General features: G+C 67.0%; 55 protein-coding genes (1 of these 55 cut by a window edge). 21 read left to right on the plus strand and 34 right to left on the minus strand.

Annotation, left to right across the window (positions count from 1 at the left end; all coding sequences use genetic code 11):
* The 6 genes from R2601_RS27110 to R2601_RS21950 form a co-directional block, all read right to left on the minus strand.
* Positions 1-413: hypothetical protein (locus tag R2601_RS27110; protein ID WP_217626400.1), on the minus strand; the 413-nt coding region annotated here is incomplete at its 3' end.
* A gap of 142 nt (positions 414-555) precedes the next feature.
* Positions 556-1,347 carry a glutathione S-transferase C-terminal domain-containing protein gene (locus R2601_RS21930; RefSeq protein ID WP_007802862.1) on the minus strand — a complete coding sequence of 264 codons (792 nt, stop codon included), beginning with the start codon at positions 1,345-1,347 and terminating at the stop codon, positions 556-558.
* 9 nt (positions 1,348-1,356) lie between these two features.
* Positions 1,357-2,703, minus strand: coding sequence for a cytochrome P450 (locus R2601_RS21935; protein WP_040545715.1), 1,347 nt, complete (start codon positions 2,701-2,703; stop codon positions 1,357-1,359).
* Between the two features lie 10 nt (positions 2,704-2,713).
* A complete protein-coding gene (locus R2601_RS21940; RefSeq protein WP_007802865.1) occupies positions 2,714-4,423 on the minus strand; it encodes a Dyp-type peroxidase in 1,710 nt (569 codons plus the stop codon).
* 13 nt (positions 4,424-4,436) lie between these two features.
* Positions 4,437-5,450 (minus strand): hypothetical protein, encoded by a 1,014-nt coding sequence (locus R2601_RS21945; protein ID WP_007802866.1) that lies wholly within the window; start codon positions 5,448-5,450, stop codon positions 4,437-4,439.
* Position 5,451: 1 nt separating this feature from the next.
* A complete protein-coding gene (locus R2601_RS21950) occupies positions 5,452-6,123 on the minus strand; it encodes a hypothetical protein (RefSeq protein ID WP_040545716.1) in 672 nt (223 codons plus the stop codon).
* A 725-nt stretch (positions 6,124-6,848) separates the two neighbouring features.
* On the opposite strand from R2601_RS21950, the gene R2601_RS21955 reads away from it, so the two are divergent.
* The 3 genes from R2601_RS21955 to R2601_RS21965 are packed head-to-tail and all read left to right on the plus strand — an operon-like array spanning position 6,849 to position 11,459.
* Positions 6,849-7,334 (plus strand): MarR family winged helix-turn-helix transcriptional regulator, encoded by a 486-nt coding sequence (locus R2601_RS21955; RefSeq protein ID WP_007802869.1) that lies wholly within the window; start codon positions 6,849-6,851, stop codon positions 7,332-7,334.
* Complete coding sequence (locus tag R2601_RS21960) at positions 7,331-8,398, plus strand: efflux RND transporter periplasmic adaptor subunit (RefSeq protein ID WP_007802870.1); 1,068 nt, start codon at positions 7,331-7,333, stop codon at positions 8,396-8,398. The genes R2601_RS21955 and R2601_RS21960 overlap by 4 nt, the downstream gene beginning before the upstream one ends.
* Positions 8,399-8,408: 10 nt before the next feature.
* Positions 8,409-11,459 carry an efflux RND transporter permease subunit gene (locus R2601_RS21965; protein WP_007802871.1) on the plus strand — a complete coding sequence of 1,017 codons (3,051 nt, stop codon included), beginning with the start codon at positions 8,409-8,411 and terminating at the stop codon, positions 11,457-11,459.
* A gap of 83 nt (positions 11,460-11,542) precedes the next feature.
* Here the strand turns inward: R2601_RS21965 and R2601_RS21970 are convergent, their stop codons facing one another.
* A complete protein-coding gene (locus tag R2601_RS21970) occupies positions 11,543-12,733 on the minus strand; it encodes an MFS transporter (protein WP_110740114.1) in 1,191 nt (396 codons plus the stop codon).
* A 195-nt stretch (positions 12,734-12,928) separates the two neighbouring features.
* On the opposite strand from R2601_RS21970, the gene R2601_RS21975 reads away from it, so the two are divergent.
* Positions 12,929-13,522 (plus strand): TetR/AcrR family transcriptional regulator, encoded by a 594-nt coding sequence (locus R2601_RS21975; RefSeq protein WP_007802874.1) that lies wholly within the window; start codon positions 12,929-12,931, stop codon positions 13,520-13,522.
* Here the strand turns inward: R2601_RS21975 and R2601_RS21980 are convergent.
* Positions 13,519-14,595 (minus strand): ABC transporter ATP-binding protein, encoded by a 1,077-nt coding sequence (locus R2601_RS21980; protein WP_007802876.1) that lies wholly within the window; start codon positions 14,593-14,595, stop codon positions 13,519-13,521. The genes R2601_RS21975 and R2601_RS21980 overlap by 4 nt on opposite strands.
* Before the next feature lie 133 nt (positions 14,596-14,728).
* Here R2601_RS21980 and R2601_RS21985 point away from each other — a divergent pair, with 133 nt between their 5' ends.
* The 11 genes from R2601_RS21985 (at position 14,729) to R2601_RS22035 (ending at position 25,272) form a co-directional block, all read left to right on the plus strand.
* On the plus strand, positions 14,729-15,430 hold the full coding sequence (locus tag R2601_RS21985) for a GntR family transcriptional regulator (RefSeq protein WP_007802878.1): 702 nt from the start codon (positions 14,729-14,731) through the stop codon (positions 15,428-15,430).
* Positions 15,427-16,338 (plus strand): alpha/beta hydrolase, encoded by a 912-nt coding sequence (locus tag R2601_RS21990; RefSeq protein WP_007802880.1) that lies wholly within the window; start codon positions 15,427-15,429, stop codon positions 16,336-16,338. The genes R2601_RS21985 and R2601_RS21990 overlap by 4 nt, the downstream gene beginning before the upstream one ends.
* 24 nt (positions 16,339-16,362) lie before the next feature.
* A complete protein-coding gene (locus R2601_RS21995; protein ID WP_007802882.1) occupies positions 16,363-17,577 on the plus strand; it encodes an ABC transporter substrate-binding protein in 1,215 nt (404 codons plus the stop codon).
* A gap of 76 nt (positions 17,578-17,653) precedes the next feature.
* Entirely contained in the window at positions 17,654-18,577 is a 924-nt protein-coding gene (locus R2601_RS22000) for a carbohydrate ABC transporter permease (RefSeq protein WP_007802884.1), read from the plus strand.
* Positions 18,577-19,410, plus strand: a complete 834-nt coding sequence (locus R2601_RS22005; protein ID WP_007802885.1) for a carbohydrate ABC transporter permease — start codon at positions 18,577-18,579, stop codon at positions 19,408-19,410. Before R2601_RS22000 ends, R2601_RS22005 begins: the two co-directional genes overlap by 1 nt.
* Positions 19,411-19,427: 17 nt before the next feature.
* Complete coding sequence (locus tag R2601_RS22010; RefSeq protein ID WP_007802887.1) at positions 19,428-20,315, plus strand: sugar phosphate isomerase/epimerase family protein; 888 nt, start codon at positions 19,428-19,430, stop codon at positions 20,313-20,315.
* Positions 20,312-21,307, plus strand: a complete 996-nt coding sequence (locus tag R2601_RS22015) for a Gfo/Idh/MocA family protein (RefSeq protein WP_007802888.1) — start codon at positions 20,312-20,314, stop codon at positions 21,305-21,307. The genes R2601_RS22010 and R2601_RS22015 overlap by 4 nt, the downstream gene beginning before the upstream one ends.
* Before the next feature lie 209 nt (positions 21,308-21,516).
* A complete protein-coding gene (gene osmF / locus R2601_RS22020; RefSeq protein ID WP_007802890.1) occupies positions 21,517-22,422 on the plus strand; it encodes a glycine betaine ABC transporter substrate-binding protein OsmF in 906 nt (301 codons plus the stop codon).
* Positions 22,423-22,433: 11 nt separating this feature from the next.
* Positions 22,434-23,603 (plus strand): ABC transporter permease, encoded by a 1,170-nt coding sequence (locus R2601_RS22025; RefSeq protein WP_007802893.1) that lies wholly within the window; start codon positions 22,434-22,436, stop codon positions 23,601-23,603.
* The gene (locus R2601_RS22030) at positions 23,600-24,535 is read left to right on the plus strand and encodes an ABC transporter ATP-binding protein (RefSeq protein WP_007802895.1); all 936 of its coding nucleotides are present in this window, start codon (positions 23,600-23,602) and stop codon (positions 24,533-24,535) included. The genes R2601_RS22025 and R2601_RS22030 overlap by 4 nt, the downstream gene beginning before the upstream one ends.
* Positions 24,532-25,272, plus strand: coding sequence for an ABC transporter permease (locus R2601_RS22035; RefSeq protein ID WP_007802897.1), 741 nt, complete (start codon positions 24,532-24,534; stop codon positions 25,270-25,272). Before R2601_RS22030 ends, R2601_RS22035 begins: the two co-directional genes overlap by 4 nt.
* A 103-nt stretch (positions 25,273-25,375) precedes the next feature.
* Here R2601_RS22035 and R2601_RS22040 read toward each other — a convergent pair whose 3' ends face one another.
* Positions 25,376-25,690 carry a DUF6476 family protein gene (locus tag R2601_RS22040; RefSeq protein ID WP_007802899.1) on the minus strand — a complete coding sequence of 105 codons (315 nt, stop codon included), beginning with the start codon at positions 25,688-25,690 and terminating at the stop codon, positions 25,376-25,378.
* Between R2601_RS22040 and R2601_RS22045 the strand changes: the two genes are divergently transcribed.
* The 4 genes from R2601_RS22045 (at position 25,689) to phaR (ending at position 29,620) form a co-directional block, all read left to right on the plus strand.
* Positions 25,689-26,720: an RluA family pseudouridine synthase gene (locus tag R2601_RS22045; RefSeq protein ID WP_007802900.1), complete on the plus strand. Its 1,032-nt coding sequence runs from the start codon at positions 25,689-25,691 to the stop codon at positions 26,718-26,720. The genes R2601_RS22040 and R2601_RS22045 overlap by 2 nt on opposite strands.
* Before the next feature lie 241 nt (positions 26,721-26,961).
* Entirely contained in the window at positions 26,962-27,858 is an 897-nt protein-coding gene (rpoH, locus tag R2601_RS22050) for an RNA polymerase sigma factor RpoH (RefSeq protein WP_007802902.1), read from the plus strand.
* Positions 27,859-27,994: 136 nt separating this feature from the next.
* Positions 27,995-28,966, plus strand: coding sequence for a Gfo/Idh/MocA family protein (locus tag R2601_RS22055; RefSeq protein ID WP_007802904.1), 972 nt, complete (start codon positions 27,995-27,997; stop codon positions 28,964-28,966).
* A gap of 93 nt (positions 28,967-29,059) precedes the next feature.
* Positions 29,060-29,620 carry a polyhydroxyalkanoate synthesis repressor PhaR gene (phaR, locus tag R2601_RS22060; RefSeq protein WP_007802906.1) on the plus strand — a complete coding sequence of 187 codons (561 nt, stop codon included), beginning with the start codon at positions 29,060-29,062 and terminating at the stop codon, positions 29,618-29,620.
* A 107-nt stretch (positions 29,621-29,727) separates the two neighbouring features.
* Here the strand turns inward: phaR and R2601_RS22065 are convergent, their stop codons facing one another.
* From R2601_RS22065 to R2601_RS22135, 15 genes are all read right to left on the minus strand, one after another.
* Positions 29,728-30,939, minus strand: coding sequence for a DegT/DnrJ/EryC1/StrS family aminotransferase (locus tag R2601_RS22065; protein ID WP_007802908.1), 1,212 nt, complete (start codon positions 30,937-30,939; stop codon positions 29,728-29,730).
* Between the two features lie 120 nt (positions 30,940-31,059).
* A complete protein-coding gene (locus R2601_RS22070) occupies positions 31,060-32,361 on the minus strand; it encodes an NAD(P)/FAD-dependent oxidoreductase (protein ID WP_007802909.1) in 1,302 nt (433 codons plus the stop codon).
* Between the two features lie 90 nt (positions 32,362-32,451).
* Positions 32,452-33,813 carry a glutamine synthetase family protein gene (locus tag R2601_RS22075; RefSeq protein ID WP_007802912.1) on the minus strand — a complete coding sequence of 454 codons (1,362 nt, stop codon included), beginning with the start codon at positions 33,811-33,813 and terminating at the stop codon, positions 32,452-32,454.
* Positions 33,810-34,490, minus strand: coding sequence for a type 1 glutamine amidotransferase (locus tag R2601_RS22080; protein WP_007802914.1), 681 nt, complete (start codon positions 34,488-34,490; stop codon positions 33,810-33,812). The genes R2601_RS22075 and R2601_RS22080 overlap by 4 nt, the downstream gene beginning before the upstream one ends.
* Positions 34,491-34,552: 62 nt before the next feature.
* Positions 34,553-35,896, minus strand: a complete 1,344-nt coding sequence (locus R2601_RS22085; protein WP_007802916.1) for a glutamine synthetase family protein — start codon at positions 35,894-35,896, stop codon at positions 34,553-34,555.
* A gap of 109 nt (positions 35,897-36,005) precedes the next feature.
* On the minus strand, positions 36,006-36,422 hold the full coding sequence (locus R2601_RS22090; RefSeq protein ID WP_007802918.1) for a hypothetical protein: 417 nt from the start codon (positions 36,420-36,422) through the stop codon (positions 36,006-36,008).
* A gap of 109 nt (positions 36,423-36,531) precedes the next feature.
* Positions 36,532-37,338, minus strand: a complete 807-nt coding sequence (locus R2601_RS22095) for an ABC transporter permease (RefSeq protein ID WP_007802919.1) — start codon at positions 37,336-37,338, stop codon at positions 36,532-36,534.
* A gap of 112 nt (positions 37,339-37,450) precedes the next feature.
* A complete protein-coding gene (locus tag R2601_RS22100; protein ID WP_007802921.1) occupies positions 37,451-38,332 on the minus strand; it encodes an ABC transporter permease in 882 nt (293 codons plus the stop codon).
* A 101-nt stretch (positions 38,333-38,433) separates the two neighbouring features.
* Entirely contained in the window at positions 38,434-39,156 is a 723-nt protein-coding gene (locus R2601_RS22105) for a transporter substrate-binding domain-containing protein (RefSeq protein ID WP_007802923.1), read from the minus strand.
* 39 nt (positions 39,157-39,195) lie between these two features.
* Positions 39,196-39,972: an ABC transporter ATP-binding protein gene (locus tag R2601_RS22110; RefSeq protein ID WP_007802924.1), complete on the minus strand. Its 777-nt coding sequence runs from the start codon at positions 39,970-39,972 to the stop codon at positions 39,196-39,198.
* A 191-nt stretch (positions 39,973-40,163) separates the two neighbouring features.
* A complete protein-coding gene (locus R2601_RS22115; RefSeq protein WP_007802925.1) occupies positions 40,164-40,604 on the minus strand; it encodes a tellurite resistance TerB family protein in 441 nt (146 codons plus the stop codon).
* Between the two features lie 67 nt (positions 40,605-40,671).
* Positions 40,672-41,115 (minus strand): tellurite resistance TerB family protein, encoded by a 444-nt coding sequence (locus R2601_RS22120; protein WP_007802926.1) that lies wholly within the window; start codon positions 41,113-41,115, stop codon positions 40,672-40,674.
* A 63-nt stretch (positions 41,116-41,178) separates the two neighbouring features.
* The gene (locus R2601_RS22125) at positions 41,179-41,601 is read right to left on the minus strand and encodes a TerB family tellurite resistance protein (RefSeq protein ID WP_007802927.1); all 423 of its coding nucleotides are present in this window, start codon (positions 41,599-41,601) and stop codon (positions 41,179-41,181) included.
* Positions 41,602-41,806: 205 nt separating this feature from the next.
* Positions 41,807-42,493: a hypothetical protein gene (locus R2601_RS22130; protein WP_007802928.1), complete on the minus strand. Its 687-nt coding sequence runs from the start codon at positions 42,491-42,493 to the stop codon at positions 41,807-41,809.
* A gap of 33 nt (positions 42,494-42,526) precedes the next feature.
* A complete protein-coding gene (locus R2601_RS22135; RefSeq protein WP_007802929.1) occupies positions 42,527-43,312 on the minus strand; it encodes a 23S rRNA (adenine(2030)-N(6))-methyltransferase RlmJ in 786 nt (261 codons plus the stop codon).
* A gap of 282 nt (positions 43,313-43,594) precedes the next feature.
* Here R2601_RS22135 and R2601_RS22140 point away from each other — a divergent pair, with 282 nt between their 5' ends.
* A complete protein-coding gene (locus R2601_RS22140) occupies positions 43,595-44,242 on the plus strand; it encodes an aspartate/glutamate racemase family protein (RefSeq protein WP_007802930.1) in 648 nt (215 codons plus the stop codon).
* Positions 44,243-44,259: 17 nt separating this feature from the next.
* On the opposite strand, the gene R2601_RS27615 is transcribed toward R2601_RS22140, so the two are convergent.
* Positions 44,260-45,450: an aspartate/glutamate racemase family protein gene (locus R2601_RS27615; RefSeq protein WP_007802931.1), complete on the minus strand. Its 1,191-nt coding sequence runs from the start codon at positions 45,448-45,450 to the stop codon at positions 44,260-44,262.
* Here R2601_RS27615 and R2601_RS22155 point away from each other — a divergent pair.
* Positions 45,395-45,778 (plus strand): amidohydrolase family protein, encoded by a 384-nt coding sequence (locus R2601_RS22155; RefSeq protein ID WP_254656097.1) that lies wholly within the window; start codon positions 45,395-45,397, stop codon positions 45,776-45,778. The two genes, R2601_RS27615 and R2601_RS22155, sit on opposite strands and share 56 nt — an antisense overlap.
* A gap of 4 nt (positions 45,779-45,782) precedes the next feature.
* Here the strand turns inward: R2601_RS22155 and R2601_RS22160 are convergent, their stop codons facing one another.
* From R2601_RS22160 to araD, 9 genes are all read right to left on the minus strand, one after another.
* On the minus strand, positions 45,783-46,451 hold the full coding sequence (locus tag R2601_RS22160) for a GntR family transcriptional regulator (RefSeq protein ID WP_007802933.1): 669 nt from the start codon (positions 46,449-46,451) through the stop codon (positions 45,783-45,785).
* Between the two features lie 138 nt (positions 46,452-46,589).
* The gene (locus R2601_RS22165) at positions 46,590-47,918 is read right to left on the minus strand and encodes a Y-family DNA polymerase (RefSeq protein WP_050768483.1); all 1,329 of its coding nucleotides are present in this window, start codon (positions 47,916-47,918) and stop codon (positions 46,590-46,592) included.
* A 141-nt stretch (positions 47,919-48,059) separates the two neighbouring features.
* Entirely contained in the window at positions 48,060-49,457 is a 1,398-nt protein-coding gene (locus tag R2601_RS22170) for an NAD-dependent succinate-semialdehyde dehydrogenase (RefSeq protein WP_007802936.1), read from the minus strand.
* 236 nt (positions 49,458-49,693) lie between these two features.
* Positions 49,694-50,683 (minus strand): aldose epimerase family protein, encoded by a 990-nt coding sequence (locus tag R2601_RS22175; RefSeq protein WP_007802938.1) that lies wholly within the window; start codon positions 50,681-50,683, stop codon positions 49,694-49,696.
* Position 50,684: 1 nt separating this feature from the next.
* Entirely contained in the window at positions 50,685-51,533 is an 849-nt protein-coding gene (locus R2601_RS22180) for an SMP-30/gluconolactonase/LRE family protein (protein WP_007802940.1), read from the minus strand.
* Positions 51,534-51,626: 93 nt separating this feature from the next.
* Positions 51,627-53,135, minus strand: a complete 1,509-nt coding sequence (locus tag R2601_RS22185) for an aldehyde dehydrogenase (NADP(+)) (protein WP_007802941.1) — start codon at positions 53,133-53,135, stop codon at positions 51,627-51,629.
* A 13-nt stretch (positions 53,136-53,148) separates the two neighbouring features.
* Positions 53,149-54,078, minus strand: coding sequence for a dihydrodipicolinate synthase family protein (locus tag R2601_RS22190; RefSeq protein ID WP_007802943.1), 930 nt, complete (start codon positions 54,076-54,078; stop codon positions 53,149-53,151).
* Between the two features lie 15 nt (positions 54,079-54,093).
* A complete protein-coding gene (locus R2601_RS22195) occupies positions 54,094-55,020 on the minus strand; it encodes a Gfo/Idh/MocA family protein (RefSeq protein WP_007802945.1) in 927 nt (308 codons plus the stop codon).
* A protein-coding gene (araD, locus tag R2601_RS22200; protein ID WP_007802947.1) for an L-arabinonate dehydratase crosses the window boundary here: on the minus strand, positions 55,020-56,179 show its 3' portion. The gene runs 586 nt beyond the window's last position; the window shows 1,160 of its 1,746 coding nt (coding positions 587-1,746); the start codon falls outside the window, past its right edge — the gene reads right to left on this strand; the stop codon is at positions 55,020-55,022. Before araD ends, R2601_RS22195 begins: the two co-directional genes overlap by 1 nt.

Raw genomic sequence — 56,179 nt, forward strand, 5'->3', positions numbered from 1 at the left:
CCGCCGCCCAGAGGCGTCGATGCCGCGCCTCCCGAACCGGCCGTGCCAGCGGTCGCAAAGGTTGCCGCGGTGCCGCAGACGCTGCCCACGGAGCCCACGGTGCCGACCGAGGCGGCGGTGCCTCCGGCCTGGGTCGAGGATGCCATCGTTGCGGCGGAGGTTCCTGCTTGCTGCATGGCCATTTCCAATGCTCCTATCTGATCAATGGTTGAGGAAAGTCGGGTCTTGAAGTCCGTGAGTGTGAGGTCTGAAAGGCCGAGCTCCTTCAGATCCGCGGCCTTGGCGGATTTCAGTTTTTCATAATATTCAGGGTCATTGCGGGCTCTGAGGGCGAGGTCGGCGAGGATGAGCGCGGTCTCGTCAGGGCCGTCCGAACCGTTCGAAGCGGAGTCGTCCTGTGGTTTGTCAGCCAAAAGAAAAACCTCCCAAAGTTGCAATTAGAGAATCAATACAACGTATAGTTGTTATACCGCAAACATGCTCAATTTGGAACCGTTCTGTGCCTGATCGGGCGGTCCGGAGCCTTGAAAGCGACGAGCCGGAGCGGCAGTCGGCTCATCGCAGCTGCAGAAGCTGCGCCGCGCGGTGGGTGTCATAGATCCGCTGGATGTATCGGCCTGTGGGGCGCTGGCGCAGGGGCTTGTAGATCTCCTGCATGAAGACCGGGCAGCGCGCCTCGAGCGGCAGCATGCCGTGATACCCCTGCGCGAGCACCATCGGCGCCAGCGAGGCGGCGGTGGCGAGATCGGCGAAGGTCAGCGTCTCGCCCACCAGGTAGCGCCGCCCGTCGGAGAGCCTCGCGTCGAGCCTGTCGAAGCCGGCGTGGATGGTCTCGAGCGCGCTGTCGGCGACGCTCTGATCGAGTTTCAGCCCCTTGTACATCAGGCTGCGGATCACCGGGAAGGCGAGGCGCAGAGTAAGGGTTTCGTACCAAGGCACCCCGGTGGTCAGAGACGGCCAGACCACGGGCTTGTATTTCAGCAGGTTCCAGTAGGACCACTGCACCACCGCGGTGCCGATGCCGAAACGTGCGTCGTGCTGCAGCGTGTCGACCTCCTTCCAGCGTTCGGGCTCGACCATCTTGTCGGGCCAGAGCCGTTTGTTGGGCGCGGCCTTCGGCTCGAGCTGGTCGAGGATGGTCTGGATGCCCGCCGATTTCGTTCCGCGATCGGCCGAGACCAGCAGCGGGTAGCCCTCCGCGCTCACGCCCCAGCTCTTCAGGGCCAGCACGTGAAAGATCGGCGCGTGGGGTCGCTCGCGATAGCTCACCCCGTAATGGCTCAGAAGCCAGCGCCCGAGATCGACATCGGTGGAGGGCAGCAGGGTCACGAGCAGGGGCTGGGACATGGCGGACCTTCAGTCGTAGAGCAGGTGGAAGTGCTGCGGATGCGGGGTGCCGCCGGTGTCGATCTGCCCGGCGGGCCCCTCGGCGCGGCGCAGGTTGGGCTGGGCGATGAGCGGTTTCAGGATCGCCGGGATCACCGCCTTGTTGATTGCCGCCCCAAAGCAGGTGTGCATGCCGTAGCCCCAGATGATGTAGTCCTCCCAAGGGCGGTCGGTGCGGAAGCTGTTCGGGTCGGAAATGCGGTAGCGGTCGAACATCGCCGAGAGGGTGGCGGCAAAGACGATCTGGCCCTTGCGGATCTTCGCCTCGCGCAGCGTCGAGCGCGCCACCACCGTGTCGTGCAAGGCGCGGCGATAGATCACCGGGTTGTGCGGGTTGAAGCGTAGCGCCTCCCAGATGAACTGCTCGAAGACCGGATCGTTCGATCGCGCAGCACGCTGCGCCGCCGCCAGCTCCTCGGGACGGTTCAGAAGCTCGTCGAGGGCGAGGCAGCAGGCCTTGGAGATCGTGGGGATCGCCCCGATCAGCAGCCCCAGCAGGTTGTTGCGGATGCCGAGATCATCCATCCCCGGCGTGCCAGCGCCCTGCAGTGCGAGGCAGCGGTTGAGGATCTGCGGCCGATCATCGGGGGCGGCCTTGCGGTCGGCGATGGCACTGTCGAGATAGTCGCGCAGCCCCGCGGCACAGCGCATCGCGCGGGTGTCGAGCTCTGGATCGGCGGGCAGGTCCTCGAACAGGTACCAGAACAGGACGGTGGTCCAGTCCTGCATGGTCTCGCGCTCTCCTCCGACACCGAAATAGGTGTCGGTCATGTCCCACGGCACCTGCAGGAACAGTTCGGGCACCGCGTCGATGCGACCGCCGGCGCCGGTGACGATCTCGTCGGCCAGCTGTGCCGCGCGCGGCAGTACCACCTCGGCCACATCCGGGCGGCGCGCGGCGAGGCGCATGGCCGAAGTGTCGCGGGTGTAGTCCCAGCCGGGCTGCATTCCGAGGAAGAAGTTTTCGCCCCCGGTCAGCTTGCGCATGCGCGGGCCGTAGACGACCTCGAAATCGGCGTTGCGGTTGAGCACGTCGATGCAATCCTCGTGGCGGGTAACAACGGAGGTACCGGTGTTGTCATAGGCCTTCATCAGCACCGCCTTGAGCGACAGGTTGGGCCAGAAGGCGCGCAGCACCGCGAAACCCTTCTCCTGCGTGGCGGCGGCGGTGAAGAACGGCGCCAGCGCCGCCTTGCCGCCCTTTGCGAAGACGCCGGCCCCCTTTGCGATCAGCCATACCAGCGCCGCCAGCCCCTCGGCCATCACCATGACGAAGCGGGCGAGGGTGGTGAGACATCCTTTCAGCCGTGCCAGCATCAAAGCGCCCTCACGTCGGATCGACGATGCCCATCGCGATCATCCGCAGAGCGATCATCGAGGGCACGAAGAAATAGTCGCCGCCGCGGCATTCCACGAAGGTCTTGAGCCGCGTCATCATGTAGGGCGGCTTGCCGCTCTTCGGGTCCGACGGGATCATGTGGCGGGTGTGGTGGTCGTGGCGGCCCAGCATCGGGCAGGTGTTGTTGCCCTGGTGAAAGTCGAGCCCGTACTGGATCCATTGCTGCTGCACGAACTCGAACTGCCGGAACAGGTCGACCCCCATCACCATCATGATCACCCCCTGTTCCGAGGCGTCGTCGCGGGGCTCGAAATTCGGCGGCCCGTAGGGCAGGCCGCGGCGCAGCACCCGGCGGCGCTTGTTGAGGGCATGGGTGGCCTTGGGGTTCTCGAATTGCTTGCCGGTCTCGGGATCGATGCCGAACTGGTTCAGCGGATCGAGGTAATCGCGGGTGTTCATCCGCCGCATATGCGCGCCGCCGGGGCACTTGAAGCCCGCCATGTCGTCGGCATAGCGGAAATCCGAGGCCGCGGGGCTGCGGATATAGGCGAGGTTCTTCTCCCAGGCGAGCGGGGTCTTCAGCATGGCCCCCGTGTCGTCGCGCCAGCCGAGCTTTGTCCCGAGGGCGATCCAGTCGTCGTAGCCGGGCACCACCGCCAGAGGCACGCCGTCCGACCAGCGGCCGCACATCTTGGCAAGGATGGTCTCCTTGGCCTGCGGCAGGTCCACGCCCATGGTCTCGGCGTACTGCGCTGCCTCGGCGTCGACCACCTCGTGGAAGCTCGCGACGTTCTCGTGCAGCTTGCGGTAGGCCATGAAGGTGCCGTTCTGCATGAATTCTGGCGGCATCGCAGTGGGCGGCAGCTCCTGGCTTTCGCCGGGATTGCCGAGGATGAACTCGCCCGGTTCCAGCGGCTCCCAGTCGCCGCCCATGCGCTTGCCACGGCCGATCAGCGCTGTCTTCTCCTTTTCAGGCGGGTACTGGCCCTTGAAGACCGGATCGCCGATGCCGTCGGTGAAGCCGAAATGCTCGCGCGCGGTGGGCAGGGCGAGACCCTCGAAATCGTCGAACACCGCCGAAGCCGCCTGGTAGGGCTGATCGCCGGCCTTGCCATTGGCCTCGATCAACTCGACACCGCTGCCGGTGAGCGATTTCAGCCACGCGGTCTTGGCCTCGAGCTCCGGGTGCGGCTGTTTGAGCCGCGCCAGCCCCTCCGGCGTCTCGGGGTCGGCGCCGCCGAGATCGGGCTGGGCGTTGAGGGTGACGAGGATATGCACGTCCTCGGCGCCGCCCTTGCCCTCCTTGCGGTTGCCCTGCCAGATCGGATCCCAGTCGCGGTCCCAGTCGGGATCGTCATCGGCGGTCTTGGTCGGGTCCCGGTCGCCCAGCATGGAGGCGCGGCTGCGCATGCCGGAGATGAACACGTCGGGCATGCCCTGAAGCGTCCGGTCCGGCACCTCGAGCCAGTAGAGCCCCATGAAGGTGAAGGCGATGTTGACGGTGCACTCGGGCTTGTCGGCCTCCTCCGGCCAGCGCGCCGAGGTGGTCACCTGCTTGCGCACCGCATCGACGAAGGCGCGCCCGGCGGCGGGGTTGCGGATGCGGAAGAACAGGTAGCGCGCGAAAGGGAAGGAGAAGCGCCCGTAGGCGCGGGTGACGTTGCCCTGGATGTCGTGCAGGTTCAGCTGATCGGCCATGACTCCCCCTCCCTTACAAACCGGCGCGCGGCTGCGGCGCACTGTCCGAGATCACGCCCGGCTGCTGTGTCGGTCCGGAGACGTCGCCCGGCGCGTGCCGTTTCAGGAAATCGCCGAAAGCCGCCTGCAACGCCTCGGGCCGGGCGTGCTGGTTGGCGGCGATGAAATCGGCAAAGGCCTGCTGGGTGTAGAGCGCCTTGAGCACGGTCGGCAGGTCATCATGGCTCGCCGGGGGCAGCGGTTTGGCCCCGTTCGCGAGCGCGAAGCGTACCGAGATCAGGAACGCCAGCGCCGTGAGCGCCAGCGCCACCAGTGCGAGCCCCAGCGTGTTCATGCCAAGCACATGGATCACCCCGAAGATCCGCAGCACCAGTGCTGCCAGCGCCACGACCGCCGGGATGCCCACGGCGGCGATCAGCCCCTTCAGCGGCAGCGTGTTGAAGGCCGGGAGCGAGAGGTAATAATCGTGGTAGGGCATCGTCGTCTCGACATGGCAGCGCTCGAGATAGGCGCCGAACGCGGCGCCGCTGTCGGTGCCGTCGAAGCCGTGGCAATTGTCGAAGATCGCCTTGATCTCCTCTCCCATCGTCTCCCAGAGTGTCTGGGCATAGGCCAGCCGCACCTTGCGCTGCTCCTCCGGGCCGAGGTTCGAGGGAAGGGGATCGCCCTCCTTCGCGATGGCGTCGATATCGGCGGTGAAGACGAGATAGGCCGAGCGCAGTCGGTCGACCTTGCCCGGGACGATGGTGTTGACGCCCTTCACCGTGGCCACCAGCGCATCCTGCGCGCTGCGGCCGTTGTAGACCACGTCATCAAGGACGAACATGCGGGCGAAGTGATTGCGGCTGTTGCGGGCAAAGGGCGCGGCGAACTTGGTCTTTTGCGTCGCGGGGGTCTGGTGCGCCGGGGGCAGGCGGGCAAGCTCGATGCGCACCTTCTGCTTGTAAGAGACATCGCCATGCGGTCCGCCGCGCCGGATCGGGATCAGGTAGGTCAGAAAAAGGTGTCCGGTGTCGAGATCTGCCATGTCATGCCCCCCGCTTGGCGGTGAAACACGCCTGTGCTGCTTCGACATAGGCCAACCGGTTGACGTCGGCGCGCTCGGTGTCGAGGCTGGCGACCGGTCCGAACCCGGGATCGCCGAGATCGTTCTGGATCTCGAGATAGGCGGCGTTGAACGCCTTGGCGAAGGCCTCGGGCGTGTCCTTGCCATGGGCCTCGGCGAGGCTGAGCACCTGGTCATAGACCTTGAGCGCCGACTTGATGTCGCGCTGCGCCGAGCCGGGCGTGGCGTTGTAGTAATAGTCGGTGCCGATCTGGTTGTAGGTGATGTAATCCTTGAACGGCGTGATCGGGATCGAGAGCGGGTACTTGCTGGCGGAGTACCAGAACAGGTTGAGACCGTTCGGGATGCCGTCGGAAAAGGCGTCGATATACTGGTCCCAGGTGCCGTTGAAATTCGAGCAGAACAGCATGTAGTCGTTGTCGAGGCTCTCCTTGCCCTGACCGAGATCGGGCCACTGGTCGCGCTTGACGATGACCCATCGGGCGAAGTGGATGAGAGACAGTCCAAGCAGACCCATCAGGTTCGAGGGCAGGCCGCGCGCCGCCATGAAGAGCAATCGGTTGATCCAGGTGACGGCCGGGCGACTGGGGGTCACCACGTTCATCGCATAGGCTTTTCCCGCGACGTTCGACATGGGGGCCCTCCAATGGTTTGGGTGTAATTTACGTAAGGTCAAATCACCTATAGAGTGTATCAAGACGCAACGGGTCGCCTTGAGTCAAAGGATATTTTTCGCGGCGGCGCAGCAATGCGGCACCGGCTTGGTGGACTCCAAATCGCTTGTCGGGCGTGATTTCAGTAAGTCCGTGGCCGTTTGGGCAGGCGTCTCGGCCTCGGCGGCGGACCGGCAAGATCTTGTCAAATAGATATATTTATGCGCAGGCCCGTGCGTGAGAGGGGTCGTGCGGCCACGCGGCGCGGGTCTTTGACCTGGTGCTTTGCGGCGAGCGTTCGTGGCGGCTAGGCTGGAGCGCAGAGATCCCGCGCAGATCGCCGGGGCACAGGCAAGGACCGTCCGCATGAAACCTGCACCCGTACTCCTGATGATCATCGCTGCACTTGGTCTCTCGGCCTGCGGCGTGCCCTTCGTGCCGCTGATCTGACCACGGCGCGGGGGCCCGCCGCCACGCCGGACAGTCCCCATCCGCTTCGACAGAAACCCGGCCGCACGCGCGCCGGGATGCGAATGTTGTGGCTCGCGTGGCAGGCCCGCGAGACCTCGCGATCGACAGACCTATGTCGTGCCGAGACGCGGGGAGGGGCCGCGAGGCACGATGCAGGCATTTCGGCCGTGAAATATTTCGAGACTTGAAATGTTTCAGTAGTCGAACTAATTCGCAGCGGGAAAGGGGACCGCCCATGCCGACTCTCGCCGACCGCCTTCTCGATCCGTCCGGAGGCCAGCTCCCGCAAGAGCTGCGCATCCTGTTCGGGCATTTCGTGCTGTCACACGCGCTCGACGAGCAGATGGATCACTGCCAGGTGGCCAGCGCGCTGACCAAGCCCGAGCGCAAGCTGATGATGCATCTGGGCGTGCCGCGCCGCATGGGCCAGCTTGCCGAGGACCTGAACACCCAGCCCTCGACGGTGACGGCGGTGGCCGACCAGCTCGAGGCCAAGGCAATGGTGCTGCGTGAACGCGACCCCGACGACCGGCGCGCCTGGCAGCTTCGCCTGACCGAGGCAGGGCAGGAGGCGCGAAGCGATCTGATCGAGCGGATCGTTGCGCAGTTCCGCGAGCTCTCCGGCCTGAGCCCCGACGAAATGACCCAGCTCGCCACGCTGATGGACCGCGTGGCTGAACGTATCCTGCAGAACGGACTGCCGAAGGGATTTACCCTATGACCATCTTCTCCCGGTTCCCCCTCGCCGCCGCCGCGGTGACGATGATCCTCGCCTCGTCGCAGGCAGCGCTCGCCCAGACCGAGCCGCAGCCCTCGCTGCGCCCGGTGAAGCTCGCCGTGGTCGAGGCCGGTACGCAGGAGCTCACCCGCCAGTTCTTCGGCAAGGTGGTGGCGCGACGCACGGTGGATCTCGCCTTTCAGGTGGGTGGCCAGATCGAGCGCTTCCCTGTCGTCGAAGGCAGTTCCATCGAGCAGGGCGCGCTGATCGCGCAGCTCGACCTTCGCCCGTTCCAGCTTTCGCTTGATCAGGCGCAGCTGCAGAAGGAGCAGGCCGACCGCAATCTCGAGCGCCTCAACAAGTTGCGCGGCAGCACGGTCAGCGAGTCGGCTCTCGACGATGCCGAAACCCAGTCCGGGCTGACCCGGATCTCCGTCGACAACGCACAGATCGCGCTCGACGATGCGACGCTTTACGCGCCGTTCGACGCGCTCGTCGCCTCGCGCATGGTCGAGAACTACACCACGATCTCGGCCGGCACGCCGGTGGTGCGCCTGCATGACATGTCCGAGATCCGGGTCGAGATCGACGTGCCCGAGGTGCTGATCCAGAAGGCCGACGTGGCCGACGATGTGAGCGTGCTGGCGCGCTTCCCATCCTCGCCCGAAACGTACCAGATGACCGTGCGCGAGCTGAATGCCGAGACCTCGGCGATCGGGCAGACCTATCGCGCCACCTTCGGCATGGCCCCGCCAGAGGGGCTCGACGTTCTGCCGGGCTCGTCGGTGACGGTGATCGCGAAACTGAGCCGCGGCGAGCCGCGCATCGAGATCCCGGCGGCAGCGGTGCAGATCGCCTCGGACGGATCCACCTTCGTGTTCCGCTTCGACCCGAAGGGCGCCGCAGAGGGTACGCTCACGCGGCTGCCTGTGACGGTCGAGCCGACCGACGATGGCGGCGTGGCGGTGATCGAGGGGCTGCAATCGGGCGACGAGATCGTCGTCGCCGGGGTCAGTGACCTTACCGACGGCATGAAGGCGCGCCGCTTCGTCGGCTTCGGCGAGTGAGGGCAGGGGTATGACCACCATTGCACGCGGCTCGATCGAGCGGCCGATCTACACGTGGATCCTGATCCTCATCCTGTTCTTCGGCGGCATCTGGGGGTTCTTCTCCATCGGCCGTCTCGAAGACCCGGCCTTCACCATCAAGAACGCCGTCATCGTCACCCAGTATCCCGGCGCCTCGGCCGAGCAGGTGGCGACGGAGGTCTCGGAGCCGCTGGAATCCGAGATCCAGAAGATGGGCGAGCTGAAGACCATCACCTCGGTCAACCGCCCCGGCGTCTCGACCATCGAGGTCGAGATCAAGTCGACCTATGACGGCACCGAGCTGCCGCAGATCTGGACCGACCTGCGCAACCGGGTGGGCGATGCGCGGCTGCCCTCGGGCGCCGGTGCGCCTTACGTCAACGACAGCTTCGGAGACGTCTACGGCCTGTTCTATGCCATCACGGCCGATGGTTTTTCGGATGCCGAGAAGCACCGGCTGGCGATCTTCCTGCGCCGCGAGTTGCTCGCGGTGGACGGGGTGGCCGATGTCGAGACCGCGGGCCTGCCCGACGAGGCGATCTTCGTCGAGCCCGACATCGCCCGCGCGGTCAACCAGAACATCCCGCCCACAGCGCTGGCCTCGGCAATCTCGGAGGCCGACAGCGTCTCGCAAGCCGGCACGCTCGAGCGCGACGGCTCGCGCACGGTGATCCAGCGCCCTCAGGGCGAGGACACGGTCTCGGCCATCGCCGGGCTCACGGTGGGCGTGCAGGGCGAGATCATCAACCTGATCGACCTCGCCGAGGTCTATCGCGGGCGGCAGGACAACCCCGATCTGATCATCCGGCAGAATGGCCACGAGGCCTTTACCCTCGGGGTCGCGGGTCTGTCCTCGGAGAACATCGTCGAGGTCGGCGAACGGGTCGACGCCAAGCTCGCCGAGCTCGACAAGGACATTCCGCTCGGCGTCGAGATCACGCCGATCTACCAGCAGCACGTGGTGGTGGACGAGGCGTCGAACGCCTTCCTGCTCAACCTTGCCACCTCGGTCGCCATCGTGGTCGTCGTGCTGGCGCTGGCGATGGGCTGGCGCGCGGCGGTTGTGGTGGGCGCGACGCTGCTGCTGACCGTGATCGGGACGGTGTTCTTCATGGCGATCTTCTCGATCGAGATGGAGCGCATCTCGCTCGGGGCGCTGATCATCGCCATGGGGATGCTGGTCGACAACGCCATCGTGGTGGCCGAGGGCATGCAGGTCTCTATGCTGCACGGCAAGCGCGGCCCGGCGGCGGCGGACGAGGCGACGAAGAAGACACAGGTGCCGCTGCTCGGCGCCACGGTGATCGGCATCATGGCCTTTGCCGGGATCGGAACGAGCCCCGACGCTACCGGCGAGTTCCTGTTCTCGCTCTTCGCGGTCATCGGCATGTCGCTGATGCTGTCGTGGATCCTCGCCATCACGGTGACGCCCTATCTTGGCAACAAGCTCTTCGTGACCAAGGACGAAGGCGATCACGATGCCTATGGCGGGTTTTTCTTCCGCCTGTTCGGGCGCACGCTCGACCTCGCGCTGCGGCTGCGCTGGCTGGTCGTGGTGGGGCTGATCGCGCTGACGGCGGTGTGTTTCAACGCCTTCGCCAAGCTGCCGCAGCAGTTCTTCCCCGACAGCAACACGCCGCTGTTCTTCGTGCACTACAAGCTGCCGCAGGGCGCCTCGATCGCGAAGACCTCTGAGGATCTGAAGGTGCTCGAGGGCTGGCTCGCGGAGCGTGACGAGGTGGTCGCGACGACCACCTTCGTGGGACAGGGTGCGACGCGCTTCATGCTGACCTATCAGGCCGAGAAGGCGAACCCGTCCTACGGCCACATCATCGTGCGCACCGCCACGCTCGACGAGATCCCGCAGCTCAAGTCCGATCTTGACGCCTTCGGCGCCGAGGCCTTGCCGCAGGGCGAGATGCGCACCAAGCGGCTGGTCTTCGGCCCCGGTGGCGGCGATCCGGTGGCGGCGCGGTTCTCCGGGCCCGACCCGGAGGTGCTGCGCAACCTTGCCATCGAGGCGCAGGCGGTGATGAAAGAGGCCAGCGACAAGATCACCACCACCCGTACCGATTGGCGCGAACAGGAGTTGGTGCTGCGCCCGCGCTACGCCACCGACCGGGCGCAGGCGGCGGGGATCAGCCGCGACGACGTCTCGAAGACCCTGCTGACGGCCACCGACGGCACGCAGGCGGGCACCTATCGCGAGGGCGAGCGCCTGATCCCGATCCTCGTGCGCGAGGATCCCGACAGCGATCTGACCCTGATGGACCAGGTGATCTATTCCAGCGCGGCGGAATCCTTCGTGCCCATCGAGCAGGTGGTCGACGGCTTCGAGTTCATCCCCGAGAACACGCTTGTGCATCGCCGCGACCGCGTGCTGACCATCACCGTGGGCGCCGACATCGTCGACGGCGTGACCGCCGCAACGGCCTTTGGCGAGGTGCGCGGCGCGGTCGAGGCGATGGAGTTGCCGCTGGGCTACAAGCTCGAATGGGGCGGCGACTACGAGAGCTCGAGCGAGGCGCAGGCGGCGCTCGGGACCCAGCTTCCGGTCAGCTTCCTGATCATGGTGCTGATCTCGATCCTGCTGTTCAACGCGCTGCGCCAGCCGCTGATCATCTGGCTGCTTGTCCCGATGTCGGTCAACGGCGTGGTGCTGGGGCTTGGCCTTACCGGGCTGCCGTTCAGCTTTACCGCGCTGCTCGGCCTGCTGTCGCTGTCGGGGATGCTGATCAAGAACGGCATCGTGCTGGTCGAGGAAATCGACCTGCTGCGCGAAGATGGCGAGGCGCTGCGCCCGGCGATCATCCGGGCCTCCACATCGCGCCTGCGCCCGGTGGTGCTGGCGGCGGCGACGACGATCCTCGGCATGGCGCCGCTGCTGGGAGACGCGTTCTTCGTGTCGATGGCGGTGACGATCATGGGCGGTCTGGCCTTCGCCACCGTGCTGACGCTGGTGGCTGCCCCGGTGCTCTACTACATCTTCTTCCGAAGGGAAGAGCGCCGCAACGTGGCGGCGCGCGAGGCAACCGCCTGACAGATACAAAAAAGGGGGGGGGGGGGATAAAATAAAACCCCCCGCCTGTCAGAATCAGCCGGGTGCCGCCCGGTTCTCGGGCCTCAGGCCGGCAGCGGGCGGGCTGCGGGATCGCGCGGCGCCCGCAGGCCGATCAATGCCACCAGTGCCAGCAGCGTCAGCAGCGCACCGGTCGCGAGGAAGGTCGTGGCATAGCCCAGCGAGGCAATCAGCGGCGTTGAGGCGAAGGGCGAGAGGAACTGCCCAAGGAAGATGCTCGTGGTGATGGCGCCAGCCGCTAGCCCGCGGCGATGCGCAGGTGCGATGCCCACCGCGAGGCCGAGGAAGGTCGGCATCAGCAGGCCGCCGCCGGCTCCGATGAAGGCCGCGCCCAGCAGGGTCAGGCCAAAGCTCGGGGCGATCCCGAACAGGTAGAACCCGGTTGCGAAGCCCATGAAGCCGAGTGCCGGGGTGCCCGAGCGGCCCAGCCGCATCCGGACCTTGCCGAAGAACAGCGAGACAATGCCGCCGGCCAGCGTCATCGCGCCCATCAGCATGCCGGCGGCCTGCGGCTCGGGATGACCGATCGAGGCGAGGAAATAGGGCGCCTGTGTCGGCAGCAGGTAGAAGCAGACGAAGCACAGCCCGGCCAGCAGGATCACCAGCACCAGCGTGGCCACCCAGTTGGCCTCTCCGTCGGAGGCGGCGGGCTCGACCTGCGATGCGCTGCGGTCGGATTTCTCCAGCGTCAGCATCATGATCGGCAGGTAGACTAGCGCGATGCCGTAGATCGCGAAGGGCGCAAGGGGCGTGAAGGCGGCCAGCCAGCCGGCCAGCATCAGCAAGATGAGGCCGCCGAAATTGGTTGCCGCGATTTGCAGGCCCATGAAGTTGCCGCGCTTCTCGCCCTTGAAATAGTCACCGATCAGCGCTGTCTGGGCGGTCATGATCATCGCCACGGCAACCCCGAGGAACAGTCGGCTGAACAGCACCAGCTTGAGGGTCGGCAGGTAGAGACCCGCGGTCCCGGCGATGGCGAAGAGCGCCACGCCCGCGAGAAGCTGAAGGCGGCGGCCGAAGCGGTCGGCCAGCGCGCCGGCGAAGGGCGCGAGAATCGCCACCATCAGCGAGGGCGCGGTGACCAGCAGGCGCGCCAGCAACGCGGCGTTCTCCTCGTCGGCGAAGCGCGCCTCGATGCCCGGCAGGGACGGGCTGATCAGGCTGTTGGAGAGGATCGTCAGCGACGCGGCCAATAGCAGCGCGACGGCCCGGGAATCCTTGAGCAAGCTCAACATCATATGGTCTTTCGGTTGGACCGCCGAAACTCACGGCGCCCGGCCCCGGCCAGGGTCCGCGGCAGTTCCGTGCAGGCATGTCGACATAGAGAAACCCGCGAACGCCGAAAATCATCGGGAAGAGGCGCGCGGGCAGTTGATTACATTTTTCTAATTCTGTAATTGGCGAAAACCGATGCGTCAAGGAGGAGCGGCGTGCCACGGACAGGTCTCAGCCCGGAAGAAGCGCGGCAGCGTGCCGTAGAGATCGCGGTTGCCCGGATCCGTGAAAACGGGTTCGTGAAGCTGCGGCTGGCGGATGTGGCGCGCGAGATGGGCGTGAGTCACGCAGCGCTTTACGCGCATTTTCGCGACAAGGCGGCGCTGCTCGACGCAGTGACCGAAAGCTGGCTGGTCGATGCGCGGGCGCGCACCGCCGCGATCTGTGGCGGCAGTGCGCCGCCGGCGGAGCGCATCGAGGACTGGTTCGTCGCGCGCTACCGGATCAAGAGCGCTCGCGTGCGCACGGATCCCGAGATCTTCTACGGCTTCAACGAGGCGACGGCCGGCGAGCGCCCGGTGATCCGCGATCACATGCTCCGCCTGCATCAGGAGCTTGCGGGTTTGCTTGGCGAAGCCGGCCTCGGCGCAGAGGCCGAGGCGACGATGCTCGAAGAGGCGCTGGCGGGATTTCTGCACCCGGCGCTGATCGGCCCGGGGCCGAAGCCGGAGCGCGAAGACGCGCTCCGGCGATTGCTCAAGGTGGTGCTGGCCGGTCTGGCCGCATTGCAGGAGGGCGGTGGGGCCTAGGCCGCGTCGAGGCGCTGTCCGGATTCGCCGTCGAAGTAATGCAGCTTCGCGCGGTCGTAGCCCAGCGGCAGGGTCTCGCCGGAGCGCAGCGGCACGTTCGGCGCGAGCCGTGCCGAGACCTCGTGCTCGCCCAGCCGGCAGATCGCGATGGTGTCAGAGCCGAGCGGTTCGTAGATGTCCACCACCGGGCTCATCGCGCCCTGGCCGGGCGCCGCGAGCGCCAGATCCTCGGGCCGCACGCCGACGTCGAGCCGTGTGCCATCGCGCGCCGCGACCTCACCGAGCTCCAGCGTGCCGCCCTTCATGCGCAGCACCGGGGCCGCGCCCGAGCGGTCGAGCTCGCCCGAGAACACGTTCATCTGCGGCGAGCCGATGAATTCGCCCACGAAGCGGCAGTTCGGGCGCTCGTATAGCTCCATCGGCGGGCCTTCCTGCACGATGTGGCCGGCCTTCAGGACCACCACCTTGTCGGCCAGCGTCATCGCCTCGGTCTGGTCGTGGGTGACGTAGACCGTGGTTGTGCCGAGCATCGCGTGCAGGCGCTTGATCTGGGTGCGCATCTCGACCCGGAGCTTGGCGTCGAGGTTCGACAGCGGCTCGTCGAAGAGGAACACCGACGGCTCTCGCACGATGGCACGGCCCATGGCGACGCGCTGGCGCTGGCCGCCCGAGAGCTGGCCCGGCTTGCGGTCGAGATAGTCGCCGATCTGCAGGATGCCCGCCGCCTCCTCGACCTTGGGGGCGATATCAGAGGCCTTCCAGCCACGCATTTTCAGTCCGAAGCCGATATTCTCGCGGATCGTCATATGCGGGTAGAGCGCGTAATCTTGGAACACCATGGCCACGTCGCGGCCCTTGGGTTCGATCTCGTTGACCACGCGGCCCCCGATTCTCAGCGTCCCGCCCGAGATCTCCTCGAGCCCGGCGATCATCCGCAGCATTGTCGACTTGCCGCAGCCCGAGGGCCCGACAAAGGCGACGAACTCGCCATCTTTCACGTGCAAATCAACACCATGGATCGCGCGATGCGCACCATAGTTCTTGACGATGCCCTCCAGCTGGATCTCTGCCATGTGGTCCTCCCTGACCTGCGGCCCCGGAATTGTGGGGTTGCATTATCGATATTTGTGATGTTATCGATATTGATAATGGACGACAAGGGCAAAGCCGCAAGGCCCCGCCCTACGGGAGGAGGACCGGCACAGGATGGCCGTGGAGAGTTTCACCAGCATGACCGTGAGCGATGTCACGCCGCGCCGCACGAGCAAGCGCAGCCATGCGCTGTTCGAGGCGCTGGAGAAGGAGATCGTGCTGGGAACTCTCAAGCCCGAGCAGGCGCTGACCGAGATGGATCTCGCACAGCGCTTCGAGTGCAGCCAGGGCACGGTGCGCGAGGCCTTGATGCGGCTCAACGAGGAGGGGCTGGTGAACCGCCTGCCCAATCGCGGCACCACCGTCGCGCCGTGCCATGCCGACGACGCGCGCGCGCTGTTGCATGTGCGCCGCGAGGTCGAATGCTCTTATCTCGACCGCGTGGTGGCCCGCGCCGACGCGATGCTCGAGCGTGATCTGCACGACCGGCTCAATGCCATGCGCAACGCCGCCCGGGACGGCGACGAGTACCGGCTCTCGGTCTTCGACCGCGCCTTCCACCGGCGCCTGTTCGAGGCCGCCGACCTGCCCTTGGTGGCGCCGATCCTGACCCGCTGCCTGATCCACAACCACCGCTTCAAGATCCTCAACGCCCAGCCCAATCGCGAGCTGGAGGCGACGGCGGAGCGCCACGTACCGATCCTTGATGCGTTGGCCGAGCGGGATGTCGAGACGCTGCGCGAGTTGCTCTCGCACCACATCGCCACGATCGTCGATTTCGGGCCCGACCTCAGCAACACCGGAGAAAGCGCATGAGCGCGCCCACCGCTAACATGCGCGCCGTGCTCGAGCGGCTGGCGCAGGAGGATGCCGGGCTTGGCGACCCGACGCTGATGCCGCCGCAGCACGCCCGCGCGCTGGCCGAGCTGACCAACCAGCGCTGGAACGCAGAGCTGCCAGAGATGGCCGAAGCGCGCACGGTGATGCATGCCGGGATGCCAGCCCGCTGGGTGGTGCCGGCCAACGACACCGGCACCGAGGCGATCCTGCACGTGCATGGCGGAGGCTGGGCGCTGTGTTCGCCGATGACCCACGAGGCTGCGTCGCGGCGCATCGCCGAGGCCTGCGCCTGCCCGGTGCTGACGGTGGATTACCGCCTCGCGCCAGAGCATCCATATCCCGCGGGTCTCGACGACATTCTTCGCGCGTGGAAAGCCCTCGAGCCGGGCCGGCGCTGGAGCATCGGTGGCGACAGCGCTGGGGCAAACCTTTCGCTCGCGGCAATGCTGCGGCTGATCGACGAGGGCGCCGAGCTGCCGGCCTGCGGGCTGCTGTTCTACGGCGTCTACGGTGCGGATTTTGACAGCGACAGCTACATCAGCAACGCCGAGGGCCCGGGCCTGACCCGCGCCAAGATGATGCGCTACTGGGACTGGTACGTCTCCGAGCCCAAGCGCGACGCGCCCGCCGTGGCACCTCTGGCCGCCAGCGACGCACAGCTCGCCGGGCTGCCGCCGCTTTACTTGAACGCCGCCGAGCTCGACCCGCTGCTCTCGGACACCGAGGCGCTGGTCGCGCGGCTCCGTGCGCTTGGCCGCGACGATGCATACGACCTGATCGCGGGTGTCGTGCACGGCTTCATGCAAATGGGCTCTGCCCTGCCGGAGGCGCGTGACGCGTTCACGCGGGCGGGCGAGGTCTTTCGCAGGATTGCCGCTCCGTAGGGGCGGAAACACAGGGAGGAAGTTATGAAATTCAAGACATTGACAGGCATCGCCTCGACGCTGGCACTCTGCGCGGGCATGGCCAGCGCCGACAGCACGGTGCGGTTCTGGTACCACTTCGACAATGCCGACAACCCGATGGATGCGCTTGTCGCCGCCTTCGAGGAGGCCAACCCCGACATCACCGTCGAGGCCGAGAACATCCCGTGGAACAGCTATTACGACCAGCTTTATACCGCGGTGATCGGGGGCAACGCGCCCGACGCGGCGATGGTCAAGATGTTCGCCCAGCCCCGCCTCGTCGAGATGGGTGCGCTGGCGCCGATCGATGACTGGCTGGCGGACTGGGACGGCGCCGACGGGCTGCAGGACAACCTGATCGAGCTCACCAGGGGCCCGGACGGCCAGCAGTATTACCTGCCGGTGCAATACGTGGTGCTGTATCTCTACTACCGCCCCGACATGTTCGAGGAGCTGGGCCTGTCGGTGCCCACCACCTGCGACGAGTTCCGCGAGACCGCCAAGGCGCTGACCCGCGACACCGATGGCGACGGCCAGACCGATGTCTATGGCTTCGGCTTCCGTGGTGCCAAGGGCGGGCACGATCATTGGGCAACCTTCACGCTCGGCGCCGAGGGCGTCAGCCTGACTGAGGGCCTCACCTCCGAGGCGGGCGTCGCCGGCACGCAGTTCGTGGCGGATCTCTTCCAGCAGGACGGGGTCTTCCCGCCCTCGGCCCCCAACGATGGCTTCCAGGAGATCATCGGCGCCTTCAAGGCCGGCAAGACCGCGATGACCATCCACCATATCGGCTCGGCCAACGGCATGGTGGAAGCGCTGGGAGACAATGTCTCCGCCGCGCCGGTGCCGGAATGCGGCGGCGGCCACTGGACCGCCTTCGGCGACGAGAGCACCGCGGTGCTCTCGTCGGCCGAGGATCCAGAAGCGGCATGGAAGTGGATCACCTTCCTGTCCACCGAGGGCAACAACACGATGTTCAACGAGGCCACCGGCCAGCTGCCCGTGGTCAAGGCCGACAGCGAAAGCTGGACGCTGCACCCGCAACGCTTCGTACAGGCCACCGTCGACAGCCTGCCCTTCGCCGAGATGCTGCCCAACAGCTCGGCCACGGCGGATTTCGTCAACACCGCATGGCCCACGAACATGCAGCGTGTGCTGACCGGCGATATCGAGCCGGCCGAGATGAACGCCAAGATCGAAGAGCTCTTCGCCGAGTAAGCGCTCTGCCACGATCCGGGCGCCCGAGTGCGGCGCCCGGACACCCTCGCTCCCCAAGCCGAAAGCCCCGTGCCCCATGACGGACGCGACCATGACCCATGTCTCCGAGACACCCAAGCACCGCGCCTCTCTGGGCCGTCAGGTGCTGCCCTACGCGATGCTTACCCCGGCGGTGCTCGTCACGCTCGCCATCGTGTTCTTCCCGATGCTGCAGACCGCGTGGATGAGCCTGCACGAATACGTGCTCTTCCGGCCCAATGACTTCACCTGGGTCGGGCTCGACAACTTCAAGGCGGCGCTCAACGACGAGGTGTTCTGGATCTCGCTCAAGCACACCATCATCTGGATGTGCACGACGATCCCGGCGCAGCTCCTGCTTGGCCTGGTGACCGCGCTGCTGCTCAACCAGGAGTTCCCGTGGCGCCCGGTGGCCCGTGCCCTGATCATCATCCCGTGGGCGCTGCCCTCGGTGGTGATCGCGCTGATGTGGGTGTGGATCTACGACAGCAATTACGGCATCGCCAACGAGTTCCTGCTGCGCATGGGGCTGATCCAGCAGGCGATCCCGTGGCTTGCCGATCCCGACACCGCGCTGGCCTCGATCATCCTCACGCTGACCTGGCAGGGCTTCCCGTTCTTCGCGGTGATGATCCTCGCCGGCCTGCAATCGATCCCGCAGAGCTACTATGAGGCCGCCTCGATCGACGGCGCCTCGGCATGGCGCCAGTTCTGGCACATCACCCTGCCCGGCATCTCGGGCGTGATGATGACCGCGGTGCTGCTGCGGATGATCTGGGTCGCCAACAGCTTCGACGTGATCTTCGTGATGACCGGCGGTGGCCCGGGCTACGCCACCCACACGCTGCCGCTCTACGCCTTCATCAAGGCCCGCACCAATCTCGATTTCGGCTACGGCTCGGCCATTGCCGTGCTCTTCACCCTGCTGCTGATGGTGGTCGTGGTCTTCTACCTCAAGCGCACCGGAAAGGCGGCGTCCTGATGGCACTGCACAAACCCTCGACCACCAAGCGCATCCTGACGGTCGACCTGCCGATGCTGGCCATTCTGGTCTTCACGCTCGGGCCTTACCTGTGGATGTTCATCACCTCGATCAGCGACGAGAGCACGCTCTTCACCGAAGGCCCGTCGCTGCTCAATGCCACCATCGAGAACTACACGCGGCTGTTCCGCACCGTGGGCTTCGCCGAGAACCTGCTCGACAGCTTCATCGTTGCCGGCGGCACGGTGATCGTCGGGCTCTCGCTCAGCGTCACGGCGGCCTATTCGTTCTCGCGCTTCAACTTCAGGGGAAAGCGCATCCTGATGCTGCAGTTCCTGCTCATCAACATGTTCCCGCTGGTGCTGCTGATCCTGCCGCTTTTCGTGCTGATGCGGGTGCTTGGGCTGCTCGACACCCATATCGCGCTGATCATCGCCAACTCGACCGTGGCGATCCCGTTCTCGATCTGGATGATGGTCAGCTACATGAACGGCATTCCGCGCTCGCTTGACGAGGCGGCGATGACCGATGGCTGCACACGAATGCAGGCGCTGCGCCGCGTGGTGCTGCCGCTCTGCCTGCCCGGCATCATCGCCACCGGCATCTACATCTTCATCACCTCGTGGAACGAGTATCTCTATGCCCTCACACTCGGTGGTCGCAACGTGCGCACCATCACCGTCGCCGTGCAGACGCTGATCGGCGAATACGAGGTGCAATGGGGGCTGCTCACCGCCGGCGGCATCGTCGGCGCCCTCCCCGCCACCGTGCTCTTCCTGCTGGTGCAGAAACGCCTGATCTCCGGCCTCACGCAAGGTGCGGTCAAGGGCTGACGGAAAGGACAAGAAACGTGAAAAACCCCATCGGCATCATCTCCATGCAGTTCATCCGGCCCTTTGCCGGCAAGGATCTGCACTATTTCCAGAAGGCCGCCGATCTCGGCTTCGACTTCGTCGAGCTTCTGGTCCCCGAGCCCGAGGACGACCTCTCGATCGCCGACGTGAAGAAGGCCGCCGACGATGCCGGCATCTTCACCGTACTGGCCGCCCGCGTGAACCAGCAGCGCTCCATCGCCTCGGAGGATGCGGCCAACCGGCAGGGCGGCATGGATTACCTCAAGCTCTGCATCGACGTCGCGGCCGAGCTTGGCGGCGGCATCGTCGGCGGGCCGCTCTACGGTGAGCCTATGGTGTTTGCCGGTCGCCCGCCGGTGCCGCGCACCGACGACGAGATCGCCGCCCGCGCCGAGCGCACGATCTCGGCCTTCCAGACCATCGCGCCGCAGGCCGAGGCCGCCGGCGTGACCTTCGCGGTCGAGGCGCTGAACCGGTTCGAGACCGATATCCTGTCGACAACCCGGCAGGCCTGCGAGGTGGTGGACGCGGTCGACAACCCCGGCTTCAAGCTGATGCTCGACACCTTCCACATGAACATGGAAGAGCGCTCGATCCCCGACGCGATCCGCATGGCGGGCGACCGCATCGTGCATTTCCAGGCCAACGAGAACCATCGCGGCCATCCCGGCACCGGCCATATCGACTGGACCGCCGTGATGCGCGCGCTGGCGCAGGTGAACTATGCCGGGCCGATCTCGCTCGAGCCGTTCCGCCGCGCCGATGACCGTATCGCGCTGCCAATCGCCCACTGGCGCGCCCCGCGCGAGGATGAGAGCGACAAGCTCATGGCCGGGCTCGGCGTCATCCGAAACGCGCTGGCGCTGGCTGAGGTGGACCAATGATCAATATCGGCTGGATCGGCTGCGGCCGTCACGCGCGCCAGATGCTGCTGCCGCAGCTCGGGCGCAACGACATCCGCATCGCCGCGCTCTGCGACCGCGACGGCGAGGCGCTGAAGAAGACCGCAGCAGAATACGGCGTCACCGCGCTGCACGACGATTTCCGCGAGATGATCAAGACGCCGGGGCTCGACGCCATCGGCATGGCGGTCGGCCCCGAGCTGCACCGCATGGCGACGCTGGCGGCGCTCGAGGCGGGGCTGCCGGTGTTCATGGAAAAGCCCCCCGCCGCCACCGCCGCCGGCGCGCTGGAGATCGCCAAGGCCTCGGAGGCCGCCGGCAAACCGGTGATGGTCGGCTTCATGAAGCGCTATTCCACCGGCAACCGCATGGCGATGAACGTGCTCAGGGGCGGCGATTTCGGCGATGTTCTGGGCATCACCGGCGCCTACATGACCGCGCCCACCTATTTCGAGGGCGAGCCCGATTATACCGGCTTCTACCTGCATCACTGCGTGCATTACATGGATCTGATCCCGTGGTTCGCCGGTGAGGATTTCGGCGACATGCAGGTCCGCTCTGTCTCGCCGCAGCCGGGCAAACTGTTGCTGCACCTCAACTTCACGACGGAGCAGGGCAAGATCGGCAACATCGTCATGGGCACGGTGCAGTCGCGTGGCACGCCGATGGAAGAGATCCGCATCATGGGCGATCACGCCCGGCTGCACGTCGACAACATCATCAACGTGGCGCTCTACCGCGATCCGCCCTTCAAGGCCGAGGATCCCGGCGCGGTGCTCGACCCGGCCTGCGACACGCTGAGCTGGACGCCGAACTTCACCGCCGCCGCCAACGAGGATCACAAGGGCTACGCGGCGCTGCTGGCGGACGTGGCCGCCGTCCTGCGCGGCGAGAGCCGCAACGTGCCCGATATCGGCGACGGGGTGCGCGCGATGGAGCGCCTCGAGCGGATGATCTCGCAGATCGAGGCCTGACCGGGCCATCCCCGCCGCCGGGAGCCACGTGCTCGCGGCGGCGGTTTCCCGGGTCCGGCAGGTCCAATCCCAGGGCCATGACGCTTGGCGGTCGACAAATGCCGGGTGCCCGTGCTTTCCTTCTTGGTGAACGACGCCTGCGCGCTAGGTCCGACGGGGAAACGCCCTGAACGGGCACGGCCACCTACCCCGGAGGAGCTCAGACCGCCATGAAATCCCAGATCCTTACCGCCGCCCTCGCGCTTGCATCCGCGCTCGGAACCGCCGCCCATGCCGAGATCACCGTCTCGTCCAAGATCGACACCGAGGGCGGGTTGCTTGGCAACATGATCGCGCTGGCGCTCGAGGATGCCGGACTGCCGGTGGAGCGCCGGCTGCAGCTTGGCGGCACCCAGGTGGTGCGCGAGGCGCTGCTCGCGGGGCAGATCGACATCTACCCGGAATATACCGGCAACGCGGCGTATTTCTTCAACGAGGCCGACAGCGAGGTCTGGAAGAACCCCGAAGAGGCCTATGCCCGCGCCGCCGAGCTCGACACCGAGAACGATTTGACGTGGCTGCAATCGGCGCCCGCGAACAACACCTGGGCCATCGCGCTGACCGGGCCGCTGGCCGAGGAAAACGAGCTGGTCACCATGTCGGATTTCGGCGCCTGGGTGGCGGATGGCGGCGAGATCAAGCTCGCGGCCTCGACCGAGTTCGTCTCCTCTCCGGCGGTGCTGCCGGCGATGCAGGAGACCTATGGCTTCGAGCTTGGCCCCGACCAGACCGTGATCCTGTCGGGCGGTGACACCGCGGCGACGATCCAGGCGGCGGCGCGCGGCACCTCGGGTGTGAACGCGGCGATGGCCTATGGCACCGATGGCGGTGTCGGCGCCGCGGGCCTCGTGGTGATGGAGGACGACAAGGGTGTGCAGCCGGTCTACGAGCCGGCGCCTGTGGTGCGCGATACCGTGCTCGAGGAATACCCGGCCATCTCCGAGGTGCTGAACCCGATCTTCAGCGATCTCGACATGGCGACCCTGCAAGAGCTCAATGGCCGCATCCAGGTCGGTGGCGAACCCGCCGAGGCGGTCGCGCGCGAGTATCTGACCACCATCGGCGTGCTCGACTGATCGCCCTCGCGGTGCCTGCCCGAACTCTTCCGGCCGTCTCGCCGCCCGGCGCGCTGTTCGCGGCGCTGGGGGCGCTGGCGCTGCTGGCGCCTTTCATGACGCTCGCCGCGAACCGCATCGTGGCGGGCGAGGGTGTGGGCGTCTGGATGGTTGCGCCCTCCGGCGCGGTGGCAGCGGGGCTTGCCGCCGTTGTTGCAGCGCTGGCGCTCGGGCTGCTGCCGCGCTGGCCGTGGCTGCGGCTCGCAGGGGCGGCGCTCGGCCTTGCCGGGGTGGTCTGGTTGCTGGGGCAGGGCACGCAAACCCTGCTCGAGGGGGCCGGGACCTATGCCCGCGTGTCGCCGGCGCCGGGCTTCTGGTACCTCTTGGTAATCCTCGGCCTGCTGATGGCCGACGCGCTCTCGGCGCTGTCGCCCGGGCCGCTCGCGCGGGCCGGGCTGCTGGCCGTGGCACTGCTTGCGGTCGCACTGGTGCTTCGGATGGACGCGTTGACGCAGCTGTCGATCTTCCGGGAATATGATGGCCGGCGCGCCGCCTTCGCCACCGCCTTCTGGCGTCATCTCGGCCTTGCCTTCGGCTCGCTCGCGGTGGCCGCGGCGATAGGCTTTCCGCTCGGCATCCTTTGCCATCGCAACGCCCGAATGCGCGCCGCGCTGCTGCCGGTGCTGAGCTTTCTCCAGACCATTCCCTCGCTTGCCATGTTTGGCATCATGATCCCGTTGCTCGGCTGGGTTGGTGACAGTGTGCCCGGCGCCGAAGCGCTCGGTATCGCGGGCATCGGCTTCGCCCCGGCCTTCCTCGCGCTGGTGCTCTATTCGCTGCTGCCGGTGGTCGCCAACACCGTGGCCGGGCTCGACAGCACGCCGCCTGCCGCCCGCGACGCGGCGCGCGGCATGGGCATGACCTCGCGCCAGCGGCTGTGGCAGGTCGAGCTGCCGCTCGGTCTGCCGGTGATCCTTGCCGGGCTGCGCATCGTGCTGGTGCAGAACATCGGCCTTGCGGTGATCGCGGCACTTATCGGCGGCGGCGGCTTCGGCACCTTCGTCTTTCAGGGCCTCAACCAGACCGCCACCGACCTGATCCTGCTCGGCGCCCTGCCGACCGTGGCGCTGGCGCTGATCGCCGCCATCGTGATGGACATCCTGGTCGAGCTGGCCAGCCCGACCCCGGAGACCCGCCCATGATCGAGATCGACGCCATCACCAAGATCTATGACGGCACGCCGGCGGTGGACGCGGTCTCGCTCACCGTCGAGACCGGCACCATCACCGCCATCGTCGGGACCTCCGGTTCCGGCAAGACCACGCTGCTGCGGATGATCAACCGCCTTGTCGAGCCAAGCTCTGGCGAGGTCCGGATCAACGGCGAGCCGACCACCGGCCTGCCCAAGGAGGCGCTGCGGCGGCGCATCGGCTATGCCATTCAGGGCCACGGTCTGTTTCCGCATCACAGCGTGGCGCGCAACATCGGCGCCGTGCCGCGGCTGCTCGGCTGGCCGCGCGACAAGATCCGCGCTCGCGTCGACGAACTGCTCGATCTGTTCTCGATGCCGCCCGACGAGTTTCGCGACCGCTATCCCGGCGAGCTGTCCGGCGGTCAGCAGCAGCGTGTCGGCGTGGCGCGGGCGCTGGCCTCGCGGCCCGACATGATCCTGATGGACGAGCCCTTCGGGGCGCTCGACCCGATCATCCGCACCCGCGCGCAGGAGGATCTGCGGCGCATCCAGAGGGCGCTCGGCTCGACCATCCTGATCGTCACCCATGACATGGAAGAGGCGATCCAGCTTGGCGACAAGGTGGCGGTGATGGATGCTGGCAAGCTGGTGCAATACGCGGCCCCTGCCGAGATCATCGCCAAGCCCGCCACCGAGTTCGTGTCCGAGATGGTTGGCGGCGTCGATCGTCCGCTGAAGCTGCTGTCGCTGTTCCCGGTCTCCGAGATTGTCGAAGAGGGCACTGTCGACGGTCCGGTCGTCGATGCGTCGACCAGCCTGCGCGATGCACTCTCGACCTGCCTGTGGAGCGGGAGGGATGCGCTGCGCGTGGAGCGCGATGGCGCCGCCCTCGGTCATGTCACGCTGGCGGCGATCCGTGCCCGTGCCGAGGCGCACGGGTGAGCCGGGGTGCGGCCCTCCGCGCGGCGCTGATTGCGCTGCTGCTGGCGCTGGTGCTGCGGCCCGCTTGGTTCGAGCCGCTCTTCGCGCCGGCCGCTCCCGCGGGCGGCCCGGTCATCTATGAACGTGCCTCGCTGCTGTCGCTGTCGCTGAGCCATCTGGGGCTGGTGGCGCTGGCCTCGGGGGCGGCGACGCTGGTGGCGGTGACGCTGGCGGTTCTGGTGACGCGGCCCGCAGGCGCGGCCTTCCGGCCGCTGTCGCGCACCATCACCAATATCGGCCAGACCTTCCCGCCCGTCGCGGTGCTGGCGTTGGCGGTGCCGGCGCTTGGCTTCGGGGCCGGGCCGACGCTGGTGGCGCTGTTCCTCTACGGGCTGTTGCCGATTTTCGAGAACGCGGTGACGGGCCTGTCGAGCTTGCCGCCCTCGGCGATGGAGGCGGCGCGGGGCATCGGGCTTGACCGGCGCCAGCGGCTGTTTCAGGTCGAGCTGCCGCTTGCCCTTCCGGTGATCCTGACCGGGATCAGGCTCTCGGTGGTGATCGCGCTCGGCACCGCCACGATCGGCTCCACGGTGGCCGCGCGCACGCTGGGCGAGGTGATCATCGCCGGGCTTTTGACCAACAACACCGCCTATGTGCTGCAAGGCGGCCTGATCGTCGGCCTGTTCGCGGTGCTGATCTATGACGCGCTGGTGCAGCTCGAGCGACGGCTGGCGCGGCGGCTCGGGGTTGCAGGCTGAACGGGGCTGGCTGAGGCAAGCCGGTGCAGGCGACGGGGCGGTGGGTTTCCCGGCCGCGCGCGTCGCAGGAGACACGCGGAACGCCCGCGCGGCTGCTCTCGTCTCAGGGGCGGCTCTCGACCGCAATGCGTTGCCGGATCTCTCCCGAGGCGCGGTCGAAGATCAGGATCTCGTCGTCGGCCGTCACCACCGCGTACCAGTCGGACCCTTGCGTGTACGCGGTGGCGGTGGTGCCGTCGGGCAGGGTGATGATCTCGGGCAGCGGCACGCGGGTGGTGCGGTACTGGATGACAATCATCGCAAGGATCGCTAGAAGCCCGGCGATCATCACGCCCGTGAGCACGGTGACCAGCAGGCGCAGGAAGCGCAGGTTGGTCGGCTCGGGCAACTGTTCGTCGGGATCGGGAGTCTGGGACATGGACAAGGCCTTGCGCATCATCATCGGGGAAGCCCCGCCTGCGCGCCTTGATAAGGCGCTGGCGCGGGATGTGCCAGAGGCAGCGGCGCTGTCGCGGACCCGGCTTGCCAAGCTCATCGCCGAAGGTGCGGTGACGCGTGGCGGAGAGGTGCTGAGCGATCCCAAGGTCAAGGTTGCCGAGGGTGACGAGATCGTCATCGCCGTCCCGCAGGCCGAAGAGAGCCATATCGGCCCCGAAGACATCCCCCTCGATATCGTCTGGGAGGATGACGACCTCGTGGTGGTGAACAAGCCCGCCGGCATGGTGGTGCACCCCGCGCCGGGCACGCCCACGGGCACGCTCGTCAATGCGCTGCTGCACCACTTCGGCGGCAAGCTCTCGGGGGTCGGCGGTGTGGCGCGGCCGGGCATCGTGCACCGCATCGACAAGGACACCAGTGGGCTTCTGGTGGTGGCCAAGTCGGACCGCGCGCATCACGGGCTCGCGGCGCAGTTCGAGGCGCACAGTGCAGACCGCGCCTACCGGGCGATCTGCTACGGCGTGCCCAACCAGGGCGATCCACGGCTTCTGGGCACCCGTGGCGTGTCGGTTGAGCCGGGCGGGGTGCTCTGCATCCAGTCCGGGCTGGCGCGGCATAAGACCGACCGGCAGCGGCAGGCGGTGTTCTTCGACGGGCAGGGCCGGCACGCGGTGACCCGGGCGCGGGTCCTCGAGAGCTTTGGCGCGCCGCCGGCGATGGCGCTGCTCGAGTGTCGGCTCGAGACCGGGCGCACGCATCAGATCCGCGTGCATATGGCCCATGCCGGGCACGGGCTGGTGGGTGATCCGGTCTATGGCGGACGCCGCAAACCGCCGGTCAAGGCGATCGGCGAGGCGGTGGCAACCGAGGTCGCCGGCTTCGACCGGCAGGCGCTGCACGCTGCCGAGCTGGGCTTCGATCATCCGGCCACCGGCGAGCGGCTGCGCTTCGAGGCGCCGCTGCCCGCGGACATGCAGAGCCTGCTCGAGGCGCTCCGCAACGCCGGGTGACACGATTGTGTGTGCCTATGCGCACACAATTCCCGCCGTATCGGCCGTTTACGTGCATCCCGCACATATGACATCAAGTTCCCAACCGCGTGAGCGCGGCGTTTTGACGGACCCGTCCGACGGAAGCCTGCGTTAACGTCGTATAAAGGTCTCAAGGTGACACACCTTGCAAACTCATGGTGGCGCTCCCATATGGGATGTTAAGCCCCGTAACATTGGAGGAACCGGGCACGTGAGCAACGTGAGCAAATATGCCAATCTGCCGGCACCGTCCCCAGAGGCGGGCCTGAGCCGCTATCTGTCCGAAATCCGGAAGTTCCCGCTTCTGGAGCCCGAAGAAGAGTACATGCTGGCCAAGCGTTGGGTCGAGGATCAGGACGCCGAGTCGGCGCACCGTCTCGTCACCAGCCACCTGCGCCTCGCTGCCAAGATCGCCATGGGCTACCGTGGTTACGGTCTGCCGCAGGCTGAGGTGATCTCGGAGGCCAACGTGGGCCTGATGCAGGCGGTCAAGCGCTTCGACCCCGAAAAGGGCTTCCGCCTCGCGACCTACGCCATGTGGTGGATCCGTGCCTCCATTCAGGAATATATCCTGCGCTCGTGGTCGCTGGTGAAGCTCGGCACGACGAGCGCTCAGAAGAAGCTGTTCTTCAACCTGCGCAAGGCCAAGAGCCGCATCGGTGCGCTCGAGGACGGTGACCTGCGGCCCGAGCACGTCGAGCGTATCGCCACCGATCTTGGCGTGACGCATGACGAAGTGATCTCGATGAACCGCCGCCTTTCGGGTGGCGATGCTTCGCTGAACGCCACGGTGGGCAGCGATGACGAGAGTTCGATGCAATGGCAGGACTGGCTCGAGGATGAGAGCGCCGATCAGGCTGGCGACTACGCCGAGCGCAACGAGCTCGAGGCGCGCCGCGAGCTGCTGACCGAGGCGATGGACGTTCTCAACGAGCGCGAGCGCGACATCCTCACCCAGCGTCGACTGGCCGAGCAGCCGGTGACACTCGAGGAGTTGTCGGGCGTCTACGATGTCAGCCGCGAGCGCATCCGCCAGATCGAGGTCCGCGCCTTCGAGAAACTGCAGAAGCGCATGCGCGATCTCGCGCAGGAGCAGGGCATGCTGAGCAGCGCCTGAGCCCGGACGTTACGGTAGATGGTACGCGCCTGCCCCTTCCGGGGGCGGGCGTTTTTTATTCGCTGACGCTTGAGGGCCGGGTTGCGCGCCCCGCCCGTGGCGCTACCGTCAGCGGTAACGGAAAAGGAGCATCATCATGGCCGATCACTTGCGCTGGGGTATTCTGGGCGCCTCGAACTTCGCCCGTCAGCAGATGGCGCCCGCGATCCACGCGGCGCGCGGCGGGGCGCTGTCGGCCATCGCCACCTCGGCGCCCGAGAAGGCTGCGCCCTTTGCCGAATTCGCGCCCGGACTGCGGGTCTTCGATGATTACGACGCGCTGCTCGCCGATCCCGAGATCGACGCGGTCTATATCCCGCTGCCCAATTCGATGCATGTGGCGTGGAGCGAGAAGGCCGCCGAGGCCGGCAAGCACGTGCTGTGCGAAAAGCCCATCGCGATGGAGGCGTCCGGGATCGACCGGCTGATCGAAACCCGCGACCGCACTGGCAAGCTGATCGCCGAGGCGTGGATGATCGCGCATCACCCCCAGTTCGCCAAGGCGCGCGAGCTGATCCAGGATGGTGCCTTGGGAAAGATCGTGCGCATCGACTCGACCCACAGCTTTTTCAACGACGATCTCGACAACATCCGCAACCGTCCCGAGACCGGCGGCGGTGCCCTTGGCGACATTGGCATCTATGCCTTCGGCTCGATCCGGCTGATCACCGGGCAGGAGCCGGAAGAGCTGCTGGCGGTCGAGACCGACTGGGTCAATGGCATCGACGCCAGCACCCACATCATGGCCCGCTTTCCGGAGTTTCTCTACACCGGGCGGGTTTCGATGCGCGCGGCGCCGTGGCAGGAGATCGTGGTGCATGGGGAGCGCGCGGTGCTGCGCCTGCCGGTTCCCTTCAACGTCCAGGTCTTCGGCCAGGCCTCGCTCGAACTGCACCGCCCGGGCGGGCACGTGGAGAGCTGGCGTTGGCCGGCTGAGAACCACTACGTGCTGCAGGTCGAGGCGTTCAACCGCGCGGTGTCAGAGCAGGCAGACTGGCCGTTGCCGTTGGAATTCTCGCGCGGGACACAGGCGTGGATCGACTGGATTCTCGCTGCGTCGCGGGGCTGATCGCGGGCTTCATGCTTGCACGCAAAGGCTTTTCTTTTTTTCTGCGCTCGCATAGGCTTTCGCTGCAATGCTGCATGCCAGGGAGGGCACCAGGTGGCCGATACGGAAAAACCGCTGCTGATCAAGCGCTATGCCAGCCGCCGTCTCTACAACACCGAGACGAGCGACTACGTCACGCTGGAGGACATCGCGGGCTTCATTCGCGATGGGCGCGACGTGCAGATCGTCGATCTGAAATCCGGTGACGACCTGACCCGGCAATACCTGCTGCAAATCGTGGCCGAGCACGAGAGCCGCGGCGAAAGCGTGCTGCCGATCAATGTGCTCACCGATCTGGTGCGCAGCTACACCACGCAGGCCACCTCGTCGGTGCCGCAGTTCCTTGCCGCGTCGTTCGAGATGTTTCGCGAAAGTCAGTCGAAATGGGCCGAGACCGTCAACGCCAACCCGATGATGCCGAAGATCCCCGGCTTCGAGGCGATGCAGGCCCAGCAGGAGGCCTTTCTCAAGGCGATGACCGGCAACATGGGCAAGCAGTGGTCCGGCCCCGAGGCCGAAGGCGAGACGCCGGGCAAGGGTGAAGAGGAAGACCTTGACGCCATAAAGAAACAGCTGGCCGAGCTGCAGAGCAAGCTTTCCAAGATGAACAAGTGACCCGCGCGGCCCTCACGGGCCGCCGCGTGTGCGCAAAGACGCAGAACGGGCGGGGAGATCCCCGCCCGTTTTCCGTTCGTCGTGAGTGGTCTTGGTCTTGATGGGTCTCAGGTGCCGTAGGCGCGGGTCTCGCCCATCACCGCCTCGGCGGCGTTGATCAGGATATCGGCCACGCCGGCACAATCCTCGAGCGTCAGACGCGCCGGCAGGCGGGTGTCGCAGGCGCGCTCGAGCATGGCGCGGGTCTGCGGCAGCTCGGGGATCTCGCGCAGGAACTGCCAATTCCAGAAGGCGCGGGCGTTGTCCGAGGACAGGCCGAAAACCTGCACCTTCACGCCCATCGCGGCGGCGGTTTCGGCAAAGGCGCGCATCTCCTCGCGATCCATGCCGACAAGGTTGAACTGCAGCGAATCCGGTGCGCGCTCCTCGCGCTCGAGCTTGGCCGGGACCTCGATCCACGGGCTCATCTCGATGCGTTCGGCGACGAAGTCGTGGTTGCGGCGGCCGTCTTCGACGCGGCGCGCCACATGCGGCAGCTGCGGCCGGATCACCGCCGCCGAGAGGTTCGACATACGCAGATTGTAGAGCGGCAGCTTGTTCTGCCAGCGCGCAAAGGCCTCTTCGAGGTCGGCCCGGTTGTCACCGCGCGCCATGTGCTTTTGCCAGTTGTGCTCGTAGGCACCCGACAGGATCACCGCCTGCGCCACCACATCGGCATCGTCGGTGATCAGGATGCCGCCCTCGCCGGCATTGACCAGCTTGTAGCTCTGGAACGAGAAGCAGCCGATCTTGCCGATGGTGCCGATGTTGCGCCCGCCCCAGATCGTGCCGAGGCTGTGCGCCGCGTCTTCCACCACCGGAATGCCGCGGGCGTCGCAGAGCGCCATGATCGCGTCCATGTCCGAGGTGTGGCCACGCATGTGGCTGATGATGACCGCCTGAACACCGCTGAGCTTGGCTTCGAAATCCGCCATGTCGATGCGGTAGTTGTCGCCGACCTCGCAGAGCACCGGCACGCAATCGGCATGGACGATGGCCGAGGGCACGGCGGCGAAGGTGAAGCCCGGGATCATCACGCGCGCGTCGCGCGGCAGGCCGAGCGCCTTCAGTGACAGGAACAGCGCCGCCGAGCAGCTCGACACCGCCAGCGCGTATTTGCTGCCCAGCATCGCGGCGAACTCGCGCTCGAGCAGCGCCACCGGCGCATCCTCGGGGGCGGTGTAGCGGAACAGGTCTCCGGATTGCAGAAGCCGGTCGATCTCGGCGCGCGCTTCCGCGGGGATCGGCTCTGCGTCGTGCATGTTGGGCAGGCTGCTCATATTTCAAAATCCTGAATGTCGTATTCTGGAAATCTTAAACATCAGTTCTGTGACAGCCAAGTGAAAACCGCCTCCGGAGGGAGCCGGTGCGGGGCAGAGCCGTTGCGAAAAGGTCGCGGTTCAGAGCCCGATGCGGTCGCGCAGCGCGAACCAGGTCATCGCGAGCGTGAGCAGCGGCGTGCGGAAGGCGGGCCCGCCGGGGAAGGGCGGGACGGGCAGGGCGGCCATGGCGTCGAAGCCCTGCGACTGGCCGCGCACCGCCTCGGCCAGCAGCCGCCCGGCATGGACGGCGGTGCCGACCCCGTGGCCGGAATAGCCCGAGGCGCTGAGCACGTTGGGCGCGAGCCGCGCGAGGAACGGCAGGCGCTTCATGGTGATCCCCAGCGTGCCGCCCCAGGCGTAATCGAGCCGTACGCCGGCGAGCTGCGGGAAGATCTCCAGCATCGGCTTGCGCACCTTGGCCTTGATGTCGGCGGGGAACTTGTAACCATAGCTCTCGCCGCCGCCGAACAGCAGGCGGCCGTCATGGCTGAGCCGGAAGTAGTTCACCACGTGGCGCGAGTCGGCCACCGCGATGTCGCGGGTCAGCACCTCGGCGGTGCGCGCCCCCAGCGGCTCGGTGGCGGCGATGAAATTGTTGATCGGCATCACCCGCCGCGCCACCCGGGGCTGAAGCTTGCCGAGATAGCCGTTGCCGGCATAGATCACGTGATCGGCGCGCACCGATCCGCGCTCGCAGGTCACGACGCAGTCGGCACCTTCCTGCACCTCCGTCACGAAGCTCTGCTCGAAGATCCGCGCCCCGGCGCCCACCGCCGCCTTGGCCAGCCCCTGCGAGAAGCGGAGCGGATGTAGATGCGCCGCCCCCATGTCGACCACGCCGCCGCAATAATCCGGCGAGGGGCAGATGGCGCGGAAGCTCTCGGCATCGTGGCGCTCGATCTCGTAGCCATATTGCGCGCCCATGTGCTCGGCGTACTCGTGCAGATGCTGCACCTCGCCGGGGCGCGAGCCGCACCAGGCGACGCCGTCGCGCAGGTGGCAGTCGATGTCGTGCTTCGCGATCAGGTCGCGCACGAGATCCTTGGCCTCCTCGCCCAGATCCCAGTACTTGCGCGCGTCCTCGCGCCCGAGCATCTCCTCGAGCGTCAACTGGTCCTGCCGCTGGCCCGAGCCCAGCTGGCCGCCATTGCGCCCCGAGGCGCCGAACCCCACCCGATGCGCCTCGAGCAGCACCACGTCGAGCCCGGCCTCGGCCATGTGCAGCGCCGCCGAGAGCCCGGTGAATCCCGCCCCGATGATGCAGACATCGGCCCGCGCCTCGCCCTCGAGAACCGGGAAGGCCCCGAGATCGGTCGCGGTGGCCGCATACCAGCTCTCCGGGTAGTGCCCGCGTCGGTCATTGGAAAACAGCAGGTCCACAACCCAGCCCTTCTCTTCGTCAAAAATACTCCGGGGTGAATTGGCCGAAGGCCAAGAGGGGCAGCGCCCCTTCCGCCCCCGGCAGAGCGCTCACACGTTGAGCAGCAGGTGCTCGCGCTCCCACGGGCTGATCACCGACAGGAATTCCTCGTATTCCGCCCGCTTCACGATCGAGTAGACCCGCGCGAAATCCTTGCCCATCACCTCGTGCAGCGCCTCGGCCTCGTCCCAGAGCTCCAGCGCCGAGCCCAGAACGCGCGGGATGTCTCCCTCGCCCTCGTAGGCGTCACCGCGGAACTGCTTCGACGGGCGGCGTTCTTCCATCAGCCCGAGATAGCCGCAGGCCAGCGAGGCCGCGATGCCGAGATAGGGGTTGCAATCCATCCCCGCGAGCCGGTTCTCGACCCGTCGGCTCTCAGATCCCGAGAGCGGGATGCGGATGCCGGTGGTGCGGTTGTCGCGGCCCCATTCGAGGTTGATCGGCGCGGCGTGGTCGCGCACGTATCGGCGATACGAATTGACATAGGGCGCCATCACCGCCACCGCCGCCGGGAGGTAGGTCTGCAGCCCGCCGATGAAGTGGTAGAACGCGTCGGTCTCGCCGCCCTGAGGTCCGGAGAAGATGTTGCGCCCGGTCTCGCGATCCATCACCGAGTGGTGGATATGCATCGCCGAGCCCGGCTCGTTGGCGATCGGCTTGGCCATGAAGGTGGCGAAGCAGTCATGCCGCAGCGCCGCCTCGCGGATCAGCCGCTTGAAGTAGAACACTTCGTCGGCCAGCTTCACCGGATCGCCGTGCAGCAGGTTGATCTCGAGCTGGCCGGCGCCGCCTTCCTGGGTGATGCCGTCGATCTCGAAGCCCTGCGCCTCGGCGAAATCGTAGATGTCGTCGATCACCGGGCCGAACTCGTCCACCGCGGTCATCGAATAGGCCTGACGCGCCGCCGCGGGGCGGCCCGAGCGGCCCATCATCGGTTCGATATCCTTGGCCGGGTCGAGGTTGCGGGCGACGATGAAGAACTCCATCTCCGGCGCCACGATCGGCTCCCAGCCCTGATCTTCGTAGAGCTTGACCACGCGCTTGAGCACGTTGCGCGGCGCGTATTCGATCGGATCGCCGTGCCGGTCGAAGGCGTCATGGATCACCTGCAGCGTCCAGTCCCCGGTCCAGGGCGCGGCGCTGGCGGTGGTCATGTCAGGCTTGAGGATCATGTCGCGCTCGATGAATCCCTCTTCGCCGGCGGCCTCGCCCCATTCGCCGGTGATGGTCTGGAAGAAGATCGAGTCGGGCAGGTGGAAATACGCCTGCCGGGCGAATTTCGATGCCGGCACGGCCTTGCCGCGGGCGATGCCCGGCAGATCGGAGATGATGCACTCGACTTCGTCGAGCCTGCGGCCCTCGAGATAGGCGGCGGCGGATTCCGGCAGGCTGGCGGTCCATTCGGTGCTCATAGCCGCTTCTCCTTGAAGAACCGCGCGAATTGGGCGCCCACGTCGCCGCTGTCGAGCGGCATCTCGAGCTTGGTCTTGGCGTCTTCGATGAGCTCGGCCGGCACCACGCCCGGGGCGCGGTGCTCGATGAGGCTGTCGACATAGTTGCGGCGGAATTCAGGGTGCGGCTGCACCGTGTAGGCGTGGCCGGGATAGAGGATCGCGGCGTTGCGGCACTTTTCCGACGAGGCCACCACCTCGGCCCCGGGCGGCAGCTCGGTGACCTGATCCTGGTGCCAAGCGTTCACCAGCCGGGTGCTGTCGGGATACTTGTAGAGCGTGGGTCCGATGACCCAGCCCTTGTCGGATTTCTCGACCTTGCCGCCAAGCGCCTGCGCGATGACCTGATGGCCGAAGCAGACCCCGATCAGCGGCTTGCCGGCGGCGTGGATCGCGCGGATCAGCTCTTCGAGCGGTGCCATCCACGGGTGATCCTCGTAGGCGCCGTGGCGCGAGCCGGTGATCAGCCAGCCATCGGCAGCGTCAGGCCCGTCGGGGAAGTCGCCGTTGACCACTTTCCAGGTCTCGAACTCGAAGCCATGCCCGTCGAGCAGGGCGTGGAATTGCGTGTCGTAATCCCCGACCTCTTCGAGGATCACGTCCGGGACGAGCCCGGGTTGCAGAATGCCGATTTTCATGAAGCACCGATATCGTTGATGGCCGGAGGGTAGTCCTGCCGCCCTTGGGCGGCAAGAGGGCCTCAGACGGTGTCGAGATAGATTTCCACCTGCTCCTGGGGCGAGAGCTCGGACATGAAATGCAGCTCCTGCCGCTTGGTCAGCAGCAGGTTGCGGATCAGCCCCTCGGGCAGGATGCGCGGCATCACCTCGCTGGCCTCGAACGCGTCCATGGCCTTTTCCCAGCTGCCCGGGATCAGCGGCAGGTCCTGCGCATAGGCGTTGCCGGTGATCGGTGCCGGCGGCTCGGTGCCGTCCTCGATGCCGTTCAGCGCTGCGCCCAGCAGGGTGGCCAGCAGCAGGTAGGGGTTCACGTCGCCGCCCGCCACGCGGTGCTCGATGCGGCGGCCCTTGGGGCTGCCGCCGGGGATGCGGATGGCCGAGGTGCGGTTCTCGTAGGCCCACGAGATGCCGCAGGGCGCGTGGTTCTCGGGCACCAGCCGGTCGTAGCTGTTGCCGTGCGGGGCGAAGATCAGCGTGCTGTCATGCATCGCATCCATCAGCCCGCCCACCGCATGGCGCATCTTGTCGGTGCCCTTGGGGCCGCCATCGTCGAAGATGTTGTTGCCGTCCTCGTCGAGCACCGAGAAATGCACGTGCATGCCGGAGCCCGGGTAATCCTCGTAGGGCTTCGCCATGAACGAGGCGGCAAAGCCGTGGCGCCGGGCGAGCCCGCGCACCAGCATCTTGAAGAACCACGCATCGTCGGCGGCGCGCAGCGCGTCGGGTTGGTGCATGAGGTTGAGCTCGAACTGCCCGAGCCCGGCCTCCGAGATCGCCGTGTCGGCGGGGATGTCCATGTCCTCGCAGGCGTCGTAGAGATCGGTGAAGAAGATGTCGAAGGCGTCGAGCGCCCGGATCGACATCACCTCCGCCGCCTTGCGGCGTTTCTGCGAGCGCGGTGACAGCGGCACCTGAAGCGACTTGCCGCTGTCGTCGATGAGGAAGAACTCGAGCTCGATCGCCACCACCGGCGTGAGGCCGAGCTTGCGGTAGCGCTTGAGCACCGCCGAGAGCGCGTGGCGCGGGTCGCCGTCGAAGGGCCGGCCGTCCTCGCGATACATCCAGATCGGCAAGAGCGCGGTGGGCGCCTCGAGCCACGGCATCGGCACAAAGCCGCGCTCGGTCGGATAGAGCACGCCGTCGCGGTCGCCGGTCTCGAAGACGAGGGGGCTTTCGTCGATATCCTCGCCCCAGATGTCGAGATTGAGCACCGAGAGCGGGAAGCGGGTGCCGTCCTCGACCACCTTGTCGGCGAAGCGCGCGGGCACACGCTTGCCGCGTGGTTGTCCGTTGAGGTCGCTTGCAGCCACACGGATGGTGCGGACCTGCGGGTTCTTGCGCAGCCAGCTTTTGGGGTCGTTCATGGGTCACCGTAGAATTTGATCAAATTCTGGATAACGTGCCGCGCGGGGGGCTGGCAAGGAAAATTCCGGCGTTGTGGCGTCGCGCGGGGGGCGGGTTCCGGAAAGCTGCTCAGCGGATCGCCACAGGCAGCAGAAAGCCCACCGTCTTCCCGGCATCGCGGTCATTGCCCATCAGGTAGACCCGAAGGGTGTAATCGCCACTCTCGGGCAGCACGACGCTGGCCTTGCGGCCTTCCCTCTGGCCTAGGAAGATTGCCTCGTAGGTGGCGCCTGGCGGCATGATGTTGAAATAGATCGTGCCGTCGCCATTGGTGCCGTCGACTGCGATGCTCGCCTCGAGCGTCTGGCCCGCCGAGGCGCCGAGCGCGTAGTCGATGACCTCCTGGCCGGTGATGGTGCCGCTGATCGTGGCGCTCGACGCGCCTGGCTCGAACGCGACGCGCGACTGTTGCTGCGCGGCGGCCGGCTCGGCGCTGAACTCGGCGGCGATGGCGAGGAAGATGGCTGTGGTGATACGTGTCGGCATGGCTGCCTCCCTCCGGTCCCGGATGCGGAGCGCCGCGCCTGTGCGGGCGCCGCCCGCAGCCCCATCCTGCACCGGGCAGGCGGATCGGCAAAGCCTTTTTGACCGGACCTCAGCGCAGCAGGTTGGGCCGGTATCTGACCTTTGAGCGGCGGGCCTGCGGCAGGTGCCGGTTGAGCCGCCGGTTGATCGCCCCGAACAGCCAGATGATCAGCAGCGTCAGCACGATGAAATAGCCGGCGAGGATCGGGTAGGCCACGAAGGGGTTGAAGGTCTTGTCGGCGAAGTAGTTGGCATAATAAAGCGCGTCGCCGCGCTGCTGCCAGGCCGGGAAACCAGAGAAGAACACCAGCGTGGTGGCGTGGAACAGGAAGATCGCCTCGTTGGTATAGGCGGGCCAGGCCAGCCGCAGCATTGTCGGCCAGACGATGCGGCGGAATCGCGGCCAGCCCGAGAAGCCGTAGGCGTCGGCGGCCTCGACATCGCCCTTGGGCACAGAGAGCAGCGCGCCGTAGAAGATCTCGCCACTATAGGCGGCGGTGTTGAAGAACAACACCACCAGCGCGCCGAGCCACGCCGAGGAGAAGGGCGCGAAGATCGGCGAGACGGACTTCAGACTCAGGAACAGGAAATAGGCAAAGAAGAACTGGATGAAGAGCGGAGAGCCGCGGAACAGGAAGATGAACCATTCCGAGAGCTTGCGCGGCAGCCAGCGGGGCGAGGCCTTGCCGACCGCCAGCGCGGTGGCGAGGAAGAACCCCGAGACCAGCGCCACGATGCCGAAATAGACGTTCCAGATCATCCCCGAGCCGATCAGCACCGCCTGCTTGCACAGGGTGAAATCGTCCCGCGGCAGCAGCCGCTCGCCGATCCCCAGCGAGCGCAGCCCGTAATCGGCCACCACGTCCCAGCAGCTCATGCCCGGCCTCCCTTGCCAAAGGCCCGCATCTTCTTCTGGCCAAAAATATCCCGGGGGAGTCCGTGCTTGCACGGGCGGGGGCAGAGCCCCCAAACAGCGCTCCTCACACTCATCACGCTGCCTTTCTCTGGGCCTCGCCACCCACGGTGGCCTGGCCATGGGTCAGCCGCGTCATCAGCTTCGCCAGCGCGATCTCAGAGACCCGGGTGAACAGTAGGTAGAACACCAGCAGCCCGAGGAAGTACCACACCCGCCAGTCCGCATGCGGGTAGTCCGAGAACCGCGCCGTCTTGGCGCCGCCCAGTTCGCGGGCCCAGTAGACGATGTCCTCGACGCCCAGCAGGAACAGCAGCGGCGTGGCCTTGATCAGCACCATCCAGAGGTTCGACAGCCCGGGCAGGGCATAGACCCACATCTGCGGTATCAGGACGCGCCAGAAGGTCTGGCGGTGCGTCATGCCATAGGCCTCTGCGGTCTCGAGCTGGGCATGAGGCACCGCGCGCATGGCGCCGTAGAGCACGTTGGCGGCGAAGGCCCCGAACACGATCGAGAAGGTCAGTACCGCCAGCGAGAAGCCGTAGACCTCGTGCCAGATCTGTGGCGCGGTCGAGAGCGGCAGCTTGGCGGCGTCGCAGACGATGAAATCCGAGCCCTGCCGGATCGGATCGGTCCAGTCGGGGCATTTCACCTTGTGCCGCAGGTACTCGAAGCCTTGGTCGAGCGCGATCACGAAGAACAGGAAGAACACGATGTCCGGCACGCCGCGCACCATGGCGATGTAGAGCTTGCCCAGCCAGCTCAGCGGCGCAAAGCGCGCACGGGCCGCGGCGGCGCCGGCGAAGCCGAAGCCGAGCGCCACCGGCGCGGTGATCGCGAGCAGCAGCAGCACCGTCCCGAAGGAGGCGTAGAACAGCATCAGCTTGCCGGTGGTGAAGTAGCAGGCAAACCAGGCCGGGGTCGACAGGACCGAGGGGTCGGTGCAGAAGGAAAACATGCGGGTCCGGGGCTGGGGCGCCGCGACAGCGCGGCGCAGGGCGGCGGAACGGAGGTCGGAGACGCGAGCGGGCCCGCGCCTCCGGTGTCAGGTCGGGACGATCAGTAGGTGTCGGTGCCTTCGCCGAACCACTTGATCAGCAACTCGTTGAGCGAGCCGTCTTCCTTCATCGAGGTGATCGCGGTGTCGAAGGTGTCCTTCAGCTCGCCGTCGCTTTCGCGGATGCCCATGCCGGTGCCGCGGCCGAGGGTGACGGTCTCGCCCACGAACATCAGCTCGCCGGCGGATTCCTCGACGATCGGCGTCAGGTAGTCGGTGTCGAAGAACACCGCGTCGGCTTCGCCGTTGCGCAGGGCCGAGATGATCTCGTCGGCGGTGGCATACTCGAGCAGCGTCGCGCCGCTTTCCGAGATGTAGCCCGACTGCAGGGTCGAGGTCTGCGCCGCGACCACGCCGTCAAGCGGGGCGTCCTCGCTCAGCGCCACGTAGGACGAGGTCGCCGGCGGGATGTAGTCCTGGGTGAAGTCGATCACCTCTTCGCGCTCGTCGTTGATCGACATGCCGGCGATGATGGTGTCGTAGTTGCCCGAAACGAGGTTGGGGATGATCGAGTCCCACTCGTTGGTGACCCACTCGCAGGTCAGCTCGGCGCGGGCGCAAAGCTCGTCGCCGAGATCGCGTTCGAAGCCGTCGACCTCGCCGTCATCGTTGATGAAGTTGTACGGAGGGTAGGCGCCCTCGGTGCCCATGCGCACGACGTCTTGCGCCAGAGCCATCGAGGCGGTCATGGCAAGTGCGGCGGTGCCGAGAAGGATGTTCTTCATAAGTTAGCTCCCTTGGTTGGTCTCTTTGGACCCCGCCGGTCAGGCGTGGGTCGTGGATTTCAGGAATCCGCGCAGGCGCTCGGACTTGGGGGCGCCGAACAGCGTCTCCGGCGGGCCCTGTTCCTCGATCAGGCCCTGATGCAGGAACACCACGTGATCGCTCACGTCATGGGCCATCTTCATGTCATGGGTGACGATGATCATCGTGCGGCCCTCGCCGGCGAGGTCCTTGATGACCTTGACCACCTCCTGTTCGAGCTCCGGGTCGAGTGCCGAGGTCGGCTCGTCGAAGAGCAGCGCTTCGGGTTCCATGCAGAGCGCCCGCGCGATTGCTGCGCGCTGCTGCTGGCCGCCCGAGAGCTGCGCCGGGTAAACATCGCACTTGTCGCCGATGCCGACCTTCTCGAGATAGCCGCGGGCGGCCTTTTCGACCGAGCCGCGGTCGCGCGCCAGCACGGTGACGGGGGCCTCCATGACGTTTTGCAGGATCGTCATGTGGGCCCAGAGATTGAATTGCTGGAACACCATCGACAGGTTCGTCCGGATGCGCAGCACCTGTTTGGGATCTGCGGGGCGACGGTGATGGCTCTCGCCCTTCCAGACCACGGGCTCGCCCTTGAACAGGATCTCGCCCTGCTGGCTGTCCTCGAGCAGGTTGCAGCAGCGCAGCAGCGTCGACTTGCCCGAGCCCGACGACCCGATCAGCGACACCACGTCGCCGCGATGGGCGGTCACGTCCACGCCCTTGAGCACCTCGAGGCTGCCATAGGCCTTGTGCAGGTTGCGGATCTCGATGACGGGCGTTGGATTTGGCAAGCCTGACCTCTGGCGGCGGTTTCGATCAGGGGGGAGGATGGGCGCAAACAGCCGCAGTTTGCAATGCGCAAAACGCGACCAAAGGCAGGGTTATCGCCGCGTCAATCGGCAAATGCCTCGTTTCGAGGCGCCGGTCTGCGCAAGGGCTGCGCCGCCCAATGGCTCTTAGGGTTGAGGTAAGTGGGCGCCGCTCAGCTTCCGCGTTCAACCCGCTGCCGGGCGAGGGCGGAATCGCGGTCGTTGATGCCAAGAAGGTTTGACACCAGCCGCAGCAGCGCATCCTCCTCGGCGTCGCGCACCCCGTCGGCAAGCACCACCTGCCAGAGCGCCTCGATCACGCCGATGCGGTGATCGTAATCGACCGCATCCTTGATGGCGCGGGTGAAACGCACCGTGTCGGGCGCTTCGGCCTCGAGCTGCTCGCCCTCGCTGCGCAGCTTGGCGGCCTCGAAGGGCGACAGGCCGTAACGCGCGACATTGATGCGGTCGATGCGCTGGCGCTCGCTCTCGTCATAGGTTTCGTCGGCGCGGGCGACACGCACCAGCAGCGCGGTCAGCGCCAGCCGCGCGTCGGCATCGGGAAGGGTTTGCGGGCCGGGCTCGACGAGCCGCTTGAGGAAATCTGCGAACATGGGCATGGATATAGCGCCAGTCGGGCCCGCGGGAAAGAGACGCTCTCGCCCGCGTGAGCCGAGGCCGTCAGGGGATGACGGCGCTGGCGCGGGCCTCCTCTGAATCGGTGCGCTCGAGCCCGAGGTGATCCTCGATCAGCTCGACCAGCGCGGTCTCGTCGGCATCGCTGATGCCATCGATCTCGGCCAGCTTCCACATCGCCTCGACCGCGGCACGGCGGTGCTCGTAATCGACGCCGTCGCGGATGCGGGCTGCCATCTCCTCGATGCCGGGCATCTCGAAGGCCAGCCGCTCGCATTCCGCCCGCATCTTGGCCGCCTGCAGCGGTTTGAGATGATAGGCTTCGGCGAGAATGCGGTCGATCTGCTCGACTTCCTCGAAAAGATAGGTGTGATCGGCGATCGCCACCTTCACCAGCAGCGCGCCCATGGCATGGGCGGCGTCGAGCTCGTGCAGCGGCTTTGCCGGTGCTGCGCGGTGATGAAAGAACGATTTCAGTCGCTCGAACATTGGGGGTCTCCTGCGTGGTTCCGCCAGTGTGACAGCAGTGCAGGCGTGGCAACAGGGGATTCGTCAGCCCGCGCGCAAGGGCGCCGGGTTTGTTGCGGAATGAGCGCCAAGAAACAGCTTCGAGAGCGCCTCGAGCTGCGGGTTCTGCGAGGGGCCGACCGCCAGAAGCACCTGATGCAGGCTCAGGGCAAAGCGCTGCCGGTCGCTGAGGCCCACGGCGCGCTGCAGGATCTCGGCGAAGCTGGCGCAGTCCGGCGCCACCGCCTCGACCCGTTCGCAGGCCTCGCGCATCTCCGACGCCTCGCGCGCGGTCAGGTCGTAGCACAGCGCCAGAACCGCCTCGAAGGTGGCGGGCTCGGCGAACAGGCCGGCGTGGTCGGTGCGCGACGCTCGCAGGAGCAGCGCTCCCAGCGCCAGCGGCGCATCGCCGGGATCGAACGGCGCCGCAAAGGGCGATGCGAGCCAGAATCTCAGGTTGCGTCCCAAGCTGGCCGCTCCCGAGGCTTCGTATCGGTCGGTGCAGTCGGCAGGTGTTGCATCGCGATCCTTTCTCATGGCGCGCCGTCGTAAATTGGGGCACGAACGCGCACTCGGCAATGCTTGTGATGCGACAGGGACCGGCGCAACGGTCCGGGGTGGGCGGCAGCCTGCCGCGAGGGCAGCGGCGTGCCGCCGTATGAGCCTCCGGGTCTCATCCGCGTCGCGCCCGGTCCGGCAGGGGCCGCGCGCCCATGAGTTCGTGAAACTCGAAGCGCAGGTTGTCGATGCCGAGCCCCTCGGGATCGGCGTTCTCGACGGTGAAGCCGGCGATGTCGGGCAGGGCGCCACGGCGCAGCAGGGTCAGCGTGCCTGTATCGCGGTCGACCTGCTTGCGAAGGCTGTGGATCGGCGCGCCGGTGCGGTCGAAGAACACCAGCGTCACCGTGCCGCCCTCGCCGCCGCGGATGTCGAGCGCCAGTGCTGGCTGGTCACGGTCGAAAAGCGCCGCGATGGACCCTTCGCCCACCGCCCCGGCATCGGGGAAGCCGCGCGGCCCGTGGCCCTTGAGCACATTGTCACCCCAGAGGCTTATGGTGCCGAGATTGCTGCCATCCTCGCCCGCCAGCAGCGTCAGCGGCGGCAGAGGGCGTCCGACGAGATGATCGTGGCCGGTGTCGATCTCGAGTAACTGGCCGAGGAAGCGCTCGCCGAAGCGCACGCCCTTGCCGTCGACGACGCCCGACAGCGCCCGCCCGACGCCGTAGCCCGAGGGGAAGGTCTGGAAGTCGATCAGCCGGGTGAAATCGAGGCTGTCCGGCGGGACCTCGCAGATCGGGTCCTCGCAGGCGAGCGCCGGGGCGGCGCAGACAAGGCAGAAAAGGCGGGCAAGCCAGCGCATGGGGTGCAGGCTACACCCGTTCCGATATTCCGGTCAGCGTTTTTTCGCGCTTTGAAAGAGCCGGTCGAGCCGTTTTGCCTCCTCCTGCATCCCCCAGGTCGGGTTGATCACGAACATGCCCGAGCCGACCATGCGGTGGCCCTCGCGGATCGGCGGGAAGCGCAACTCGTGGCGCAGGGCCCCGGGATGGTCGCGCTCGAGCGCCGCCAGCATCGGCGCGTGCAGGTTCGAGGTCAGGATCGGATACCAGAGCGCGAGGATGCCGACGTTCCATTTCTTCGCCACCTTGGCGAGGAATTTCGGGATGCGCTCGTAATCCTGCTTCACCTCGTAGGAGGGATCGACCAGCAGCACGCCGCGGCGCGGCTCGGGCGGGCAGAGGCTCTGCGCCAGCTCGAACCCGTCCTGCTGGTGGATCGCCACGTTATGGGCGCCGAGCGCGCCAAGCAGGGCCGCGTGTTCCTGCGGGTGCAGCTCTGCAAGGTGCAGCCGGTCTTGATCGCGCAGCAGAGTGCGCGCGATCAGCGGCGAGCCGGGATAGGCGTTTGGCCCGTGGTCGGCGCGAATCCGGGCCAGCGCGCGGGCGTAGGGGTGGCTCTTGGGCAGTGCGGCGGCCAGCACGCCGATCCCCTGTTCCGCCTCGCCGGTCTTCACCGCCTCGGCGGCGGAGAGATCGTAGAGCCCGCGCCCGGCATGAGTCTCGATATAGCTGAGCGGCTTGTCCTTCTGGGTGAGGTAGTCGAGCATCCACGCCATCAGCGCGTGCTTCTGCACATCGGCAAGGTTTCCGGCGTGGTAAAGGTGCTGGTAGGACAGCATGGTCGTTCCTTGGTCGAGTGACGCCGCAGCGGGATCGTCACGTGCGTAAGGTCTGTCCGACGGCTCGCGTCGGGGGTTCGACCCGTCCATACGTGCTTTCGGCGCCACTGTCGCCCCGGCTCTTTGTTTGGCGTCATGGCGTTTGCAGGGCTGTCGCCGGGCACGGGTCTTGCTCCGGTCCGATATGGGCCCGTTTTCGTCGCCTCAAATGGCATTCCATATTTTCGAGAGGCTCGGTGTCGGGTATAAAATCGGCAACAGACCAGCGAGGTATGCCGGCCCGTGACCGTGCTCTTGATGAACCCCAATTCCTGCCGCGAGACGACGCAGACCATGTGCCGCATCGCCGGCGGCGTGCTGGGCGATGTGCCGTCTGGCTGGACCGCAGACGCGGGGCCCCTGCTCCTCACCAGCCCCGAGGCGCTGGACGCGGCGGCGGCTTGCGTTGCCACGGTGCGTGTCCCGGCTGATGCGCAAGCCGTCATCGTCGCGGCGTTCGGCGATCCGGGGGCGGGTGCGTTGCAGCGCCGGATCCCGGTGCCGGTGATCGGCATCGGTGCCGCGGCCGCCCGCGCCTGCGGGCGTGCCGGTGCGCGCTTCGCCGTCGCCACGACAACGCCGGCGCTTCGGGGGCGGATCGACTCTCTCATGGCTGCGGGTCGCGGCGGGTATCTCGGGTGTTTTCTGGCAGAAGGAGACCCGGTGGAGCTTATGGCCAGCGAAGACACGCTGGACCGGGGGCTTCTCGCCGCGGTCGAACGCGCCGCCTTGGCGGGGGCCGAGCGGGTGATCATCGGCGGCGGTCCGCTGGGGGCGGCCGCGGAGCGGCTGTCGCAGGTCAGCCCGGTGCGGCTGGTGAACCCGTTACGCGCCGCCGCCGAAGAGGTTCTGGGCCATCTGGCGGCAGCGCAGACAGCCCACATGGCGTGAGAGGCGGGACAGGCGGTCTACTGCGCCGTCTCCCGGGCGATGACATGCGTGAGCGCGGTCGAGAGGCCCACCGAGGCCTTGGCGATGGGCTTGCAGGCCCGGCCCTCGAAGCGCGCCTTGAGCGAACTCAGCGAACTCAGCGAACTCAGCGTGATCGCCTGCGCCACCGCGGCGGCGATCGGGTCGATGACGATCGCAGGGATCTCGGCGTCGATCTCGGGGGCGAGCCCGGCCAGAGGCGCGCCGCCAAGGATCACCACGTCGGCGCCATCCTCGGCGACGGCGCGCCGGGCCAGCGCGATGAGATCGCCGCGCATGTCCTGCGCGGCATTGGCGCCATTGCCACCATGGGCCTCGGGCGCGCGCACGCCGGTGAAGCGTGCGGCGAGCCCGGTATCGTGGACGCAGTCGGTGTACCAGCGTGTCATCACCGGCGAGAACGTCACGATGGAAAAGCGCTCTCCCAGCATCGCCGCGGGCATCACCGCCGCATCCGCCATGCCGACGATGGGCACGTCGAACAGTTCGCGCGCGCCGGCGAGGCTCGGATCTCCGAAGGCGGCGATCACCACCGCGTCGATGCCGTCGAGACTATCGGCGATCATCTCGAGCGCGATGCCTCCATGCGCTGCGGCCCAGCACGCCGCAATGTCGCGGCGCGGTGCGATCCAGACGTCCTCGTGCCGGGCGATGTGCGCGAGCACGTCCTCGAGCCCTGCGATGCGCCCCGGCCGGCCGATCAGCCGCAGGTGCAGGCCGATCGACATCATCCGCGCGGCGCGTGCACCCTCGGCGTAGAGCCGGTCGAAGGCGCCCGTCACGTAGGTGCTGAAATCCGCCGCCTGCACGAAGCCGCCGCCGGGCGAGAAGCGCATGTCGTTGGTGTCGAACGCATAAGGAAGGAGTACGTGATCGCCTGCCATCCGCGGGATGTCATCGTCGTAGACATCGCTGTCATAGAGAAAGTCGCCGCGGTCGAGCAGCAGGGATTTCAGTTCGACCGGCATGGTCTCGCGCAGCTTGCGGTCGAGCGCCGAGAACGGCTCGTCGAGCAGCAAAAGATCGGGGCCGACGACCAGCGCGCGGGCCACGGCGACGCGCAGCTGCTGGCCACCCGAGAGGGCGGCGATGGGACGATCCGCGAACTCGGTCATGCGCACCAGTGAGAGCGCCTCGGCCACTGGCGTGCCGGTGGCGGCCTTGGCCATGCCGCGCGCCCGCAACCCGAAGGCCACGTTCTCGGCCACCGTCGCCGGGGCGGAGGCGCTGAAGGGGCACGGTGCGGCCGGGCAACTGCGGGTCGGAGATCCCGCCGACCTGATCCTGCTGGATCCGCTGGCGCCGAACCTGCGCCCGGTCATCGACGGCTTCGGCGTGGTGGCGCATTCCGCCTCGGCGGGCAACGTCACCGATGTCATGGTGCAAGGGGCGTGGCTGATCCGCGACCGCAAGCCCACCCGGGTGAACGCCGCCGAGGTCGTGGCCGAGGCGCAGCGCGTTGCGGAGGGCCTCTGGGCCCGGGCCGAGGCGGGCTGAGCCGCTAGAGCAGGGCGGCGACGGTGGCGCCGGTGTGCAGCAGGTGCCTCCGCCAGATCCGTCCGGCGCCGTCCGCATCGCCGGCGCGCAGCGCCTGCATCGGCTCTTCGTGTTCCGCGACCGCTTCCTGGAGGCGCTCGGGCTTCATGATCGCGAGGAAGCGCCTGCGACGGGCGCGCGCCATCAGCTTGCGATGCGTCTCGGTGACGATGGGGTTGCCGCAGGCCCCGACGATCAGGTCATGAATCTCGGAATTGGTGTCGAAATAGTCCGAGTGGTTGCCGACCTTGTGATAGGTCAGCATCCGGTCGTGCATCTCTTCGAGCCGGTCGAGGGTCTCGGGGTCGATGCGCTCTGCCAGTCTCTCGGCGGCAAGACTCTCGAGCGAGGCGATCACGTCGAACAGGGCCAGCGCCTCCTCGGCGCCGTATTGCAGCACCTGCGCGCCCTTGTTGCGCGAAATGGTGATCAGCCCGTCCGCATCGATCAGCTTCAGCGCCTCGCGGACCGGTGTGCGCGACACTTCGAGCTCGGCCGAGATCTTGCGTTCGACGATCCGCGAGCCGGGCGGGTAGACCCCCTTGACGATGCGGTCGCGGAGGATGTCCGCGACCCATTGCGCGGTTGCCGTTGCGCTGTCCGGTCTGTGCGTAGGGGCCGTGTCTGCAACCATGTCCGATGCCTTTGCGGGCGATCCGCTGATATGGCATGCCATTCTGGTGCGGCGCCATAGGAAATCAAGCCCAAGCTGCCTCGCGGTCGGCCGCGCGTTGCTATGGCCGCGCATTCATCGGCGTGGAGGCGGGTCCGCTCAGTAGGACAGGAAGCGGGTTTCTTCATCCCGCGTCGGCGCGTCGCTGAAATCCGCCTCCTCGGGGATGCGGCCGAAGGCGATCTTTGCACCGACATAGCCACCGGGAATGTCGTCCTGCACCCCCAGCGACAGGGCCTTCGTGCCGTGCGAACGGCGCAGGCTGTCCATCAGGTCGCTGACCTTCTCCCATCTCTCGCGCGAAGCCGTGTCGCCTCCGTCCTCGAGTGCGCCGCCGAACAGGTCGCCGGTGATCTCGTCATCCGAGACCAGCCCGTGCAACGTCACGCTGACCGAGTGCGGCGCGAACCGAAGGGAATGGCGCGCCTCCGTCAGCGCCTTTGAAAGCGCACGGGTGAAACTGCGGTCGTCGCGCGCGGCGGGAAATGCCTCGCGCCACGTCCATTGCGCCGTCTCGGGGCCGCGCCCGCCACGGAAACCGAGGCTCAGCTCGGTCGCGCGAAGCTCGTCTCGGCGCAGTCGCCGCGCGGCGCTCAGCAGAAGCTGCCGGGCGCAGGCTTCGACCTGATCCGGGCTGCGCCCGTCGCGCGGCAGCACGCGGCCGTGGCCATACATGCTTTTCCTGATCTCGGGCCGCTCGGCATGGAAGCCGTGAAACTCGTTCCAGAAACGCTCGCCCTCGACATTGCCCCAGATCTTGCGCGCCTGCTTCGGCGCGAGGCGCCAGAGGCCGTCGATGTCCTGCACCCCCGAGGCGGCGAGCCGCGCGCCGATGCCCTTGGAGATGCCGGGCAAATCGCGGAGGTCGAGATGGGAAAGGCTGCGGGGCAAGCCCCGCGCCTCGATCAGCGCGAAGCCGTCGGGTTTGTTCATTTCGGCGCCAACCTTGGCAAGCAACTCGGTGGGAGCCATGCCGATGGAGCAGGTGAGCGCCGGGCTGAACGCCTCTTCCAACGCGGACTTGATGCGGTCGGACAAGGTCTTGCCCTGCGCCGCCTCGCCGGGTGAGAGATGGCAGACCACCTCGTCGATGGAGCGCACCTTGGCCACTGGCAGGATGGTGCCCACGACGTCGAGAATGCGTTTGTGCAGCCGGACATAGGCGTCGTGCCGCGCGATCACGAAGATCATGTCCGGGAGGATCCGGCGCGCCTCACGGACCGAACTGCCCGAGGCCACGCCGCGCGCCTTGGCCTCGCGGCTGACGGCAATGCAGGAGGTGTGCGGGGAATCGAGCGGCACGACCCCCAAGGGGCGGCCGCGCAGGTCGGCGTTGAAATGCTGCTCGGCGGAGGCGAAGAAGCTGTCGAAATCGAGATACAGGCGTTCCACCTTCGGCCCGTCTGCCCTCTCGTGAGTCCCACTCATGCCGCGCGCCCTTTCCTGCATACTTCAAGCGATATGTCGGGTCTGCGGGGCCGTCGTCAACGCCCCCGGGGCGTCGGCGCAGATCGGAAACAGAACGGGCGAAGCCGTGAAGCTCCGCCCGTCATGCTTGTTGCCTTCGGGTCAGCCCGGCAGGGTGATGGCCTTAGCGTTGATGAACTCGGTCATGCCGAAGCCGCCATGTTCGCGCCCGTAACCACTGTCCTTGACGCCGCCGAAGGGCATTTCCGGCGTCGCGAGGTTGAAGTGGTTGATGAACACCATGCCGGTGTCGAAATGCTGCTTCGCCAGTTCCAGCGCGCGGTCCTCATCCTTGCTGAAGATGCCGCCGCCAAGGCCGAAGCGGCTGTCATTGGCGATGCGCATGGCATCGTTGTCATCCTTGGCGCGGATCACCGACGCCACCGGGCCGAAAAGCTCTTCGTCATAAGCCGGCTGGCCGGGTTCCACTTCAGTCAGAACGGTGGCCGGATAGTAGTAGCCGGTGCCCTCGGGCATGGTCCCGCCCACGGCAATCTTCGCGCCCTTGGCGACGGATTTCTCGACCTGCTCGTGCAGTGTCTCGCGCAAGTCCTTGCGCGCCATCGGGCCAAGATCAGTGTCTTCCTTGGTAGGATCGCCGAGGCTCACTTCGCCCATCGCCTTGACGTAGCCGTCGACGAAGGCGTCATAGACCTTGTCTGCCACCACGAAGCGCTTGGCGTTCACGCAGGTCTGGCCATTGTTGTAGATCCGGCCCGCGACGCAGGTCTTCACGGCAAGATCGATATCGGCATCTTCCAGCACGAGGTAGGCGTCGTTGGAGCCAAGCTCCATCACCGTTTTCTTCAGGTGCTCGCCCGCCTTGGCGGCGATGATGCTGCCGGACTTGGCACTGCCGGTCATGGTCACGCCGCGCACCAGCTCGTGGGCGATCAGCTCATCGGACTGATCGTGATCGATCAGCATTACGGTGAAGAGGTTCTTCGGCAGGCCAGCCTCCTCGAAGATATCACGCAGCATGAGGCCCGAGCCGGTACAGATCTCGGCATGCTTCAGCAGCACACCGTTGCCGGCCATCAGGTTGGCGATGGCGTAGCGGACCGCCTGATAAGCGGGGAAGTTCCAGGGCTGAATGCCGTAGATCACGCCGATCGGCGACTTGCTGATAACGCCCTTGCGACCGTCCTGAAGTTCACGGGTTTCGTCCGCAAGGACCTCAGGACCGGCCCGTGCGGTCCAGTCGCAGATCGCGGAGCAAAGATCGATCTCGTCACGGCTGTCCTCCAGCCGCTTGCCCATCTCGCGGGTCATCAGGGCGGCAAACTCGTCCTTGCGCTCCTGCAGCTTCGCGCCGATGGCCTTCAGGACCTTGCCGCGCTCTTCATGCGACGTCATCCGCCAGTCGGAGAAGGCTGCGTGGCAGGCGTCGAGCGCTGCGTGCATCTCCTCGTCGCTCATCAGCGGGTAGGTGTCGATCACCTCTTCCGTGGCCGGATTGGTCGTGGTCATGGCGCGGTCGGGACTGTGGGTGTCCTTCATCTCGTGTCCTTTCCAAATCGGTATCTGCCACCCAACGTGCGCCAAAGGCCCGCGTTCCTTGACGGCGCTCACGAGCGCTTGATTGCAAGGTCATAGGGGGTCACCGCCCAGGAACAGTGACACTGCGCCCGCCGCGCGGACGACCACGCCCTCATGCCGAGGCTGGCGCAGTGGACGCTGGTCGATCCTGTCGGCCGGAACCTCCAAGCGAGCAAAAGCCTGTCGCCGCTCCCCGCTTATGTGTTGCGGAACCTGTATGTCGTCCGGTTGCGATGGATCTGGCCGGGACGGACCACCGGGTTCGGAAAGGTCGGATGGTTCGGGGCGTCGGGCCATTCCTGCGTCTCCAGCGCGATGGCGGCGCGTGGCCCACAGGCGGCACGGTCGGGATCAGGCCCCGCCGGCGCTGCGATGTGATCGGCGGTATAGACCTGGAGCCCGGGGGCATCGGTCTCGACCTCGAGCTGCAGGCCCGACGGTGCCGTGAGCCGAGCCGCAGGCCCTGTCCCGCGTGCGAGACAGAAGTTGTGATCGATCGTTTGCGGGCCCAGAGACCGCGGACGTCGAAAATCGAAGGGCGTGTCCGCGACGGACGCGATTTCGCCGGTCGGGATCTGCTCTGCGGTCACCGGCAGGTAGCGTTCCGCCGCGATCTGGAGACGACACTGGTCAATATTGCCCTCATCGCTCAGCGCGAAATAGGAATGATGCGCGAAGGAGAGCGGGCAGGGCGCCGAGGGCGTGGCTTCGGTCACGATCTCCAGGCAGCTGTCTTGGCAGCGGTAGGTGGTGGTGATGGCGAGCTCTCCGGGAAAGCCCATGTGGCCGTCGGGCAGTTCGAGCGCGAAGGTGGCGTGATCGGCGCCATGATCGACCAGGTCCCAAGGCAGGGTTGCAGTGCCGTCGTGACCGCCATGAAGGCAGGTGCGGCCTGCTTCGTTGCGGTCGAGCGTCACCTCATGGCCGTCGAGTGTGAACCGCCCGCCGCCGATCCGGTTGGCGTAGCGGCCGACGGTGGCGCCGAAATAGGCCATCGCGCCAAGATAGGGCGCGAGGCTGGAGGCGCCGAGCACCAGAGGATGCGACACCCCGTCAAGCCGCAGGTCGCGCAGGCGGGCGCCATGGCTCAGGAGCGAGGCGCGCAGCGCGCCACGTCCGATCTCGACCTGCATGACCTGCGTGCCGTCCGGGAGTGTGCCGAAGGCGGTGACCTGGTCGCGTGCCATGTCAGGCCCGCACCCGCGGCTCGGCCAGGCCCGCGACCGGGCCGTCGGCCTGATAAAGCAGCCCCTGCGCCGCGTCGGGATGCTCGATCCCCTCACGCGCGGTGGTGATGTAGAGTCGCCGCAGGTCAGGACCGCCGAAGGCCGGGCAGGAGCTGTGCCGTCCGCCCACGAGGATCTCCCGGTCGAACTGCCCGTCGGGGAGGTAGCGCGCGACCCGGCCCGCGCCCCACTGGGCGTTCCAAAGCCCGCCCTCGGCGTCGATCACCGCTCCGTCGGGAAACAGCCCCTGCGCGCGCAGGTCGAGGAAGACCTCGCGCTCCCCGCACGGCCAGCCGTCCGCGTCGAGCTCGACCCGCCAGATGATCTGTCGGCGCGTGTCGGCGAAATGGGCGGTCCTGCCGTCGGGGCTGAAACAGATCGCGTTGGGGATCGAGATGCTGTCGTAGAGCCGGGTCACCTTGCCATCCAAGTAGCGATAGATTGCCCCGGCCCCCGGCTCCGCGTGTTTGCCCATGGTGCCGATCCAGAAGCCGCCTTGAGGGTCGGCCCGGCCATCGTTCGAGCGGGTGCGGTCATCCTCTGCCTCGATCTCCGCCAGCCGCTCGCGTTGGCCCGAACCGATGTCGAAGCGCCAGAGCCCGGTCTCGGAGGCGAGCAGCAGCGTGTCGCGGTCGATCCAGCCGGCGGCAGAGTGCATCTCGTCGAACTGCCACGCCAGCGGACCGGTGGCGTCGAAGGACAGCAACCGCGCGCTCAGGATATCGAACCAGAACAACTGCTGCCGTTCCGGGTGCCAGAACGCGCCCTCGCCCAGCTCGCAGGGGCGCGTGTCGCAGATGGTCGCGGTCATGGCGTCACACCTTCGGGCCGGAACGACGGGGGCTTGGGAGCACTCTGGCCGGTTTGGCCCCCGTCCCGCAAGAAGCCGGTCGCGTCACGACGGTCATTGCAGGTCCCGTGGCAGCAGCGCTTCGGGGAGGTTCTGGTAGCAGACCGGGCGCAGGAAGCGCCGGATCGCCATGGTCCCGACCGAGGTCGCGCCGAAATTCGTCGAGGCGGGGTAGGGGCCACCATGCACCATGGCATCGCAGACCTCGACCCCGGTGGGGAACCCGTTGGCCAGCACCCGGCCCGCCATGCGCTCGAGCACCGGCAACAGGCGTTGCGCCAGAGGAGTGTCGTCCTCGCCCATCATCAGCGTTGCGGTGAGCTGCCCGGCAAAACTCTTGGCGACGGCCAGCATCTCGTCCGCGTCGTGGACCACGATGGCGATGCCCAGCGGGCCGAAGACCTCGTGGCCCAGCGTCTCGTTCTCCATCCACTCCGCGCCGGTGGTGCGCAGCAGGTAGGGCGCGGCGTTGCGCAGATCGCAGGTCGAGGTCATCACCTCCTGCACGCCGCTCTGCGACGACAGCGTCTCGGCCCCGGTGCGGTAGGCATCTGCGATGCCCTCGGTGAGCATGGTCTGCGGCGCGGTCTCTTCCAGCGCCGCCTTCGCCGCGGCGAGGAAGGCCTCGGTCTCGGGGCCTTCGATCAGCACAAGAGCGCCGGGGTTGGTGCAGAACTGCCCGGCCCCCATGGTGAGCGAGCCGGCCCAGCCTTTGGCCATCTCCTCGGCGCGCGAGGCCGTCGCGGCGGGCAGGAAGAACATCGGGTTGATCGAGCCGAGCTCGCCGAAGAACGGGATCGGCTCGGGGCGCTGCGCGCAAAGATCGAACAGCGCCTTGCCGCCGCGCAGCGAGCCGGTGAAGCCGACCGCCTTGATCAGCGGATGCCGGACCAGCGCGCCGCCGACCTCGTGGCTGCCGCCATGGATCATCGAGAACGTTCCGGCGGGCATCCCGGTGGCCTCGATGGCGGCGTGGATCGCCTCGGCGACGACCTCGGCGGTGCCGGGATGGGCCTCGTGGCCCTTCACCACCACCGGACATCCGGCGGCGAGGGCCGACGCGGTGTCGCCGCCGGCGGTGGAGAAGGCCAGCGGGAAGTTCGAGGCGCCGAAAACTGCCACCGGGCCGGTCGGGCGCTGCATCATCCGCAGGTCCGGGCGCGGCAGCGGCGCGCGGTCGGGCAGTGCTTCGTCATGGCGGCGGTCGAGATAGGCGCCGTCGCGGATATGCGCCGCGAAGAGCCGCAGCTGGCCGGTGGTGCGGCCGCGCTCCCCCTCGAGGCGGCCGGCGGGCAGGCCGGTCTCGGCGGTGCCGATCTCGGTGATCGTGTCGCCGCGAGCCTCGATCTCGTCGGCGATGGCCTCGAGAAAGGTGGCGCGGGTCTCGCGCGTGGTGGCGGCGTAGGCCGGGAAGGCCGCCTCGGCAGCCTGTGCCGCCGCGTCGACCTGTGCTGGCGTCCCCTTCGAGACCGCGATCGGCGTGCCGGCGACCGGTGTCGAGGAGAAGGTGTCGTCGCTGCCGACCCAAGCGCCGGCGATCAGGTGTTTGCCGTGGAAAGTCATATCGTTGCTCCTCTTATTTGCCCCAGCGCAGCGCCATGATGTCGAGATCACGCGCGAGCTCCAGAAGCCGGGTGCGGGTGCGGGGCGTCATCGGCTTGAGCGGGTGACGCACATGGTCCGAGGCAATCACGCCGCCTTCCTTGTAGATCACCTTGCAGGCGCGCAGACCGCACTGACGGTTCTCGTGGTTGATCAGCGGCAGGCAAAGCTGCCACTGCGCCAGCGCCGCCGCCTTGTCGCCGGCGAGGTAGTGGCTGACGATGGGGCGGATCTTCTCGGCGAACATACCCGAGGTCATGGTGCCGGTGGCTCCGGCATCGAGATCGGCCAGCAGCGTGACCGCTTCTTCCCCGTCAAAGGGGCCGATGATGTCGCTGCCGCCTGCGGCAATCAGCGCCTCGAGCTTGTCGGCGGCAAACGGGGTTTCCATCTTGAAATAGCAGACATTCTCGATCTCGCGCGCCATCTTGGCCAAGAGCGGCACCGGCAGCGTGACGCCCGAGAGCGGCGCGTCCTGGATCATGATCGGGATCGAGATCGCGTCGGAGACCGCGGCGAAATGCTCGAAGATGCCGTCCGCCGCGGGCACCAGTCCGACGCCGTGATAGGGCGGCATCATCATGAGCATCGCGGCGCCGAGCGATTGCGCGTGGGTCGCGCGTTCGATCGCCACCTGGGTCGAGAAATGCGAGATCGTGACGATCACCGGAACCCGGCCCGCCACATGCTCGAGGCAGAGCTTGGTGAGGACGCGGCGCTCCTCGTCGGAGAGCACGAACTGCTCGGAATAGTTGGCAAGGATGCAGATCGCGTCGACGCCCTGATCGATCAGGCAGTCGAGCGTGTTCTTCATGCCCTGAAGGTCGAGCGTGCCATCCTCGAAGAAGGGCGTGGGCGCGACGGGCAGGATGCCGGTGAGCGGGGTTGTCTTGAGGTCGGTCACGAAAATTCCTCGACGTCAGAAATGGAAGGGGGCGACGGTCTCGCGCCGGCCCAACAGGAAGGCATCGGCGACGTGGCGCATCGGCGAAAGGTCCATGTCGATCCGGCCGTTGCGCACGAGCTGCGCCATCTTGGCGTAGAGCCGGGGGTATTCCCCGGCGAGCCCGGTGAGCGCCTCGCCCGCGGGGGCGCCGTCGACGAACATCTGGGCGCCGCCATGGGTGAGCCGCAGCGTGCCCTCGGCGCAGATGGCCTCGATCTCCCAGGTCTGCTCGCCCTCCTGCCGGAAGTCGAAATCACAGCTGACCGCCGCATTGCCGGGGTGGCGGAAGCCGAGCGTCGCCGCGATCGGCGCTTGCCGGTTGTCGGGGAAGGAGAGCACCGCCTCGCGAAGGTGGATCGCGTCGGGCAGGATCTCGGTCAGGATCGACAGCGCGTTGATGCCGGGATCGAACACGCCGAGCCCGCCGGGCTCGAAGATCCAGTCCTGCCCGGGATGCCAGCGCCGGACATCCTCGCGCCACGTGATATGAAGAGATTTCAGGGTTTTGTCCGCGAGCCACGCCTTGGCGGCGGCAACCTGCTGCGCCTCGCGCGAGTGCCACGTGGCATAGATCGACAGCCCGCGCGCGCGCGCCATGCGCTCAAGCTCGGCGCATTCCGAGAGCGTCGCGCCCGGCGGCTTCTCGAGCATCACGTGCCGCCCGGCGGCCAGCGCCTTGGCGGCGTACTCGAAGCGCGGAACCGGGGGCAGACAGAGAGACACCACCCGGATCTCGGGGCAGGCCTCGAGCATCGCGTCGAGGCTGTCGAAGGCGTCGACCCCGTCGACCGTGCCGGAGCGCGAGACCGTGGCGGCAAGCTCCCAGTCTTCAGACGCCGAGAGGGCGGGGACATGCTGGTCGATGGCGATCTTGCCGATGCCTGCGAGTGCGATCTGCATCAGTGCGAGTCCTTTCCGACGGCGTTGCCCCGGCAGCCCTTTAGGAAGTCGAGATCGGCGCCGGTATCGGCGCCCTCCACGTGCTGCTGGTGCAGCCAGCCATAGCCACTCTCAAAGCGCTCCGAGGTCGGAACCCAGTTGGCAAGGCGCTCGGCCAGCTCGGCCTCGGAGATGTCGAGATGCAGGCGCCGGCCCGGCACGTCGAGCTCGATCATGTCACCGCTGCGCACCACCGCCAGCGGACCACCGGCTGCGGCCTCGGGCGAGGTGTGCAGGACGACGGTGCCGTAGGCGGTACCCGACATGCGCGCGTCCGAGATCCGCACCATGTCGGTGATGCCCTTTTGCAGGATCTTCGGCGGCAGGCCCATGTTGCCGACCTCGGACATGCCTGGATAGCCCTTCGGACCGCAGTTCTTCAGCACCATCACGCAGGTCTCGTCGATGTCGAGATCGGGATCGTTGATGCGGGCCTTGTAGTCGTCGATATCCTCGAAGACGACGGCACGGCCCTTGTGCTGCAGCAGGTGCTTCGAGGCGGCCGAGGGCTTCAGCACCGCGCCGTTCGGCGCGAGATTGCCGCGCAGAACGGCGATGCCGCCTTGCGGGGTGAGGCCCTTGCCGACCGGGCGGATGACGTCCTCGTTGTGGTTGAGCACGTCGCGAACCTCGTCCCAGATGCTCTCGCCCGAGACCGTGAGCGCGTCCTTGTGCAGAAGGCCCGCCTCTCCGAGCCGCTTGAGCACCACCGGCAGGCCGCCGGCATAGAAGAACTCCTCCATCAGGTACTCGCCCGATGGCATGAGGTTGACGATGGTCTCGACATCGCGGCCGCAGCGGTCCCAGTCGTCGAGCGTGAGGTCCACGCCCTCGACCCGGCCCGCGATGGCCAGCAGGTGGATCACCGCGTTGGTCGAGCCGCCAATGGCCCCGTTGGTTCGAATGGCGTTCTCGAAGGCCTGCTTGGTCATGATGTCAGATGGCTTGAGGTCATCCTTGACCATCTGCACGATGCGCCGCCCCGAGAGCTGCGCCATGACTCGGCGACGGCTGTCGACCGCCGGGATCGCGGCGTTGCCCGAGAGCGCCATGCCAAGCGCCTCGGCCATCGACGCCATGGTCGAGGCGGTGCCCATGGTGTTGCAGGTGCCGGTCGAGC

The organism is Salipiger bermudensis HTCC2601 (assembly GCF_000153725.1).
In the GTDB taxonomy this organism is placed as follows: domain Bacteria; phylum Pseudomonadota; class Alphaproteobacteria; order Rhodobacterales; family Rhodobacteraceae; genus Salipiger; species Salipiger bermudensis.

What these genes read in the sequence shown, in the direction of transcription:
- R2601_RS22005 (WP_007802885.1), top strand. Translation starts at nt 18,577, where the DNA reads ATGGCACTGCACAAACCCTCGACCACCAAGCGCATCCTGACGGTCGAC.
- R2601_RS22075 (WP_007802912.1), bottom strand. Translation starts at nt 33,813, where the DNA reads ATGAGCACCGAATGGACCGCCAGCCTGCCGGAATCCGCCGCCGCCTAT.
- R2601_RS21935 (WP_040545715.1), bottom strand. Translation starts at nt 2,703, where the DNA reads ATGCTGGCACGGCTGAAAGGATGTCTCACCACCCTCGCCCGCTTCGTC.
- R2601_RS21945 (WP_007802866.1), bottom strand. Translation starts at nt 5,450, where the DNA reads ATGGCAGATCTCGACACCGGACACCTTTTTCTGACCTACCTGATCCCG.
- R2601_RS22195 (WP_007802945.1), bottom strand. Translation starts at nt 55,020, where the DNA reads ATGCAGATCGCACTCGCAGGCATCGGCAAGATCGCCATCGACCAGCAT.
- R2601_RS22065 (WP_007802908.1), bottom strand. Translation starts at nt 30,939, where the DNA reads ATGAGCAGCCTGCCCAACATGCACGACGCAGAGCCGATCCCCGCGGAA.
- R2601_RS21965 (WP_007802871.1), top strand. Translation starts at nt 8,409, where the DNA reads ATGACCACCATTGCACGCGGCTCGATCGAGCGGCCGATCTACACGTGG.
- R2601_RS22155 (WP_254656097.1), top strand. Translation starts at nt 45,395, where the DNA reads ATGCGCACCAGTGAGAGCGCCTCGGCCACTGGCGTGCCGGTGGCGGCC.
- R2601_RS22045 (WP_007802900.1), top strand. Translation starts at nt 25,689, where the DNA reads ATGGACAAGGCCTTGCGCATCATCATCGGGGAAGCCCCGCCTGCGCGC.
- R2601_RS21940 (WP_007802865.1), bottom strand. Translation starts at nt 4,423, where the DNA reads ATGGCCGATCAGCTGAACCTGCACGACATCCAGGGCAACGTCACCCGC.
- R2601_RS22115 (WP_007802925.1), bottom strand. Translation starts at nt 40,604, where the DNA reads ATGTTCGCAGATTTCCTCAAGCGGCTCGTCGAGCCCGGCCCGCAAACC.
- R2601_RS22055 (WP_007802904.1), top strand. Translation starts at nt 27,995, where the DNA reads ATGGCCGATCACTTGCGCTGGGGTATTCTGGGCGCCTCGAACTTCGCC.
- R2601_RS21930 (WP_007802862.1), bottom strand. Translation starts at nt 1,347, where the DNA reads ATGTCCCAGCCCCTGCTCGTGACCCTGCTGCCCTCCACCGATGTCGAT.
- R2601_RS21970 (WP_110740114.1), bottom strand. Translation starts at nt 12,733, where the DNA reads ATGTTGAGCTTGCTCAAGGATTCCCGGGCCGTCGCGCTGCTATTGGCC.
- R2601_RS22105 (WP_007802923.1), bottom strand. Translation starts at nt 39,156, where the DNA reads ATGAAGAACATCCTTCTCGGCACCGCCGCACTTGCCATGACCGCCTCG.
- osmF (WP_007802890.1), top strand. Translation starts at nt 21,517, where the DNA reads ATGAAATCCCAGATCCTTACCGCCGCCCTCGCGCTTGCATCCGCGCTC.
- R2601_RS22130 (WP_007802928.1), bottom strand. Translation starts at nt 42,493, where the DNA reads ATGCGCTGGCTTGCCCGCCTTTTCTGCCTTGTCTGCGCCGCCCCGGCG.
- R2601_RS22175 (WP_007802938.1), bottom strand. Translation starts at nt 50,683, where the DNA reads ATGGCACGCGACCAGGTCACCGCCTTCGGCACACTCCCGGACGGCACG.
- R2601_RS21980 (WP_007802876.1), bottom strand. Translation starts at nt 14,595, where the DNA reads ATGGCAGAGATCCAGCTGGAGGGCATCGTCAAGAACTATGGTGCGCAT.
- R2601_RS22185 (WP_007802941.1), bottom strand. Translation starts at nt 53,135, where the DNA reads ATGACTTTCCACGGCAAACACCTGATCGCCGGCGCTTGGGTCGGCAGC.
- R2601_RS21950 (WP_040545716.1), bottom strand. Translation starts at nt 6,123, where the DNA reads ATGTCGAACGTCGCGGGAAAAGCCTATGCGATGAACGTGGTGACCCCC.
- R2601_RS22030 (WP_007802895.1), top strand. Translation starts at nt 23,600, where the DNA reads ATGATCGAGATCGACGCCATCACCAAGATCTATGACGGCACGCCGGCG.
- R2601_RS22165 (WP_050768483.1), bottom strand. Translation starts at nt 47,918, where the DNA reads ATGAGTGGGACTCACGAGAGGGCAGACGGGCCGAAGGTGGAACGCCTG.
- R2601_RS21985 (WP_007802878.1), top strand. Translation starts at nt 14,729, where the DNA reads ATGGCCGTGGAGAGTTTCACCAGCATGACCGTGAGCGATGTCACGCCG.
- R2601_RS22100 (WP_007802921.1), bottom strand. Translation starts at nt 38,332, where the DNA reads ATGTTTTCCTTCTGCACCGACCCCTCGGTCCTGTCGACCCCGGCCTGG.
- R2601_RS22160 (WP_007802933.1), bottom strand. Translation starts at nt 46,451, where the DNA reads ATGGTTGCAGACACGGCCCCTACGCACAGACCGGACAGCGCAACGGCA.
- R2601_RS22170 (WP_007802936.1), bottom strand. Translation starts at nt 49,457, where the DNA reads ATGAAGGACACCCACAGTCCCGACCGCGCCATGACCACGACCAATCCG.
- R2601_RS22080 (WP_007802914.1), bottom strand. Translation starts at nt 34,490, where the DNA reads ATGAAAATCGGCATTCTGCAACCCGGGCTCGTCCCGGACGTGATCCTC.
- R2601_RS22095 (WP_007802919.1), bottom strand. Translation starts at nt 37,338, where the DNA reads ATGAGCTGCTGGGACGTGGTGGCCGATTACGGGCTGCGCTCGCTGGGG.
- R2601_RS22090 (WP_007802918.1), bottom strand. Translation starts at nt 36,422, where the DNA reads ATGCCGACACGTATCACCACAGCCATCTTCCTCGCCATCGCCGCCGAG.
- R2601_RS22120 (WP_007802926.1), bottom strand. Translation starts at nt 41,115, where the DNA reads ATGTTCGAGCGACTGAAATCGTTCTTTCATCACCGCGCAGCACCGGCA.
- R2601_RS27615 (WP_007802931.1), bottom strand. Translation starts at nt 45,450, where the DNA reads ATGGCCAAGGCCGCCACCGGCACGCCAGTGGCCGAGGCGCTCTCACTG.
- R2601_RS22000 (WP_007802884.1), top strand. Translation starts at nt 17,654, where the DNA reads ATGACGGACGCGACCATGACCCATGTCTCCGAGACACCCAAGCACCGC.
- R2601_RS22180 (WP_007802940.1), bottom strand. Translation starts at nt 51,533, where the DNA reads ATGACCGCGACCATCTGCGACACGCGCCCCTGCGAGCTGGGCGAGGGC.
- R2601_RS21955 (WP_007802869.1), top strand. Translation starts at nt 6,849, where the DNA reads ATGCCGACTCTCGCCGACCGCCTTCTCGATCCGTCCGGAGGCCAGCTC.
- R2601_RS21995 (WP_007802882.1), top strand. Translation starts at nt 16,363, where the DNA reads ATGAAATTCAAGACATTGACAGGCATCGCCTCGACGCTGGCACTCTGC.
- R2601_RS22135 (WP_007802929.1), bottom strand. Translation starts at nt 43,312, where the DNA reads ATGCTGTCCTACCAGCACCTTTACCACGCCGGAAACCTTGCCGATGTG.
- R2601_RS21960 (WP_007802870.1), top strand. Translation starts at nt 7,331, where the DNA reads ATGACCATCTTCTCCCGGTTCCCCCTCGCCGCCGCCGCGGTGACGATG.
- R2601_RS21990 (WP_007802880.1), top strand. Translation starts at nt 15,427, where the DNA reads ATGAGCGCGCCCACCGCTAACATGCGCGCCGTGCTCGAGCGGCTGGCG.
- R2601_RS22085 (WP_007802916.1), bottom strand. Translation starts at nt 35,896, where the DNA reads ATGAACGACCCCAAAAGCTGGCTGCGCAAGAACCCGCAGGTCCGCACC.
- R2601_RS22040 (WP_007802899.1), bottom strand. Translation starts at nt 25,690, where the DNA reads ATGTCCCAGACTCCCGATCCCGACGAACAGTTGCCCGAGCCGACCAAC.
- R2601_RS22015 (WP_007802888.1), top strand. Translation starts at nt 20,312, where the DNA reads ATGATCAATATCGGCTGGATCGGCTGCGGCCGTCACGCGCGCCAGATG.